The organism is Arthrobacter sp. JUb115, assembly GCF_004365035.1.
GTDB lineage: Bacteria > Actinomycetota > Actinomycetes > Actinomycetales > Micrococcaceae > Glutamicibacter.
This window is the reverse complement of sequence record NZ_SOBS01000005.1, coordinates 1-55,236: the sequence shown is the minus strand read 5'-3', so window position 1 is coordinate 55,236 and position 55,236 is coordinate 1. Positions and strand designations below refer to the sequence as shown.

Sequence of the window (55,236 nt, the reverse complement as noted above, 5' to 3'; positions counted from 1 at the left end):
CTAAGCCCCTTCTTCGGCGGCCGCTGTTCCGGATAGCCCATGCTCAGCTTCCGTTTGCCAGCAAGCCGGCAACGAGGGCCGACAACCCGCGCTGGAACGAATCGTCGCTGGTATCAAGCTCTGATCGGCGTTGCGCCGCCACAGCCTGGGTGAAATGCGGAGTGAGATCCTGGTGATTGCTGGTGTCGAAAATGTCATGCGGGGCGGCCGTATCCATGGCCGAACCGAAGATGAATGACTCCAGTGCAACAATCGTCGGCACAATCTCGTTCCCTGCCATGCCGAAGTCTGCCAGCGCTTCGGCAACGCGCTCGTACATTCCCAAGGTGCGCGGCGAATCGGAGACGGGCAGTACCGCGATGACCGGAATCAGGGGAATGTGCCGCGCGAAGACGTTCCGGTAGCTCGTAGCCCATTGAAGCAAAGCCTGCTTGGTATCGGCTTGGTCGAATACCGAGGTGTCTATATCGGCCATGACCAGTTCCTGGATCCACTGCAGGAGGTCGTGCTTGGAATCGACGTGGTTGTAGAGGGCCGATGGAGAGACGCCCAGGGATTTTGCCAGCCGCTGCATGGTCAGGGACTCGTAGCCGTCCCCGGAAACAAGTTCCAGCGCGTGCTCGGTAATGCGCTCCCGATTCAGCACCGCCTTGCGCGGGCGCCCGGCTCGCCTGGCTTCCGTTTCACTCATGCGGACCTCTTCCTGACGTGGGGTGCTTCACAACTGGATCTTCGTACCCTATGCTATATGACAGGTAAATGAACCTTATTCATTTAAATGTGCAAGGGAGTCGATCATGCAACATCTGGAACGCGACGTCGTCGTCATCGGTGCAGGGCCATCGGGACTGACAGCAGCCTATGAGCTGAGCAAGGCCGGCAAGTCCGTCGCGGTGCTCGAAGCCCGCGACCGCGTCGGCGGGCGCACCTGGACCGACATCATGGACGGTGCGACCATCGAGATCGGCGGCCAGTGGATCAGCCCCGACCAGACCGGCCTCTACTCGCTGATCAATGAACTTGGCATCGAGACCTTCGAACGCTACAAGGCGGGCAAGAGCGTCTACCTCACCGGGGAAGGCGAGCGGATCGCCTATGAGGGCGAGGACTTCCCGGTGGCCGCCAGCACCGTGGCCGAAATGGACAAGCTGGTAGAACTCATGAACCAGCTGGCCGCCGGAATGGACCCGGACAAGCCGTGGGAGCACCCTCAGGCCCAGGAGCTGGACCAGATCTCCTTCCACCACTTCCTGCGCCAGCACTGTGCCGACGAGCTGGCCTGCAACAACGTGGGCCTGTTCATTGCAGGGGGCATGCTGACCAAGCCGGCGCACACCTTCTCCGCGCTGCAGGCGGTGCTCATGGCGTCCTCGGCCGGCTCCTTCGACAACCTGGTGGACGAGGACTTCATCCTGGACCGGCGCATCGTGGGCACCATGCAGGGCGTATCCAAGACGCTGGCCGAGAAGCTGGGCCAGCAGACCGTCTTCCTGGACAACCCCGTGCTCAAGCTCGAATGGTTCGATGGCGGGGTGGTGGCCCACGGGAGCACCGTGACCGTCTCGGCGAAGAAGGCCGTGCTGGCGGTACCGCCGAACCTGTACTCGCGCATTTCCTACGTCCCGGCGCTGCCGCGCAAGCAGCAGATCACCCACCAGCACCAGTCCATGGGCCTGGTCATCAAGGTCCACGCCGTCTACGACACCCCGTTCTGGCGCGAAGAGGGCCTGTCGGGCACCTGCTTCGGCCCGAGCAGCCTGGTCCAGGAGCTCTACGACAACACCTATGCCGGGGAGGAAACCGGCACACTGGTCGGCTTCATCTCGGATCTGAAGGCCGACGCCATGTGGGAACTGGACGAGGAACAGCGCCGCGCGGTGATCCTCAAGGCCATGGCCGGCTACCTGGGCGAGAAGGCACTGGATCCCAAGGTCTTCTACCTCTCGGACTTCGCCGCCGAGGAATGGACCCGCGGCGCCTACGCCACCAGCTACGACCTGGGCGGGCTGCACCGCTTCGGCCCGGCGCAGAACGAGAATGTCGGACCGATCTACTTCTCCTCCTCGGATCTGGCCGGCGAAGGCTTCCAGCACGTGGACGGCGCGGTGCGCATGGGCCGCCGCTCGGCCGCGCGCATCATCGCCGCACTGGATGGCACCGCCTACGACCAGAGCTACGATGGCGTTGCCACGCTGACCCCGTCCAAGGAAAAGGCCAGTGCCTAGGCCATGAAATTGCTCGTAGGTTACACCGCGGACCAGCGCGGTGCCGAAGCCATCGAACTGGCCAGCGCCCTGGTGGCCGGTACCCGCGACGCGTCCTTGCGGATCGCCATCGTGCTGCCTGCCGCCACCCCGTTCAACGCGGTCTACCCCGGCGGGGACCATGGGTTCTCCTCCATCCTTTCCGACCAGGTGGACCGCTGGGCGGCGCAGGCCCTGGCCCTGGTGCCGGAAGGAATCGCCACCTCGGTGGTAGCCCGTTCCGTGCCCTCGGTGGCCGAGGGGCTCATTGGCCTGGGCGAGGAATTCGGGGCCCACGGGATCGTGCTGGGCGGCCGCAAGCGCCACCGCGCCGGATTCTTCAGCCCCGGGGCGATCGCCAATGCGCTGCTGCATTCCTCGCCGATGGCCGTGTTCATGTCCTCGCCGGCCTCCCTGGCCACGTTGCGCGCAGCCGGCGGGAAGATCACCAGGCTGACCGCATTCGTGGGGGACCGCCCGGGGGCACGGGAAGTCATCGGCCTCTCGGCGCGGATCGCCGCCGCCTGCGGACTGCCGCTGCGCGTGGCCACGCTGGTCTCCCATATGGATCTGGCTGACCCCCGGCTGGAGCTGGATGACCATCTGGCCCAAACCCGCAGCTACCTGCAGGAACTGACCGGTTCCCTGGGCCTGGAGGCGGTAGTCGAGGTGGTCTCCGGGCGCGGCCTGGACGAAGCGGCCGCCCAGCTGTCCTGGCAGGACGGGGACCTGGCACTGCTGGGATCGGCCCGGCTGGCCGCCCCGCGCCGATTGTTCATCGGCCCCAAGGCCCAGCGGATCCTGGGCCAGCTCAACGTCCCGATGGGCGTCGTCCCGACCCTCGAGGCTGCCAGCTAGAAGGCAGCGCATCATTCCTGCACGATCCTTGTTCCCCGGGCACTTGCCGTCGCGAAGCACGCGGACGGTGCCCATCTGACCCCTGACGGAAGGTGGCTCGGTACTTCTGGCCGACGCACTCACACCTCGCTAATTGTTTAAGGTAACCACCATGTCGCACGACTTGAGGCAGGCATCGCCGCCTGCACGCTCCGAGAGCGGACTGCACGAAAAAGGACTGTCCAAGGGCACCGTTGGCGTTCTGGGGCTTGTCGTTATCGGCATCTCCTGCATCGCCCCGGCCTACACCCTCACCGCAGGCCTCGGCGCCACGGTGGCCGAAGTCGGCACCAGCCTGCCTGCGATCCTGCTGGCCGGATTCCTGCCGATGCTGCTGGTGGCCTTGGGCTACCGCGAGCTGAACAGCGCCATGCCCGATTCGGGCACCTCCTTCACCTGGGCGACGCGTGCCTTCGGCCCGATGATCGGCTGGATGGGAGGCTGGGGCCTGATCGCTGCGACGGTGATTGTGCTCTCCAACCTGGCGGCAGTGGCCGTGGACTTCTTCTATATCCTGATTGCCCAGCTCACCGGCCAGCCGTGGATTGCGGAGCTGACCGGCAACCTGTGGGTCAACATCCCCACCACGCTGGTGTTCATTGCGGTGGCCGCCTGGATCTCCTACCGGGGCATGAACGCCACGAAGGTCTTCCAGTACGTGCTGGTCGGGTTCCAGGTGGCGGTGCTGCTGCTCTTCGCGGTCATGGCCCTGACCTCCAGCCAGCCCAATGATCCGACACCCATCACCTGGCAGATGTTCAATCCGGCCGGCATCGATACCTTCTCGGCCTTCGCCGCGGGCATCTCGCTGTCCATCTTCGTTTTCTGGGGCTGGGATGTCACCCTGACCATGAACGAGGAAACCACCGATCCGAAGAAGGTCCCCGGACGCGGTGCCACCTGGACGGTGCTGGTGATCATCGCGTTGTACCTGGCCGTATCCCTCGGGGTGATCTACTGGGCCGGGGTGGGCACCACGGGCCTGGGCGCAGGCAACCCGGAGAACCAGGAATCAATTTTCGCGGTGCTTTCCGGTCCGGTCATGGGCCCGCTGGCGATGCTGATGTCCTTGGCCATCTTGTCCTCCTCCGCGGCCTCGCTGCAATCCACCATGGTTTCGCCGGCACGCACCTTGCTGGCCATGGGCTACTACAAGGCGCTGCCCTCCAGCTTCGCGAAGATCTCCGCGCGCTTCATGTCCCCGTCGGTGGCGACTTTCGCCTCCGCTGCTGCCGCTGCCGTGTTCTACGTGGTCACCAGGCTGCTCTCGGAGAACGCATTGTGGGACACGATCACGGCGCTGGGCCTGATGATCTGCTTCTACTACGGGCTGACCGCCTTGGCCTGCGTCTGGTACTTCCGCGGGGAACTGTTCGCCAATGCCAGGAACTTCTTCTGCAAGTTCTTGGCGCCGTTGGCAGGTGGCGTCGTCTTGCTGGTGATGTTCTTTGCCACCGCCATCGAATCCATGAATCCGGACTACGGTTCGGGCTCCAATATCGGGGGAGTGGGCATGGTGTTCATCCTCGGGGTCGGCGTGCTGCTGCTGGGCGTTGGCATCATGCTGTGGATGCGGGTGCGCCACCCGGCGTTCTTCAAGGGAGAAACCATCAAGACCTACAAGCTGCTGAAGTAGGACCGGCGCAACGAACCAGAAGGACCACTCGCGAACGAATCGCGGGTGGTCCTTCGTGTTCGGTGCCGCGCCGCAGGAGCTATCTTGCCGCTAGTCGGCGGCATCGGCCCGGATCATGTGCTTGGCCACGCCGATGGCGGCCAGCACGGCGCCGAAGGGGATGAGCGCGCTCTGGATCAACGAATTAAGGAAAGCCAGCGGCGCGCTGCCCAAAGGGCTGCTTCCAAAACCGGATTCGAAGCTCCACATCGCCAGGACTGGCAAGATGCTGCTGATGAGAACGCCTGCCAACACGATGGCGACGCCGGATACAATCATCTTCTTATGTAGAGCAAGCAACGTTTTCTCCTATTGCCTTGGGCTGAGTATTTCCAACCGTAGCCAATTCCGCCACTTTTAGCTACAGTGGGAGTGCTGTTTGCTTTCGCCAAAGGCAGGTCTTTGCCTGCTTCGCAACCTTCTCGTCCAAAGGCCCCTAACCGGCGCGCAAATGGTTCAATAGGTTCATGGCTAACTCGGTACTTTTCATCTGCTCCCGCAATGCAGGCAAATCGCAAATGGCGGCCGCATTGATGGACTACATTTCTGAAGGGAAAGTTACCAGCTACTCGGCTGGAACCAACCCAGGTTCAGGCATCAACCACGAAGCGGTTGAATCGCTCTCGCAGGCCGGCGCGGACATGTCGCAGGGCACGCCCAAGGCCATCGACCCTCGCGTCGTCGAGCAAGTTGACCGCGTGGTAATCCTTGGCTCCGATGCGAATCCGCAATTCGATCCGTCCATCAAGACCGAACGCTGGGTCACCTACGAACCCAGCGAAGACGGCATCACCGGTGCCGAACGAATGAACATGATCCGCGATGAAATTGCTGATCGCGTCCGTGAACTGTTCCACGAGCTGGAGCGGTAGAAATCACTGTTCGCATGACCACCCGAAAGGCAACTCCGTGGTGGCTTCCGGGCGTATGCCTTGTGCTCACTGGTTGGTGTGCCAACCAATACGTATCGCTGATCAATTGGTACCAGCAATTCCGCGAGCTCAGTGAGTTCGAGGCCATGCTGGTCATGGGCAGCTACCTGGCGGGCATGATCCCGGCGTTGGCTTTCGGCGGACCGCTGGCGGACAAGTTCGGGCGCAAGCCATTTTCGCTGCTTGCCCTTGCCTGCTCCATTCTGGGATCCCTCGGGCTCATCTTCGGATCGGTTCACGAGTCCGGTCTCTATGCGGGACGCATCCTGACCGGCTTGGGCATGGGCCTGGCCATGGTTGCCATCACCAGCTGGGTGAAGCTGCTTAGCCCGGGAGCTGCCGGCGCGACTCGTGCCGCGCTGTGCACGTCCTTGGGTTTCGCGCTGGGACCGGTCATTTCAGGGGCAATTGTCGGGACCAGCGGCAGCCCGGAACTGGCATACATCGTCCATGCCGCCGCGGCGCTTTCCTGGTTGCTGTTGATGTTCTTCACCCGAGAAGACCGAGTCACTGACCGGGCAGGGCATCATCTGGAGGCCGACGTGACGACTCCGGCAAACCTCCAGCGGTTCTACCGCATCGTCTTGCCCGCAGCCCCATGGGTCTTTGGCATGGCGGCAACAGGGTTTGCCGTGGTTCCGGCGCTGAGCAACGGCGCCGGTGAATCCAGCCTGTTCTACACCACCTTGGCAGTCGCGGTCACCATGGGCATGGGTACCTTGATCCAGCCATTCGTCAAGAGATTCAATGACTTGGGCAAGATCAAGCTGCTCATGGCTGGACTGGCTACCTCGCTGGCTGCACTGCTCATGATGATCGCAGTGTCGCTGAGCGGCTCAGAATTCTTGGGAATTATCGCATTCGCCATAGCCGGTTCGGCCAATGGCATTTTGCTGGTTGCCGGGCTAAGCCAGGTATTGGATCTTGCCGGCGGCGCCGACGTCGGCAAATTGACCGGCCGGTTCTACATGTGCTGTTTCATCGGGTTCAGCTTCCCGACATTCTTTGCACTGTGGCGCACGGTCGCTCATCCTGCTCTATTCATTGGCCTGCTTGCCGTGCTCTGCCTGCTATCCATGATGCAGGTGTACCGCTCGGCCAAGTATCTGCCCGCTGCCATTCTCGAAGAAGTTCCAAACAGGCCATAATGCCAAACGCCGCTGCCGGCCACCTTGCGGTGCCGGCAACGGCGTTTATGCATTGGACTCCAACATACTGGGAGCTAGTCCTGGCTCAGCTTCTTGAGCAGCTCGGTAGTGCGGAATGGGATGACATCGCGCAGGATCATCGAGGTGGAAGTGCGGGTTATGCCCGGGCAGAGGCGGATCTCTTCACTGACCCGGTACAGGTCATCCGGGTCAGTCGCGGCCACACGAATCAACAGGTCCGTGTCTCCCGCCGGCGCGACGCATTCCAGAACCTCGGGAATCTGGCGCAGTGCGGCGATGGCCTCATTCAAGCTGGCCTGGTTCAATTCAGCGCTAACGAAAGCGCTGACGCCACGGCCCATGGACGCAGGGAGGATTCGCGCGGTGTTCGGGCGCAACGCACCTGAATGGGCCAAGCGTTCCAAACGAGTCTGCACGGTGCCGCGGGCCAGGCCCAGCTGCTGCGCCAGCATCATGATCGGCACACGCGGATCCGCATCGAGTGCCAGAAGGATACGCCGGTCGGTTTCATCGAGCTGATACGTATCCGAATTCATGTGGTGGTCTCCTGAGACAGGTTGTGTTGCGCGTGCATAAGTACCAACCTAGATTTTAGTCAATATGACCAGTGAATCCCAAATGTGTTGCGCGGATTGGCCGATATTATTGCGTGCAAGTCGGCTACTGGGGTCAACAGGGCGAATGCTCGGGCGAAAAGCCATCTTTTATCCACAAAATAACCAGGCTGAGATCAAATGGGCGCTAATCACAGTAACCTGTTGATATGAGGTTTTTGCGGTTGGAAGACGTGGCAGAGGAACTGAATGTGAAGCTGCCCCAGGTCCGCGCTTTGGTGAAAAGCGGCGAGCTGCCGGCCATCCAAATTGGCGGGCGGGGCATGTGGCGCGTGGAACGCGTTGCACTGGAGAACTATATCCAAGAACGCTATGCGCAGGCCCGCGACGATATCGCGAACGAATCCCAGAGCTGAATGCGGTGCCCTTGGCTGTTCCCGAGTCCATCGGGAACAGCCACAGCCTAGTCCAGCTCGATAGCCCGTTCTGCAAAGATCCGCAATGCGTCGCGAACCAGCTCCGCGTATCCGCCGTAGTTCTTTGAAAACCGCGGATCAGCGACATACATCTCGCCGAGATTGCAGATATATGCCTTGTGCTGTGCCGGATCGCCGGAATCCAGCGGGGTGCCCTTGGCGCTCTGGAGCCAGCGCACATGTCGAGCCGCTAATTCCTGGGCTTCGAAGCTGTCCGCTGGGACGGAATTCTTCCCCGCCACGATCCAATCCTGATTGAGCATCTTCACCTCTTCCATGAATGCGTTTTGCTGGTCCCCGGTTTTGGAACGCCACCAGCGATTCGATGCTTCATACGCGTCGGCGCCCCAGCGTTCGGCAACCTCTTGCTTGTACTGCTCGTTGAAGCCGTCAAAGCTCTTTTCCGGTTCCATGTTTCCTCCTGTCGTTAGTGTTGAAATGCTGTGCTCCAAGGCAGCGATCTGCCGGTCCAGCGCCGCACGCTGCCTATGGAGCTGTTCCTTGTGGGTGCTCAGCGCGACCAGTTCATCGCGTTGCTCGTCCAGGATTTCAGCGATGGTCTCCAGCTTGATGCCCAGCTGCTTGAGCAGGAGAATCTGCTGGAGCCGGACCAGCTGCCCGTCGGTGTAGAACCGGTAGCCGTTGGCGGACAGGTAGTCAGGTTTCAGCAAGCCGATCTGGTCGTAGTGCCGCAAGGTACGGCTGCTGATGCCAGCGGATTTTGAGACATGCGCAATCGAGTGGTGAACTGCCGGCTCGTGGCTAGTTGAATCCTTCATGGCTACCACGCTAATGGTTGACGCAACGTCAAGGTCAATAGTCCCAGCCGCATTTCCTGATCAAAAATTTGTGATTCAGATCTCACGGCAAAATGGCGAATAATAACGAGATATTCCTTGTCCAATTGATCATATTGACTAGTTGTTAGCACGCCTGTTGCACAGTGTGATCTATGTGTAGTTCACTGTTGGTAGATGAAGTTGAACAGGTTACCGCCGAAATCAACGAGGACCGCCTGATGACGTAAACCATCTGCATTTACGGGATCAAGGAGCCCTGGCCACCCACGCCAAGGCAAGGTAGAAGACATAGTCCAGATGGCTCGCGGGCATTCCAGTTGGGTGGAATGCCCACGGGCCATCTGGCATTTCTGCCAAAATCACTCACATTCGAATCACAAGCTCCGAGCGAGTTGGAAGAAACGCCTGCCGGCATTCGCGATGCTTCGCTCTGGCTCTGGAACAATGAGCGCGTAGGGACACCGAGGAGTAAGAGTGGGTTCAATGAGGCGCGTCTGGCAAAACTGGTGGATGCAATTGGTCGCCGGATTGCTGATCACTGCGATCGCGGTGTTGCCGTGGTTATGGATCGGTCAGGAAGACCGCTCAATTCTCCCGCATGCCAGCGACGACGCCTAAGGGCTACTGGTGGTTTTCTCCGTGATCACCCTCTGGGGCAGCTGGTTTGCCCGACGCATTGGATATAGCCGCACCGGCTTTGCCATCGTGACTGCCGTGGGCATGGTCCTGGGACTCTTGGGCCTGGGGTTCCAAGGACTCCACGCATTCGAATCGGGGCTCTTGGACGGGGAACTCTCCCCAGCTTCGATTCGCCATCTTTGGGTTTTCGGTGGCCTGCTGCTGGTCAGCCAAGCCTGGTATTTCCTGGCCACTAAATTGCGGCTGCCCATAGCGGTGCTCTTCTATGCAACGCTCACTGTGGGCGTGAGCTATTGGCTGCAGATCATCGCATCGCTCGTTGCGGGCGCCCAGTCGTACTACGTTTACCTTTGGTATTCCGGGCCGCTGATCCTCGGCCTCATTTTGGGATTCGTCGGGTTCTCGAGGATCATGAACTTGCTGATGTGGGTTTTCGCATTGGCTATCCAATGGATGATGCCGGCAGTCGTGGAAAGCGCGGCCAGAGTTATTGGATCGAAGACCACTGGCTGGAAGACCGTCGGCTCCTTCTGGGAACAATTCACCGGAAGTGTCCTGGAAATTCCGTGGCAGGCTCCGCTGCTGGTCAGCTTGGCGACGGCTATGCTTACCAGTGTCATCTTGCTGATTGTTCGCAAGGTGCGGCGGCGCTAGGCAAGAGTCCAAGCCGCTAGTTAGCCGGTGCTGGCCAAATATCCGCAACGACGCGAACTGCACCCTGGAAGTTCATTGCTGCCAAGACAGCATCAAAGGCTTGCGGGCCATCCGTAATGGATTTCTGGAACAACGGCGACCAGGCGCGCCCAGCTCCTCGTAGTTGGCAAGAGTGCGCGCCGGCAGGATCTCCGCTGGATCGTTGCCCGGAACAGCAGGGTGCAGGGTCCACCACGATTCGCCGACAGCCTCATCGAGCAGCACGGTGCCCAGCCCTCCGGTACGTATCGTGGGCTCGATGAACTGCACGCCCACTGGCAAAACGGTGGTGTTCGCGGAGGTGATTGGAATCAGCTTGCTGGTCAGCTTGCCGTTGCCGTTCCCCGAAGCACCAGTGCTCGGGCCCATCGGCCAACATAAGCCAAGCATTGGGACATGGCGCAATGCCGCGCTGTGCACGCGGTGGAAGCCGGGGAGCAATCGGCTTCGCCAGTCGGGGCACTGCTAGTCCGCTCCGAGTATTTCAGGGCCACCACTCGCCATAGAATAAGACTATGACTGAACTGCGCGATCGCGACCCCGGAGAACTGGTCCAGCCCATCATCCTGCGAATCGACAAGGAGGATCCGTCGAGCGAGGACGAGGGCCTGTCAGCGGTGGCACGAGCAGCCGTGATTGCCTATCTGCAAGATCCGCAGAACCCGGATTGGCAGCAGTGGGCTTCACAGGCCTACGCCAAATCGGTACGCCGGGCTAATCCCAAGATGTTCGCCAAGGTGCTGGAGATGTTCCCTGAGCAAATGGTCAGTGAAGTGGGCAAGGCCCGAGCCGTTGGCTTGCCTCCATTGCCGGCCGCTGACTTGCCGAAGCTGATTGCCAAGTTGCAGGTCTCCGGCACGCAGCTTCCAAAAGCGGAGGAAGTCCTGGATGCGCAGATCAGCATCGTACTGAACAAATCCTTGGACATGTCCACAGGCAAGGCCGCGGCGCAGGCAGCACACGCGCTGTTCGCCTGGCTGACAGAATCCCCAGCGGAAGAGGTCGAAGCGTGGCTCCACGCCCATGCTCCGGTGGGCATCAAGCACCTGCCGCGCAGGGAATTCGACCGCTTGTCGCGGCAGGCCGCTGGACCTGTCATCCAGGATGCCGGGCGAACTGAAATCGAACCCGGATCCGTCACCGCTTTCGTCATTTCCGAGGCACGCTAGAACCTTAGAATCCAAGCGCGGTGAAACCGCCATACCTGTGTCATGATTTCCTTGGCGGTAACAGCAATTGTCACCACAGCGGATCGCTGTGCACTTCCGTGGGCCGCAGGAAACGGCAATATGCCCTTGCTCGAAAGCACTGACATTGAAATTCTCTAAACGTGTACTGGGCCTGCTGCTGGTCCTGATGCTGTCCTTCGGGACCGCAGCTGGCGCCAGCGCCTCAACGCAGGCTCCAGCCGGCCTGGCGCAACTCGCTGCCGCTCCTCCGGCAATTGCCAAGCAGACCACCACCAACCTGAATTTGCGCAAGTCGCCATCGGCCCGATCCGCGTCGCTGCTAGTCATTCCCAAAGGTGCCAAGCTCCTCGCGTCCAAGGGTTCATCGGGCTGGGTGCAAGCGAGCTACATGAAGAAGACCGGCTGGGTCTCGGCCAAGTACCTGGCAACGCCGAAAGCGCTGGCGCCGGCAAAGCCCAAGACCTCAGCCGTGCGCTATCTGATTTCCTTCCAGCCGGTGCGCAAGAAGGCATCGGCGGCATCCGCGGCCTTGACCGGGGCCATGCGCAAAGCCGAGGTCCAGCGCCTGGGCGCAACCGGTTCCTGGAGCCGGATCAGAATCGGCAAGATCACCGGTTTCGTGCCCACCAGCCAGCTGTCTACCGCAATGCCCGCGCCGGTGTACCGGTATGCGAAAACCGCGCAAGTGCTGCGCAAGTCCGCCTCTGCCAAAGCGGCACGCGTTGCGGGTGTTCCAGCTGGAGCCAAAGTCGAGTGGCTGCGCACGTCAGGTTCGTGGACCTATGCCATTTCTGCCGGAAAACGCGGCTGGCTGCCGGCCAAGCAGCTGTCGTCGCAACCGGCAGCAACCCGGAAAACGATCGGGAACCGTTGGCTGATCAGCAGCAGCGTCCTGCGCCAGTCCAATCGCAGCTCATCTCCATCCCTTGGAAGCCTTGCGCCGGGTGAAAAAGTCGGCTTGTACGCAACCCGAGGTTCCTGGTCCCAGATCAAGTCCCAGCGCGGCACCGGCTGGGTGCCTAGCACTAGCCTGTCCAGCACCGCCTACAAGCCCGCCAACCCATCGGCTCGCTGGATCCTGGCTAATACCGCCCTGCGCGTCGGCGCTTCGGGCTCTGCCAAGTCCCTGGGGACCGTGCCAGCGGGGTCCAAGCTCACCCTGCACGGCACGTCGAATGGCTGGGCGCGAGTGAAGACTTCCAAGACGATGGGATGGGTTCCATCAAGCGTACTGGTGGCCAAGGCCTACACGCCGCTGAAGCAGGCCAAGCGCTGGACGACGGCTAATGTGCACCTGCGCTCCGGGTACTCCACCGGCCATAAATCACTGGCGGTCATCTCCAAGGGCCAGCAGGTCAGCGTCCTGGGAACGGCCAATGGCTGGACGCGAGTTGCCTCAACGCAGGGCACCGGATGGATCAGCAATGGCTATCTTGCTACTAGCAAACCGCAGGCGCCGCGACCGGCACCGGCACCGAAGGCCGAATACCGCTGGACCACAACCAACGTGAACCTCCGCGCCGGCGCGGGAATCAGCCACCAGAGCAAAGCCGTGCTGCCAGCGGGGCAGAAAGTCGCCTACCTGCGCAGCGATTCCGGATGGGCGCAAGTCGCCGCTCCCCAGGCCACCGGCTGGGTCAAGGAAAACTACCTTTCCAAAAATGAGCCGGGAACGTTGCAACCCGATGCGCAGCGCGTCATCGCTGCGTTGCAGGGGAAGACCGGCGATACTATCAGCGCCATTCATACCATTCGAAGCGGCTCTGCCGGGCACAGCTCCGGGAAGGCCGTGGACCTGATGATTCGCGACTACAAGAACAGGCAGCGGGTTGCCCAGGGCAAGAAGCTGGCCCAGTTCCTGCTGGATAACCGCAGTCAGCTGGGTATCTATTACCTGATCTGGCAAGACCGGATTTGGCTTCCCACGACAGGCTGGACGCCGTATTCCGGATCAGGAAAGTACGGAAACCAGTTCACCGGCAATTGGAATGACACCACGATGCATATGGATCACATCCATGTGGAGGTCTACGGCAACTCGGCCACGGGAGGTCCGCTGGACTACGGGGCGCTGCGAACCCGCTAATCTGCTGCTGTCTGGTGTTTCAGACGAAGATGCGCAGGGGGCATAGCGTACTCGCGGTGTCTCTGGTCAGCTGGAACCATGGAGAATTTTAAGCCGGAATTGGCTGTTGACCGGGCAGCGGCTACGTGGAGCGGGCGCAATGACGGTGCCGGCGAGCAGCACCTGAGATGGCATCAGCAAATCAACCGCAAGGCTGACGACCAGTCCAGCGGGCGGGGACCGGCAGCGCTGCTCGGTTTCGCTTCGGATGCCGGCGTGCTGCGCAACGAGGGCCGGGCCGGGGCGGCGCAAGGACCACAGGCGCTGCGTGCCGCCTTGGGTTCCCTTGCTATCCACGAGCCACGGCTCCTGATTGATGCTGGTGATGTCGCAGTATCTGGCGATGAGCTTGAATCAGGGCAGGAGCGGCTGGCGCAGTCGGTGAGCGCTTTGCTCGGAGGAGGGATGCTTCCAGTCGTGCTCGGCGGCGGCCATGAAACGGCTTACGGTTCGTTCAACGGCCTTTTCCGGCATTGCAGCCAAGAGCCTGGAACTCGGCTGGGCATCTTGAATCTGGATGCGCATTTCGATCTGCGCAGTGCTCCGCGGCGGAGCAGCGGCACTCCTTTCCTGGATATTGCCAAGGACCTGCAGGCGGCGGGACAAGATTTCAACTATGCCGTGGTGGGCATCAGCAAACCGAACAATACCCGGGTCCTCTTCGAGCAGGCCCGCGCCCTGGAAGTGCGCTACCTGCTTGACGAGCAGTGCACTGCCGGGCAGCTGCCTTCCGTCCTGGCCTTCATTGCCGACTTCATGGAGAGCGTAGACAAGCTGTACCTGACCATTGACCTGGATGTGCTTCCTGCCTCGGTCGCCCCCGGGGTTAGCGCCCCTGCCGGATTCGGGGTGCCGCTGGAAGTAGTCCACGGGGTCTGCGCGATGCTGGCGCGCAGTGACAAGCTGGCGCTGGTCGATGTTGTCGAATTGAATCCATCATTGGATATTGACGGAAGAACGGCCCGCACCGCAGCCAGGCTGGTTAATACCCTGCTGGGGGTCTGATGCAGTAGGGCGCACCGAAATCTGCTGACGCGAACTTGCAATGTTCGACCCCTCAAACATTATGATTGAGGGGGACGAACTAATCGTCATGGCGAGATTTGGAATGGTGTGCAATGGTGCGAACCCTCAAGCCCCGATCACGTGCGGGGCAACGCGCAGGCTGGCTGGCTGCTGGCTTGGCATGCCTGTTCGCGCTCGCTGGATGCGGCGGTAGCCAAAGTGCCGTGCCCGCCGACAGCCAAGACCACCGGCCGGTGGTGCTGACAACCTTCACGGTCCTGCAGGACATCGCCCAGAATGTCGCAGGCGATCACCTGCGCGTTGAATCAATTACCCGTCTTGGTGCGGAGATCCACGGTTACGAACCTACCCCTGATGATCTGCGCCGGGCATCGCATGCGGACCTGATTCTCGATAACGGGCTGAACCTCGAAGCCTGGTTCCAGCAATTCGTCGAAGGCAATGACGCTCCGCATGCCACCGTCAGCCAAGGGATCAAGGCCATCGATATCGTCCAGGAAGAAGGTGCGGGAAAGCCCAATCCGCATGCGTGGATGAGCCCATTGAACGTGAAAATCTACGTGGACCGCATGGCAGATGCATTTACCGAACTGGACCCGGCCAATGCGCGCGACTACCGGGACAACGCCAAGGCCTACCAAGCCGAACTGCAAAAGGTCCACGACGAGCTCGAAGCGGCACTGGCAGAAATCCCCGAACGCCAGCGGGTACTGGTGACCTGCGAAGGGGCCTTCAGCTATCTGGCCCGGGATACCGCCATGGCCGAAAAGTATCTCTGGGCCGTCAACGCGGAATCGCAGGCTACGCCGCGCAAGGTCGCCGCGGCGATTGACTTTGTCAGGGAAAACGATGTTCCTGCGGTCTTCTGCGAATCCACGGTCTCCGATGCGGCCATGCAACGAGTCGTCGAATCCACCGATGCCTCCTATGGCGGAACGCTCTATGTGGACTCGCTATCCGAGCCTGGTGGTCCAGTACCCAGCTACCTGGACCTGATCTCGCATGACACCAGAACCATCGCCCGTGCCTTGAAAGGCGGAACACCATGAACGCGAAGCCCAGCGATGCCCTCGCAATTGATGTGTCGGCCGCGACCGTCCACTACGGCCCCGTGCTGGCCCTGGACCATGCCTCCTTGCAGTTGGGCCGCGGTCGGGTCTGCGGCCTGGTCGGGATGAACGGCTCGGGCAAATCCACGCTGTTCAAAACCATCATGGGGCAGATCAAGCCCGACACCGGCAGCGTGCGCATCAACGGCACCGACCCGCTGCAAGCTCGGAAAAGCGGGCAGCTTGCCTACGTGCCGCAAAGCGAAGCCGTGGATTGGAACTTCCCGATCTCGGTGCGTGAAGTGGTGATGACCGGGCGCTACGGGCAAATGGGATGGACCAGGAGAGCCAGGAAGAGGGACCACGCCGCCGTGGATGAAGCCCTCGAACGGGTGGAGCTGGCCAGTTTTGCCAACCGGCAAATCGGCCAGCTCTCCGGAGGCCAGAAAAAGCGTGCCTTCGTCGCCCGATGCATTGCCCAGGGCGCCAATATCATGCTGCTCGATGAGCCTTTCGCAGGCGTGGATAAACGCAGCGAAGCAACGATCACCAAGCTGTTGCGCGAAGTTGCTGATGAAGGCGGCAGCGTGCTGATTTCCACCCACGACCTGCACGCGCTTCCGGAACTTGCCGATGAAGCGGTGCTCCTGATGCGCAAGGTGCTGATGCATGGCCATCCGGATCTCGTGCTGCAGGCAGAAAACCTGGCCCTGGCCTTCGGGCTGGATCCCATGAAGCGAGGCGGGGAATGAACCTCATTGAATTGCTAGCTGAGCCGCTGGGCTACACCTTCATGGTGCGCGCCCTGCTGGTTACGATCATCGCCGCCGTACTGTGCGCGGTCCTGTCCTGCTGGCTGGTCCTCATTGGCTGGTCGCTGATGGGCGATGCAGTCTCGCATGCGGTCTTGCCCGGAGTCGTGCTGGCCTACATCGTGGGTGCTCCCTTTGCCCTGGGTGCCCTGGTCTTCGGATTCCTCGCGGTGGCCCTGATCGGGGGAGTCCGCGACACCACCAAGCTCAAGGAAGATGCTGCCATTGGCATCGTCTTCACCACGCTCTTCTCCATCGGGCTGGTGCTGGTCTCGGTCACGCCGAGCCATGTGGATCTAAACCACATCATCTTCGGCAATTTGCTGGGCGTCTCGGCCAATGACCTGTGGCAGGTCCTGGTGCTTGGCGCGATCACCTTCGCCATCCTGATTCTCAAGCGCAAGGACTTCACCCTCTATGCCTTTGACCAAACGCACGCACATGCCTTGGGGATGAGCCCGCGGATCATCGGTGCGGTGCTCCTGGGGCTATTGGCCATGACCTCTGTTGTGGCTTTGCAGGCGGTGGGCGTCATCCTGGTAGTTGCCATGCTGATCATCCCCGGCGCCACGGCCTACCTGTTGACCGATCGATTCGGGAAGATGCTTCTGATCGCACCGATCCTCGCAGCCTGTGCAGGAATCCTGGGGGTCTACATGAGCTATTACCTCGATGCATCAACCGGCGGAATGGTGGTTCTGGCCCAGGCGGCGATTTTTGGAATTGCCTATCTGTTCAGTCCGAAGCAAGGACTCATTGCCACCCGGCTGGCCAGCAAGGGGCGGCGCAAGGCGCTTGCGGCGAACGCGTAGAAGGCGGTGGCAAGTTTCACGCAGCTGAAAGGAAAATGGCGTGTGAGACGTGCGTTCGCCGGCGACAGCTGATGGGCAATGGATGCACGCATCAGCGAATCAGCGTACTTCCCATGGCCGGCAACGCTGCCGCAGGTCCTCTCGATTCATGGCTGGATCCGGATCCGGGCGATCCGGCGCATGGCTTGAACCTCCACCCGACCACCCTGCTAACTGGAAGGGCGCTGCCCTGCGCTGCGCCCGGATGGGCAGCTGAACCAGTTGGCTCGATCGGGACCTGCAAGCGGCATTAGGCGCGCCAGCGCAGTTTGCCCTTGGCGTCGGTCTTGCAGGTGTAGAGCTTGCCGGCCTTGGACTTGCCGCGCTTTCCCTTGTCTGCCTGCTTGCAGTAAGCGCCCGGATGCACGGTGCCCTTGACCGCGGAAGGAGCCTTGTGCACGTCCTTCTTCGGGGATGCCTTGGGCTTGGAACCGGCAGGCTTGATCGTGGTGACTTTCGCGGCCTTCTGGTTGCGGCAGCTCTTGAGCACTTTGGCCATCGCCTGCTTTTCGGCTTTGGTGACCGACAGCGCGTACTTCTTCTTGACGCTGATCTGGGTGGCTACGTACTGGCATCGGAAGGACTTGTTCTTGGGGAGCCATTCAGCTGTGTTCTTATCGCCCTTTTGGCGATTGGCAGAGGCATCAGCGGCCATCAAATTCAGCGGGTCGTTAGCCAGAGCCTGGCGCTGGGCCTGGGAAAGCTTCTGGCCGCCGGAGATCCACGCGTTCTTCAGGGAAACCACGTGGTCAATGTCGACGCTGCCTGACTTGACCTTCCAGTTGATCCTCTTGCCGGTGTAGCTGTCATGCAACGTGCCCGAAGCTAGGGTGCACTTCTTGCGGTCCTTGAACTTCACCTTGGACATGTCCCGGGACAAGGTGTCCTGGCGTTCATCGCATTTGTCCTTGTCGAAGTCCTTCCACCCATTGCCGAACTTCTTGTTCCGGTTGTACCCAGTGGCGGCCGCCTTGCCCTTTACCGGCAGGGTCTTGAGCATTGCGGTGGCCTTGGGGCCCTTGAGCTTCGCCCCGGGAAGGACCTTCTTGCTGCTGGTGGCAGCCCGTTCAACCAGCAATGGCCGATCTGTTGCCAGCAGGTCTTCAACCGGTGCGGGATCCATCCCGGTAAGTGCCGAAGGTTCTGCCGGTGCGCTGCATCCAGCGAGCACCAAAACTGCAGCGCAGAGCGCAGCAATGAGTTTTCTTGGCAAGGTGATGTCTTTCAAGAGAGTGTGAGCGCAGGAGTTCGCCAAGAATGCTGCAATGTACCCCCATGTAAAACTTGTACATTGCAGTATCCCTGGTTGATCATCACTTTAGACTATTGGCCGGACAATCAGCACCCTGGGTGCAGGGACGCGTCGATGCCACGGGCCTTCCGCTTGCCGTTGACCAGGACCTGGAAAGGCTATTCAGGGGAGAAGGGAGACCCATGCGGCCGCGGCTGCACGCGAACCCAACCGCAGGGTTTCGCCAGTTGAGCAGACCTGGACATTCACTGTCTCGGAGAATTGCTCGCCAGCGGTAATGCGCAGTTGCGCGCCGACAACGATCCGATGATCGGAGAAATACTGCAGCAGCTGCGAATCGTCATCGGCGATGCGTTCGACAACCACCTGGGCGTCATCGCTGGCTTCGCTCAGGTTGAACGCCTGCGGGATGGAAATGCTGCCTTCGGCCGTCGGGATGGGGTCGCCATGCGGGTCGCGGGTGGGGTGCTCCAGCAAGCTGTCGATGCGCTCGATCATGAAATCGGATACCGCATGCTCCAGGCTCTCGGCCTCGTCATGCACCTGGTCCCAGCGGTAGCCCAGCATCTGCACCAGGAAAGTTTCGATCAGGCGATGGCGGCGCACCATGGTCACCGCATACTCGCGTCCCAGTTCGGTCAGCGTTACGGCGCCATAGGGCGCATGGTCGAGCAGGCCCTGCTGGCGCAATTTGCCCAGGGCGCCGGAAACCGTGGAGAGCTTCATGCCTGATTTGCTGGCGATGATGCTGGCGGTTACCGGATCGCTCGACCACTCGTTGAGACCGAAGATGATCTTGAGATAGTTCTGGGCGCTATCTGAAAGCTGGTTGACCGACACAAGCACCATCTTAGCGACCATCGGGCCAGCTGGTCGCGAGGTGACTTTGATTATTGGGCAATTCGGGCTGGAGACCGCTGACAACTGAAAGCGGCTAGTCACGAGCCTAAAAATTCTGCTCCATGGATAAGGATTATCCGAGGCCCAGGGGCAGCGTATTGACTTAAATTTCTTTGTGCGGAAAACTGTGTAATCGATTCCATGGAATCGATTACACGTAAGCAAAGGGGCTTATCGACATGAACGCTGTCACCATCAAGGATGTGGCACTTGCAGCCGGAGTATCTTCCGCGACTGCCTCGCGCGTTCTATCCGGCCACCCCGCCACTTCGGCCGCTTCCCGCGAAAAAGTGGAAGCTGTCGCCAAGGATTTGGGTTTCGTGCCCAATGCCCAGGCCCGCTCCCTGCGCTCCACCAAAACCGACACCATCGCGCTGCTGATATCCGATGTGCGCAACCCCTACTTCTCCGATCTCGCGCATGCCGTCGAGCAGCAGGCCCACGCCGCGGGAATGATGACCTTCATCGGCAATGCCAACGAGGACACCGAACAGCAGGACCAGTTCCTCGCCGCGATGCTTTCGCGCCGCGTTGACGGATTGATTCTCGTTCCCCAGGGCCTTGATGAAGACGCCGACCGGCCAAGCCAGATGATGCAGCGCATCATTGCCTCGGGCACTCCGCTGGTTTTCGTCGACCGCACCCTGCCCGAGCTTCGAATCCCATCCATCACCGCCTCCAGCACCGGCGCCCTGGAAGAAGCCATCGCGCGGCTGAAGGCCCTGGGCCACGCCAAAATCGCTTTCTTGGGCGGCCCGGACCACGCATCCACCGCCCGCGAACGCCACAGCGCCTTCGACTCGGCGATGGCCGCCAACGGCCTGGATACCGATCCTGCCCTGCACTTTGCCGGCGACTTCCGCGCCGCCTCGGGTGCCGAAGGCGCCCGCTGGCTGCTGGGCCATAAACTGCAGCCGACCGCGGTGGTCATCGCCGATGCGCCGATGGCCATCGGCGCACTGACCGTGTGGCGCGAAGCCGGCATCCGGATCGGGAAGCAGCTCTCGGTGATCACCTTCGACGAGGTGGATGCAATGCTCATGCACGATCCGCCGATCGCCACGATCAGCCACGACCTGACCAGCATGGGCCGCGCCGCGGTCACCGCGCTCCAGGACGTCATGGCGGGCAAGAGCCCCGAGCCCCAAGAATTCATCAGCCGATTCACCGCGCGTGAGTCGCTGGCCCCAACGCAACCCGCCACCGGCGCATAGGCGAGGATGGAAGGAACGAAAATGAGTAATGACGCTCTGCTGGTCCTGGACAAGGTCTGCAAGTCCTTCGGCCCGGTACAGGTGATCGACGAGGTCACCGTCGAGGTGCATGCCGGCAAGGTCTCGGTGCTGCTCGGCGAGAACGGCGCAGGCAAGTCGACGCTGATCAAGATGATCGCCGGCGTGCACGAGCCGGACGCCGGCCGGATCCTGGTGGACGGCAAGGCCGTGAAGATTCCCAACACCAAGGCCTCCGAGGCATTGGGCATCGCCACTATCCACCAGGAACTGAACCTGGTCCCGTCGATGACCATCGCCGAGAACATCACCCTGGGCCGCGTGCCGCGCAAATTCGGCATCATCAACCGCCGCGCCATGCGCCAGATCGCCCGCGAAGCGATGGACAAGCTCGGGCTGGCGCTGGATGTCGATACGCCGGTGGGCCAGCTGGGCCTGGCCCAGCAGCAACTCGTGGAGATCGCCAAGGCGCTGAGTCTGGACGCCCGCGTGCTGATCCTCGATGAGCCCACCGCGGCATTGACCAAGGCCGAAATCGCGCACCTGTTCTCGGTGGTCGCCACCTTGAAGCAACAAGGGGTGGGCATGGTGTTCATCAGCCACCACCTCGATGAGATTGCCGAAATCGGCGACTTCGTGAACGTGCTGCGCGATGGCAAATTCATTGCCACCGTGCCGGCGGACACCGAGGAGAACGAGCTGGTCCGGCTCATGGTCGGCCGCGACATCGACGCCCAGTTCCCGCGCGTAGCCACCGAGCCAGGCCAGAAGCCGCTGCTGAGCGTGCAGAACCTGTGCGAGGGCATGCTCAAGGACATCTCGCTGGAAGTCCGCCCCGGCGAAGTGGTTGCCCTGGCCGGCCTGATGGGTGCCGGGCGCACCGAGCTGATCCGCGCCATCGCCGGAGCCGACAAGTACGCCAGCGGCGTCGTGGCGGTCAACGGCAAGAAGCTGGCCAGCTTCGACGTCGCTGCAGCTACCCGCGCTGGGATCGGGCACGTTCCCGAGGACCGCAAGACCCAGGGCCTGGTGCTGGATGCCTCGGTGGCCGAGAACATCGGCTACGCCACCATGGCCGCCACCGCCAAGAACGGACTGGTGGACCGCAAGGGCCAGAAGGCCCGCGCGCAGCAGGTCGCCGAACGCCTGCGCATCCGCATGGGCAGCATCGATGCGCCCATCCGCTCGCTCTCGGGCGGAAACCAGCAGAAGGCCGTGTTCGGCCGCTGGTTCACCGCCGGGGCCAAGGTGCTGCTGCTCGACGAGCCGACCCGCGGCGTGGACGTGGGAGCGAAGGTCGAAATCTACGAACTGATCAATGAGATCACCGCCTCCGGAGGCTGCGTGTTGATGGCCTCCAGCGAACTGCCCGAAGTGCTGGGCATGTCCGACCGCGTCCTGGTCATGAGCCAGGGACGCATCGCCGGGGAACTGGCCACCGAAGAAGCCACCCAGGACGCCATCATGTCCCTGGCCGTCAGCAATGTGCACCGCGAAGAAGAAATGGGAACCAAGTAATGAGCAGCGTAGCTACTGCCCCGAAGAAGGGCTTTGATTTCAAGGCATTCCTTGCCAACAACGGAGCCCTGGTTGGCCTGGTCATTCTTTGCCTGGCCCTGTTCATCGCCACCCCGCGCTTCCTGACCGGACCGAACCTGATGAACATCGGCATCCAGGTCTCCACCATCGCGGTGATGGCCTTCGGCATGACCTTCGTGATCGTCGCCGCCGGCATCGACCTCTCGGTCGGCTCGGTCGCGGCGCTCTCGGCCATGGGCTCCTCCTATGCCATCACCACCGCCGGCCTGCCCGATGGCCTGTCCATCCCGATCGGCCTGGCCGTCGGTGCACTGTGCGGCTGGGTGACTGGTGCGATGAGCGCCTACGGCAAGCTGCCCACCTTCATCGCCTCGCTGGCGATGCTCACCGTGGTGCGCGGGCTGACCCTGGTGATCTCCGATGGCCGGCCGATCTCCACAAGCTCCTCGGTGTCCTGGCTGGGCGATGACCTGGGCCCGATCCCGGTGCCGATTCTGATCCTGGTCGTCTCCGGCCTGCTTGCCGCCTTCGTGCTCAACCGCACCGTCATCGGCAAGAACGCCTTCGCCGTGGGCGGCAACACCGAAGCCGCGCGCCTGTCGGGCATCCCGGTCAAGCGCGTGCTGGTCACCGTCTTCGTCATCTCCGGCGTCTTCGCGGCCTTGTCCGGCATGATCCTGGCCGGGCGCCTGGATTCTGCCCAGCCGACCCTGGCTTCGGGCTACGAGCTGGATGCCATCGCGGCCGTGGTCATCGGCGGCGCATCGCTCTCCGGCGGCGTGGGACGCATCTCCGGCACCCTGATCGGCGCCCTGGTGCTGGCCGTGATCCGCAACGGGCTGAACCTGCTTTCGGTTTCCGCCTTCTGGCAGCAGGTAGTCATCGGCGCCGTGATTGCGATCGCCGTGGGCTTCGACGTGCTGCGCCGCAAGAACGTCAAGCACTAGATTTTCCCTCCGTACCCAGCAATTCAAGAAAAGTTCAAAGGAGAACCCCATGAAGAACATCATCCGCAAGACCGCAGCCGTCAGCGTCGGACTGGCCCTGGTGGCCGGCCTGGCCGCCTGCAACCGCGGCACCGAAGCAGAGGCCGGCTCGGCCACCTTGGCAGTGTCCACCCTGAACAACCCGTTCTTCGTCGACCTGCGTGACGGCGCCCAGGCCGAGGCCGAAGCGCAGGGCATCGACCTGTCCGTCGTCGACGCGCAGAACGACTCCGCAACCCAGGCCAACCAGCTGGCAACCGCGGCAACCAACGGCTCGGCCGGCCTGATCATCAACGCCGTGGATACCGAAACCGCTGAAGCCGGCCTGAACCCGGTGGCCGAGGCCGGCCTGCCGATCGTTGCGGTTGACCGCGCGGTGGGCGAGACCAAGATCGCTTCCTTCGTGGCTTCGGATAACGTTGCCGGCGGCGAGCAGGCTGCCAAGGCGCTGGGCGAGGCGCTGGGCGGCAAGGGCAAGATCATCGTGCTGGAAGGTGTTCCAGGCGCCTCGGCAACCAACGAGCGCGGCGAAGGCTTCGACAAGGGCCTGGCCGAGTTCAAGGACATCGAGGTCGTCTCCTCGCAGACCGCCAACTTCGACCGAGCCGAAGCACTGGACGTGGTCACCAACCTGATGCAGGCCAACCCGGATGCCGCTGGCGTGCTGGCGATGAACGACGAAATGGCCCTGGGCGCCATCCAGGCGCTGGGCGACAAGGCCGGCAAGGACGTGTTGGTAGTCGGCTTCGACGGCACCGACGACGGCTTCAAGGCAGTCCAGGATGGCACCCTGGTTGCCACCATCGCCCAGAACCCGGCCGAGCTGGGCAAGCAGTCGGTGCAGATCCTGGCCAAGGCCATCAAGGGCGAAGGAGTCGAAGCCAACGTGCAGGTCGCCGTTGACACGGTAGACGAGAAGAACGTCGCTGACTACGCAGGCGAGTAATCTGCCCTTAGCGGCAATCAAGCAGTGCACCGGCGCCCATCGGCCGCCGGGTGGAGAGAACCAGAGGAAATAACATGCAGCAGGACATCCAGGTCACCATTGTGGGCTCTAGCAACGTGGACATCACCGCGCTGATGGCCCGCCTTCCCGGCCCGGGCGAAACCGTGCTGGCAGATTCCTACCAGCTCTCGCCCGGCGGCAAGGGCGCCAACCAGGCGCTGGCCGCCGCGCTGGCCGGTGCCGCCACGGAATTCATCGGCGCCGTCGGCAACGACTCGCACGCCGAAATCGCGCTGGGCCAGCTCGGGGAAGCCGGCGTGAAACTCGATCGCGTGGCCCGCGCCAGCGAGCCGACCGGCGTAGCCATCATCCAGGTGGACTGTGGCGCGGAGAACTCCATTGCCGTGGTCTCCGGGGCCAACTCGACCGTCTCCGGCGAGGCTGTGCAGGCCGCCGGGGGCATCGAGGGCATCCTGGTGCTGCAGGGCGAGATTCCTGCCTCGGGCATCAAGGCCGCCATGGATGCTGCCACACAGCGCATCGTGCTCAACCTGGCGCCGGTGATCGAACTGGACCGCGAGTACCTGCTCAAGGCCAACCCGCTGGTGGTCAACGAGCATGAGGCCGAAGCCGTGCTCCAGCAGCTGAACCCGCACCCGGCTCGCCAGTTCGACGGCAAGTACGAGCGCCTGGCCGGGATGCTGGTCGACCAGGGCATCGCCAGCGTGGTCATCACCCTCGGCTCCAATGGCTGCCTGGTTGCCGACCGCTTCCCAGGGGAGAACGGCGGGGTCCAGGTTCGCGCGCTGCCCGCCGTGAAGGTCAAGGCCGTGGACACCACCGGTGCCGGCGACGCATTCACCGGTGCGGTGGCTGCCCGCCTGGCCAAGGGCGATGACCTGGCGCAGGCCGCAGAATTCGCCGGCAAGTTCGCCGCGCTGACGGTGCAGGCGCACGGAGCCCAAGCTTCCTACCCGCGTTCCCTGCAGAACCTCTGAGACCCCTTTTCGAGCAAGACCTAAGGAAGCCGCTGTGCTGAAATCCGAAATTCTCAACGCCCCGCTGCTGGCCGCCCTGGCCAAGTGCGGGCATACCGACATCGTGGTGATAGCGGACTGCGGCCTGCCGCTGCCCGAAGGCCCACTGGTCATCGATCTGGCCTTGGTGCAGGGTCTGCCCAGCTTAGATCAGGTGCTCGAGGTCCTGGCCCGGAACATGGTGATCGAGAACAGCACCCTGGCGGCCGAAGCCGAGAACGGCCCGGTCCAGGAACTGTGCCTGGCCAGGGACCTGGACCCGGACTTCATCTCCCACGAAGAGCTGAAAGCCCAACTGCCCCAGGCCAAGGTCATTGTGCGCACGGGGGAAGCTACCCCCTACGCCAACGCGATCCTGCACTGTGGGGTAGCATTCTAGGCACCGGATGCCGCAGCTGTTTCGCGGCAGCGCGCTACCCGAGGAGACACGCAGTGAAGAAGATGTTCTATGCAGCTTTTGCCCTCATGGTGCTGGGGGCCGCCGTCCTGATTCTCATCGTGCCGGCGTTGTCCAGCGACCCGGGCCAGACGCCCCAGAGCATTGCGGTGATCGCGGGAACCGTGTTCATGGCCGCAACTTCGGTCGTTGTCCTGCTGAAGAAGGCTGCGGCGCAAGAATCCTGAGCGACTTCCTGCAGCCATCGGCGCCAATGCCCTTGGGCAAGCCGACTGCCTAGAATGGGGGTCATGAAGCAAAGGAACATGGCCGCAGAGAACGGCGAGCCCTTCTCCCGCATCGCGCCGGAAGCCGGGCTGCTGCTCGGAGCGGGCCGAGCCATCTTGCTTCAGCTGGCCCACCCGCAGATTGGCCGGGCCATTGCCGAGCACTCTGATTTCGCCGCCAACCCGCTCAGCCGGCTGATTCATACCCTCGGATATATCTATGCATTGAGCAATGGCACAGCAGAACAGCAGCGCAAGATCATCGCCCATGTGGACGCGGCGCACCGGCCCATTCGCGCAACGCGTGACGAGGGCAGGCCCGCGTATTCTGCGCTGGATCCCAGGCTGCAGTTGTGGGTGGCGGCCACGCTCTATGATTCGGCCCGCGTGATTGCCGGCCAGATCCTGGATGAAAACGAGGCCGACCAGGAAGAGCTCTACCTGCAGTACGCACGGCTCGGTGATGCCTTGCAGATGCCGGTCGACTACTGGCCGCAGGACCTCGGCGGCTTCGAGCAGTACTTTGCGCAGAATCAAGCGAAGCTGGAAGTCACCAACCAGACCCGGGCGCTGGCCCGCGAACTTTTCGAAGCACGCAATGCCCCATGGTGGGTCCGGATCGGCATGCCGTTGATGCGCGACGTGACCATCGCCCAGCTGCCGGCCCCGGTGCGCGAAGGCTTCGGCTATCGCCTCACCGGGAAAGCCGCGCAGCGCAACGCCCGCGTCATCGCCGTCGCCAGGGCCGCCACGCGGCTGCTGCCGCGAGCCCTCAGGCATGCGCCAATGCGGCTGATATTGCGCCGCGTCGACAAGATGGCCTAGCCGGCCCGAAGCCTAGTGCCCCGAGGCGTTCTCGGGTCCAACCCGGATCAGGATCCGCGGCAGCGCCACCAGCAGGAACAAGGCCACCAGGATCAGCGGCCCTCCGATCCAGGCCCCGATTTGCCAGCCGAAGAGCACCTGCAGCACAAACCAGACGCAACCCGAGACCAGCAACCCCACGCCGATGCCCACGATCTTCACGATGGCGTGGCCCAAGCTGACCGTCTGCTCCTTGAGCCGCTGTCCGAAGAGATACCGGTGCACGGCCACGGGGGTGATCAGCAGCAGAATCAGCACAGTGGCCGCCACCAGCAAGATGATGTAGACCACCTCGTCGGTTCGGCTGAGCATCTCGAACCTCGCCTGGAAGGGCAGGACCACCAGGAAAGCAGCCAGGATCTGCACACCAGTTTGCATCACCCGCATTTCCTGCAGCAGCTCGTTCCACTGCCGGTGCGGTGCGCCATCGCTGGTATCGGGGTGGGAACGCTTGATCATCACTGTTCTCCTCGGCCTCAATCCGCCAGCTGGTTGAACCCCGCCGGCTCAAACGACTATGCCAAGCAATGCCGGTGCAGGCAAGAGCCTGCCGGCCCGCCGGGCCAAACTGTAGGTCGCGGCCGGTACATTCGGGAGCCAAGCAGAATTCGATGATGGAGGAGCAGATGGAACCCGATGGCGCCGCCGGGAGCAGCATTGATGTGTGGTCGATGCCCAGCCAGGGCCTGGCCTGGTGCGATTGCGGCAAAGGCCATGAACTCACGGAGGAGATCGTGTTCCAGGCTATGGCGGCAGCAGGATTTGGACCCGGCCGGCCGCTGGCCCATGGACAGCTGGCCGAGCTGATTGCGGATCTCTGGCACTACTCACAGGTCTGCCGGTTCTTCCACCTGGCTGTGGAGCAGGCGGCGATGCGTATCCACGGGAAGGTCGATGAAATCTACCCGTGGGATCACAGTGCCGATATCGTCGGATACTTCTCGAAGACCTGGCAAGGATGCCCCGACGCGGCCTGCCAATCAGAAGGGTGAGCGCGCGAGGTGCGAATTGAGTTCGCCCCGTGCAGGCGCATAGTGTGGGAAAGATGAAGAGCTTTGCATCCTTCCGGGCACCTGCCGACCATGACGGATTCATCCATGTGCGGGGTGCCAACGAGAACAACCTGGACAATGTCGAAGTGCGCATTCCGCGCGATTCCATTGTCGCCTTCACCGGGGTCTCCGGTTCCGGGAAATCTTCCCTGGCCTTCGGAACCATCTTCGCTGAATCCCAGCGCCGATTCCTGGAATCGGTGGCTCCCTACGCGCGGCGCCTGATCGCCCAGGGGCACACTCCCAAGGTGGAATTCATCTCCGGGCTGCCACCGGCCGTGGCCCTGCAGCAACGGCGTGGCGCTGCCAGTTCCCGTTCCACCGTCGGGACCCTGACTACGCTGTCCAACTCCGTGCGCATGCTGTTCTCCCGCGCAGGAACCTACCCCCAGGGTGCGGCGAGGCTGGATTCGGATGCCTTTTCCACCAACACCGCGGCCGGCGCCTGCGCGCAATGCCACGGTGCGGGAACGGTGCATTCGGTCAGCGAGGAATCGCTGGTCCCGGATTCCTCCCGGAGCATCAGGGACGGCGCGATTGCGGCTTGGCCCGGCGCCTGGCAGGGCAAGAACCTGCGGGACATCACCACGCACCTGGGCTACGACATCGACGTTCCGTTCCAGCAGCTGCCCGCGGAAACACGGAAGTGGCTGCTGTTCACCGAAGACCAGCCAGTCGTGGAAGTCACCCCGGAACGGGATCGCGTGGCCAAACCGTACAAGGGCCGGTTCTGGAGTGCCGAACGCTACGTCCGGCACACGGTTGCGACCTCGAAGAGCGAGAACCTGCGGTCCAAGGCGCTGGCTTTCATGCATTCGCAGGATTGCCCGGCGTGCTCGGGGACGGGATTGCGCCCCGATGCCCTCCAGGTCACCTTCGACGGCCTGGATATCGCGGAATTCAACGGCAAGCCGCTCAGCTCCCTGGCCGAGCTCTTGCGCCCCTTCGCGGCTGATGCCCAGGCTGAGGCGCAGGCTGAAGTCGCGAGCATCATCAGCGCCGACCTGCTGGGCCGAATCCAGGTGCTGGTCGAGCTCGGGCTGGGATATCTGAGCCTGGACCGCGCCACCCCGACGCTGTCGCCGGGGGAAATGCAGCGCCTGCGCATCGCCACCCAGCTGCGCGCGGGACTGTTCGGCGTCATCTACGTGCTCGATGAGCCATCTGCCGGGCTGCACCCGGCCGATGTGCAGCCGCTGATCGAGGTGCTCGATGCACTCAAGGCCGAAGGCAATTCGGTATTCGTGGTGGAGCACAACATGGATGTGGTCAGCCGTGCGCAATGGATTGTCGATGTCGGCCCGGGCGCGGGCAGCAACGGCGGGCAGGTGCTCTACAGCGGAGAAGTTTCCGGGCTGTCCGGAATTCAGGAATCCGTGACCCGGCGCTTCCTCGATCCCGGGCCTGCACCGCGCCGCGAGCCGCGCGAAGCCCAAGGATGGGTGCAGCTGAGCGGGGTGAACCTGCACAACCTGGACGACGTGGACGCCGCGTTCCCGCTGGGGGTCTTCTGTTCGGTCACCGGCGTGTCGGGATCGGGCAAGTCTAGCCTGGTCTGCGGTGCCCTGGCCCAGGCCGCGGGCGGCCCGGTGCTTGCCGGGCCGGAGGATCCGGAGGCGACGGCGGACCGCGCGGTGATCGCCGAGGTCACCGGCGCAGATCAGCTAAGCCGCGTAGTGCTGATGGACCAGAAGCCCATCGGGCGCACGCCCAGATCCAATGTCGCAACCTACACGGGCCTGTTCGATGCGGTCCGCAAGGCTTTCTCCGAGCTGCCGCTGTCCAGGCAACGCGGCTACAGTGCCGGACGCTTCTCCTTCAACGTTGCCGGCGGGCGGTGCGAGAACTGCCAGGGCGAAGGCTACCTGGAAATCGAGCTGCTCTTCTTGCCAGGGACCTACGGGCCATGTCCCGAATGCCGCGGAACCCGGTACAACCAGCAGACCCTGGACGTCGAATACCAGGGCAAGAACATTGCCCAGATCCTGGAACTGGACGTCAGCCAAGCCGAAGAATTCCTCTCCGGAATCCCTTCCGCGGCACGGGCCCTGGCGACCCTGCGCGAAGTCGGACTGGGGTATCTGCAGCTGGGCCAGCCAGCTACCGAAATGTCCGGCGGCGAAGCCCAGCGCATCAAGCTGGCCACCGAACTCCAGCGCCAGCGCCGCGGGCACACGCTCTATCTTCTCGATGAGCCCACCACCGGACTGCACCCTGCCGACGTGCAGCTGCTGGTATCGCAGCTGCAGCAGCTGGTCGACCAGGACAACACCGTCATCGTGGTGGAACACCAGATGGATGTGGTTGCCGCAAGCGACTGGGTGATCGATTTGGGGCCGGCCGGCGGGGATGGCGGCGGGCGCATCGTTGCCGAGGGGACCCCAACGGCGGTGGCGCAAGACAAGGCCAGCAGAACCGCGCAATACCTTGCGCGCCGGCTGGCCTTGTGAAGCTGGACTACTTGCTGTTCAGCAGTGCGTGCGGCGGGGTCTGCACCCCGTCGGCCACCGCTTCGGCAGGATCATCGCCGAGGTGGATGATCTTGTTATCGGCATCCACATGCACCACGCTCGGCACATAGCCACGAGCCTCGGCGTCTTCCATCTGCGCATAGCTGATCAGGATGACCAAGTCGCCGGGGTGCACCAGATGCGCTGCCGCACCATTGATGCCGATGACCCCGCTGCCCGGCTCGCCGGCGATGGTGTAGGTTTCCAGGCGGGCGCCGTTGGTGATGTCTACGATGCTGACCAGTTCGCCGGGCAGGATATCCGAGGCTTCGAGCAGCTCGGAGTCAACGGTGACCGAGCCTACGTAGTGCAGGTCTGCCTGGGTGACAGTTGCCCGGTGGATCTTGGACTTGAACATGGTGCGTTGCATTAGACGATTCTTTCACGCGAGGTAAGTGGTTTCCCGGTATCCAAGCTTACGCCTCTTGCGCGCAGATGCCCGGGCATTGTCCGGCGCCCCACACAGTTGGCCGCGAACGGCTACTTTGGCAGATGGGTTTCCAGCACGCGGTGCACTTCCCCGGAGGCCAGCAACTGGCAAGCAGCTTCCAGCTCCGCAGAGAGGAAACGGTCCTCGCCCGGACCTGCGACCTTGGTGCGCAGCAGCTCCAATACGGCGCCGGTAGCCGGGCCAGGCTGCAATGGCTGGCGCAGATCCAGGGCTCGGCCGGCAATCAGCATTTCAATTGCCAGGATGCGGCGCAGGTTGGCGACCGAGGTGCGCAATTTGCGCGCCGCGTGCCAACCCAGGGAAACGTGGTCTTCCTGCATCGCTGATGACGGGATGGAATCCACGCTGGCCGGTACGGCCAGACGCTTGTTCTCCGCGACCAGTCCGGCCTGCGTGTACTGGGCGATCATCATGCCCGAATCCACGCCCGGGTCATCGGCAAGGAAAGCTGGCAGATCGCGGGAACGAGCCGGGTCGAGCATGCGATCGGTTCGGCGCTCTGCAATGGATCCCAGGTCAGCTACGGCAATGGCCAAGAAGTCCAAGACGTACGCCACGGGAGCACCGTGGAAGTTGCCGTTGGAGGTGACTTCACCCGATGGCAGCACGACAGGGTTATCGATGGCTGCCGCCAATTCGCGGGTGGCGACCAGGCGGGCATGGGCGATGGTGTCGCGCACTGCGCCGGTAACCTGCGGGGAGCAGCGCAGCGAGTAGGCATCCTGCACCCGGCCGTCGCCTTCGCGGTGCGAAGCGACAATGGGGGAGCCCGAAAGGAAGCTGAACATGTTCGCAGCACTGCGGCCCTGGCCCGGATGCGGGCGCAGCGGTTCGTGCAGTTCAGCACGGAAGACCTGGTCGGTGCCCAGCTGGGCTTCGACGCTCATGGCCGCGGTGGCATCGGCAATGTCTGCGAGCTCTTCCAGGTCTGCCAGTGCCATCAGCAGCTGGCCGAGCATGCCGTCGGTGCCGTTGACCAGCGCCAGGCCTTCCTTCTCCGCCAGTTCGACAGGTTCCAGTCCTGCTTCAGCAAAGAGCTCCGGCACTGGGCGCTTCACGCCTTCGCGGTCAGTGGCCTCGCCTTCGCCCATCAAGACCAGTGCGCAGTGGGAGAGCGGAGCAAGGTCTCCTGAGCAACCCAGCGAACCGTACTCACGCACCACCGGGGTGATGCCGGCATTAAGCAGTCCAACCATGGTTTCCAGCACTACCGGGCGCACGCCGGTGCGGCCCGAGGCCAGGGTCTTGGCGCGCAGGAACATCAGCGCGCGCACCACTTCGCGCTCAACTGGGTCGCCCATGCCGGCTGCATGCGAGCGGATCAGCGAACGCTGCAGTTTAGCGCGGTCCTCGGGAGCGATGTGGCGCGTTGCCAGGGCGCCGAACCCGGTGGAAATGCCATAGACCGGGGTGTCGGCTGAAGCCAGGGCATCAATGTGTGCGCGGACTGCTGCCAGTTCTTCAAGAACCTGAGGCGCGAGGCTAATCTGCGCGTTGTGCCGGGCTACCGCAATCACGTCATCGGCGGTGGCGCCAGCTAGGTCCAGGGTTACGTGCGGGGAAGTAGCCATGATTTTCAATCCGTTCTCTACGCTGCAATGAGGTCTCTAATCTCCATTGTTCGGCAGAACGAGTTTGCACGGCACTGATATTCGGGTCATCTGTCCGAAATACCAGACAGTGCCCTGGAGGGAGAAAAGAACGGACCTCCAATTGGAGGCCCGTTCAGGGGTTCCGGTTTCAGAAGGTGATGCCTTCGAAGGCTTCCTCGCCAAATTTGTTGGACGAGCCGTTGTCCGTGACCTTGGCGTTCTCGTTAAGGGATGCGGCAGAATTGCCGATGCCGCTAAAGGTTACGTGCTTGATGTTCTTGACCGCTGCGATATTACCGCTGCCGTCCAGCTCAAGATTCTTGATGTGCGGAGCGACGATCATGTTTCCGGAACCAGAGACGGTGACGTTCTGGCAATCGCCGATGAGCTTCAGCATTTGACCCATTTCAGAGATATCCATGCCGCCCGTGCACCTGATTTCGGTCGCTTGCGCATCGAGGAAATCATAGACGGACTGGAAGGTGCTGTCCGCAGGTGCCTTCGGAACATTGGGAGTACCAGTAGAAGCGCCTTCTGGGGCTTTGGAGCTTGGGGTGACGCTGCCTTCGATAGGCCCGGCGTTCTCCGGTGCCATGCTTTCTTCTGCTGGTGCGCTTGTCTCTTCGCTGGAGGGTTGGATGCTCACGCAACCTGCCAGTGCGACTGCAAGGATTCCAACCGCCAGCGGCCCAGCGAGGCGTTTGGTAATTTTCGAGAACATAACCATCCTGTCAATCGAACCGGCCAGCGCATTTGGACACGCGGTATAGATACATTCTGCGTTGAATGACGATAAATGACCAACGCGAACGGCTCAGGAACGAATGAGTTCTCGTGCCCCGGGAGCACGCAACCATGCAATTTGCTGACGATTCCGTGCGGGGACAAAAGTAATCGCTTCACCGCTTGCCCAGTGCAAGCAGTGAAGCGATTACTAGTGCCCAGGGGGAGAAGGGGCACGATTTGAGCCGGCAGGCGAACCTACCGGGCTATTTGGTTCCTAGAATCCTTCATTCCGCTCTTCGGAACCAAACTGGCTTTCATCGTTTCCATACGATTGGCCATCGGACTGCTGTCCGGACTGGCTTTCGCCGCCAAACGATTCCTCACCGGATTCGTTGCTATCGCCGTAGGACTGCTGCTCCGACTGCTGTCCGGACTGGCTGTCGCTGCCGTAGGACTGCTGTTCTGACTGCTGGCTTTCGCCGCCACCGTAGGACTGCTGTTCCGACTGGCTGTCATTGCCGTAGGACTGCTGGCTTTCGCCACCGCCATAGGACTGCTGTTCTGACTGCTGGCTTTCGAATCCGCCATTGTCATTTGATCCGAAATCTGAATTGGACTGGCTTTCGAAGCCTTCAGATTCGTTGTTGTCGAAGTTCCCGAACTGCTCGTTTGCATCCTGCTCAGACATGCTGTCCTCCGTGGGTCGGTGGTTCCTGACTTGCCCTACGCTATGCGTAGAAAAAGCCCGGTTCAAGGATTTCGGGGAAGCTCAGAGCCGCTGGAAACCCGCAGTTAAGCCAATACCCATGGTGTTCAGAGACTTCGGCCAATATTCACTACTGCGTGCTAAAGGAATCGCCATTCCCGGGAACCCGAGGGACAAGGAGGATTTTCCGCAGCTGCCATGGCGGCTTCTGGAATTGCTCAACAGGCGCGAAGAGAAAGCTGAACGTTCTCCGAAAGAATTGTCCATCCGGTCGGAATCTGCCCGGTAAATCGATAGTGTCCAGACTGGGACACCGAGAAAGGTCTTGCCCCAAGCGTCCATGACAACGTAAGGAGAAGCATTGGCTAATTCGAAGAAGACTCCAGCAAAGAAAACTGATCGCGAAAACGCAGAAAACGGGTTCGTGGCTCCGGAAGTGCTGCGCGAGTCCTTGCAGACCGTGCTGATCCAGCTGCTGGACCTGCAATTGGTGGGCAAGCAAATCCACTGGAACGTCGTTGGTCCCAACTTCCGCGACCTGCACCAGAACCTCGACGAAATCGTTGACATCGCGCGCCGCGGCTCGGATGAAATCGCCGAGCGGATGCGAGCTTTGCATGCCACTCCGGACGGGCTGGCAGCAACGGTCACGAAGTACACGAAGCTGGAACAACCCGTGAATACCGAAATCCTGACCACCAATGCAGTGGACATGGTAGTCAAGGCACTGCAGACCACTGTGGGAGTCATGCGAGAGGTCCATGACCCGGTGGATGAAGCGGATCCGACCACCGCCGATATCCTGCACCAGTACATTGCGGATCTGGAGCAGCAAGCCTGGTTTATCAGCGCGGAAACCCGCAAGCCGTAAACCGGGCCGCGCGGTCCTGGAATTGAATAAATAGCCTGAGGCACCACAAACAGTGGTGCTTCAGGCTATGTGCGCGTCCTACTTCTCCTGTGCGGCCATCGGGATGCGCACGCCGCGCTCAGCGGCAACTTCGGCGGCGCGTTCGTATCCGGCATCGACGTGGCGGATGACGCCCATGCCCGGGTCATTGGTCAGCAGTGCCTCCAGCTTCGCGGCGGCCATTTCGCTGCCGTCAGCCAAGGAGACCTGGCCGGCGTGGATGGAACGGCCCATGCCCACGCCACCGCCATGGTGGATCGAAACCCAGGTGGCACCCGAACTGGTTGCGGTCAAGGCGTTCAGCAGCGGCCAGTCGGCCACGGCATCGGTGCCATCCTTCATGGCCTCGGTCTCGCGGTACGGCGAAGCTACCGAACCCGAATCCAGATGGTCGCGGCCGATCACGATAGGTGCAGAGACCTTGCCTTCGGCGACCAGCTGGTTGAACAGCAAGCCGGCCTTGTGGCGCTCGCCGTAGCCCAGCCAGCAGATGCGCGCCGGCAGGCCCTCGAACTCCACGTGCTTCTGTGCGGCATCCAGCCAGCGATGCAGGTGCTGGTTTTCCGGGAACAGGTCCTTCAGCGCCTGGTCGGTGACCTTGATGTCCTCGGGATCCCCGGACAGCGCTACCCAGCGGAACGGGCCCAGGCCTTCGCAGAACAGCGGACGGATGTAGGCCGGGACGAAGCCCGGGAATTCGAAGGCGCGGGTGAAACCGCCCTTGCGTGCCTCGTCGCGGATCGAGTTGCCGTAGTCGAAGACCTCCGCGCCGGCGTCCTGGAATCCCACCATCGCCTCGACCTGCGCGGCCATGGCGGCCTGGGCTTTCTTGGTGAAGCCGGCCGGATCGGCTTCGGCTTCGGCGTGCCATTGGTCCATGGTGTATTCCACCGGCAGGTAGCTGAGCGGATCGTGGGCACTGGTCTGGTCGGTGACGATGTCGAAGGAGAATTCTCCAGCTTCGTGGCGCTTGAGCAGCGCCGGGAAGACCTCGGCGGCGTTGCCGACGTAGCCCACCGACAGCGGGCGGCCTTCGGACTTGGCTGCCAGGACTTTGCCCAGCGCCTTGTCCAGATCCAGCTCGACCTCATCGAGGTAGCGCTTGGAGGCACGGCGGCGCAGTCGGGTTTCATCCACGTCAACGATCAGCACGGCACCGCCGTTGAGGGTCACGGCCAGCGGCTGGGCGCCGCCCATGCCGCCGCAGCCGCCGGTCAAGGTCAGGGTTCCGGCCAGCGAGCCCTTGAAACGCTTCTCGGCGATCGCGGCGAAGGTTTCGTAGGTGCCCTGCAAGATGCCCTGGGTGCCGATGTAGATCCACGAACCGGCGGTCATCTGGCCGTACATCATCAGGCCTTCGGCTTCGAGCTTGCGGAAGTGCTCCCAGTTGGCCCAGTCGCCAACGAGGTTGGAGTTGGCAATCAGCACCCGCGGTGCCCACTTGTTGGTCTTGAAGACGCCGACCGGCTTGCCGGACTGCACCAGCAGCGTCTCGTTCTCTTCCAGGTCCTTGAGCGTCTGGACGATCGCATCGAATGCCTCCCATGAGCGGGCTGCCTTGCCGGTGCCGCCGTAGACCACGAGATCCTCGGGGCGTTCGGCAACTTCCGGATCCAAGTTGTTCATCAGCATGCGCAATGGGGCTTCGGTGGCCCAGGACTTGGCGGTCAGTTCGGTACCGCGCGGGGCGCGGACAACACGTGGTTCGTGGCTCATGGCAATTCCTTACGATGTAACGTAGCTAACTGATTCCATCATTGGCTATCGGCCATGGCTTGGGTACCGGAGAATGGGCAGAGCTGTCCGGTATTTCAGAATCGGAGGAATTTCCGGTTGCCTCCAGCTCCTAGGTGGCGGGGATCAGCGCCAGCGCGCTGCGTTCGATGGCCTGCGGGCTCAGGGCCTGGCTGATGGCGATCATGCTGGCTCCGCGCAGGGCTCCAACTTCCCAGCTGCGCGAGGTGCGGATCTGCAGGTGCTGGGTGGACAGCGGCGCTCCGCGCTGGTAGACCACCTCGCGGATGCCTGCCAGCAGGTGCTCTCCGGCGGCGGAGATCCGACCTCCGACCACGATCAGCGACGGGTTCAGCAAGCTCACGCTGGCAGCCAATACCTCGCCCAAGTCGCGGCCGGCTTGGCGCACTGCATGGATCGCTTGGATGTTCCCCGAGTTCACCAGGGCGACCACATCGGTGTTGCTGTGCGCTTCGATGCCCTGCGCCCGCAACGCGGTGGCAATTTTGGGTCCGGCGGCTACGGCTTCCAGGCAGCCTTCATTGCCGCAATGGCAGTAGATGCCATCGCCGCGGCGGATGCGCACGTGCCCGATATCGCCGGCTGTGCCCTGCGCTCCGCGTTGCAGCAGTCCTCCGGAAATGATGCCCGAGCCGATGCCGGTGGCCAGCTTGACGAAAATGAAGTCCTCGCTGCCGGTCTCCAGCTGGTCCTTCTCGCCAATGGCCATGAGGTTGACGTCATTGTCCACGACTACCAAGGCGTCCAGCTGCTGCTGGAACCAAGCGGGGATGTCGAAGTCGTCCCATCCGGGCATGATGGGCGGATTGGCGGGACGGCCGGTCTCGAAATTCACCGGCCCTGGCACTCCCATGCCTATGGCAATGACATCGTCACGGGTGCGGCCCAGCGAATCGAGCAAGCCATCGGCCAGATCCATCGCGGTCTGCAAGATCGCCACCGGGCCGTCGGCGAACGAAATGGGAGCCTGGGATTGCACTAGGGGAGTGGGGGCCAGATCGGTCAGCGCAACGCGCAGGTGGCTGGCTCCCAGATCGACGGCCAGCACCAGGCGGGCATCGGGGAGCAGGGCAAGCCGCTGGGGAGGGCGGCCTCCGGTGGACGCGCCATCCGCGATGGTGCCAACCAGGCCCAGCTGGATGAGCACGTCGAGGCGCTCTTGCAGGGTGGAGCGAGCCATGCCGGTCAGGGCGGCAAGGTCCGTGCGGCTGTGCGCGGCACCGTCCATGAACAGTTGCAAGACGTCGCCTGCCCCACTGGCGCCGCGGGCGAATTGCATGCTTTGGGGGCTCGAAGGATTGGCCATGAACCCAGTAAAACACAGCAATGGACGCGAAGCCGAAACACTTTATGAGAATGTCGACATACTTCTATTGACTATCGACAAAAGTAAAACTAGTCTCAAGGTGTGATGCAAGTCATGAGCATCTGGATCGCACCCACCACTTCTTTCAGGAGACGCCTTTGCCTGCCCACGACCTATCAATCCAGCTGTACACGCTGCGCGAGCACATCGCAGAGAACCTGGCCGCGACGCTCGAACGCGTAGCTGGCATCGGCTACACGCAAGTCGAGCCGTACAACTTCGTGGCCCGCGCTGACGAGTATGCACAGGCGCTGGCCGAGAACGAACTCAGCGCGCCAACGGCGCACGCACCGCTGCTCTCCTCGGACTACGACGAGGTCTTCGCCGCGGCCGGCAAACTCGGCATCAGCACCGTCATCGATCCGTTCATCCCGGCGGAGCAGTGGCAGGATGCCGAGTCCATCGGTGCCATCGCGCAGAAGCTCAACGCCGCATCCCGGCGCGGTGCCGAATACGGCATAAGGGTCGGCTACCACAACCACGACTGGGAGATCTCCAGCAAGATCAATTCCAAGACGGCCCTGGAATACCTGGCTAGCTTGCTGGACCCGGAAGTCGTCCTGGAAGTGGACACCTACTGGGTTGCCGTGGGCGGCGCCGATGTGCTCCAGCTGCTTGAAGCGCTGGCACCCCGCGTCGTGGCCCTGCACATCAAGGACGGGCCGAAGTCCAAGAACCACAAGGAACAGGTTCCGGTGGGCAGCGGATCCATGCCGATCGACCAGATCATCGACGCCACCAGCGGCATGCTGCATGTGGTGGAACTCGATGACTTCGCAGGCGACATCTTCCAGGCCGTGTCCGAAAGCCGCGCCTACCTCGTAGCAGAAAAGAACTAGGGACTATGGAATTTCAGAATCAGCCCATGGGCGTGGGCATTGTCGGAGCCGGCACCATCAGCGACCAGTACCTGGAGAACCTCACCGCATTCCCGGACCTCGCCGTGCGGTTCATCGCCGACCTGGATACCGAGCGCGCAGCAAGCCAAGCGCGCAAATGGTCCGTGGAAGCCTCGGGAACCTATGCTGAATTGCTGGCCCGCGAAGACATCCAGATCGTCGTGAACCTGACGATCCCGGCAGTTCATGTCGAGGTAGCCCTGCAGGCGGTGGCCGCCGGCAAGCACGTCTGGGGCGAGAAGCCCTACGCGCTGGACCGCGAATCCGGACGGCAGCTGGTCGACGCCGCCAAGGCAGCAGGAGTCCGCGTCGCCGTGGCCCCGGATACCATCCTGGGTGCGGGCCTGCAGACCGGCCTGCGGCAGATTGAAGCAGGCGCCATCGGCACCCCGCTTTCGGGCCTGGCCATCTTCCAGGGCCCCGGCCCGGAATCCTGGCACCACAGCCCGGAATTCCTCTTCGCCCACGGCGCGGGACCGCTCTTCGACCTCGGGCCCTACTACCTGACCACCCTGGTGCGGGTCTTCGGCCCGGTAGCCAAGGTTGCCGCCCTGGGTTCGCAGGCCCGCGCGCAGCGGGTCATCGGTGCAGGCCCCAAGGCCGGAACCAGCTTCCCGGTCGAGGTCCCAACCCACGTCGGAGCGCTGCTCTCCTTCGAATCCGGGGCCAGTGCGCAGTGCATCTTCAGCTTCGACTCCAAGCTCAAGCGTGCAGGGTTCGTGGAGATCTCCGGAACGGAAGGCACCGCGCAGCTGCCGGATCCGAACGAATTCACCGGAGACACCATCCTGCACCTGGAGGACCAGGAGCCGAGCGTTGTCACCGCCGAAGGATCCACCTACGGGCGCGGCACCGGCGTTGCCGAACTCGCCCAAGCCATCCGCGAGGGACGCAAGGAACGCGTGCCCGGCGAACTGGCGTTCCACGTCCTGGACATCATGGTCTGCGCCGCGGAAGCAATGGAATCGGGAGCATTCATCGACGTGGCCTCGACGATCGAGCCCATCGCGCTGCTGGACCCAGCCTGGGATCCTTCGGCTCCCGGCATCCTTGCCTGAAGCACCACCCCTTGACAGCATCACCCGCACCTGAAAAGGAATAAACATGTCTGCACCACATTTCAAGAGCAAGCTGGGGCGCTTCACGGCGATTACCTCCATCGCAGCGTTGTCGCTCAGCGGCCTGGCCGCCTGTTCCGGCTCGGCTTCCGGCTCCGGCTCGGAAGAAGCCGGCGGGACCATCACCTACTGGGCTTCGAACCAGGGCAGCTCGGTCACCCAGGACGAGGAGATCCTGGGCGAATCCATCAAGCGGTTCACCGAGGAAACCGGCATCGAGGTCGAGCTGGAAGTCGTTCCCTGGGCCGACCTGTACAACCGCATCCTCACCGCCGTCTCCAGCGGCGAAGGGCCGGACGTGCTGAACATCGGCAACACCTGGGCCACCACCTTGCAGGCCAGCGGCGCCTTCGTCCCCTTTGAAGGCGAGGCGCTGGAGGCCATAGGCGGAGCCGAGAAGTTCGTGCCGGCAGCCCTGGCCACCGGCGGCGCCGAGGGCCAGGCCCCAACCTCGCTGCCGTTGTATTCCATGGCCTACGGCCTGTACTACAACACCAAGATGTTCGAGGAAGCCGGCATCAAGCAGGCTCCGAAGACCTGGGATGAATTCTTGGCCACCGCCAAGAAGCTGACCAAGGATACCGACGACGACGGCAAGGTCGACCAGTACGGCTTCACCTTGGCCGGACAGCGTACCGCCAATAATGCCCACTCCGCATTCATCCTGGGCATGCAGAACGGCGGCGAGCTGTACACCACGGACGGCAAGCCGGACTTCACCAATGATGGCGTCGTCAGCGGCGTCAACGACTGGATCCAGCTGATGGGCGAGGACGGCGTTGTCTCCAAGTCCAACGCCGAGATCAATGACGGTTCGGTGCTGCCAGGGGAAATCATGGACGGCAACGCCGCCATGTTCTTCGACCAGGCCCCGGGCAAGTCCTTCAATGCCGCTGACTTCGAGGACTACGCCATGGCGCCCATCCCGCTGAAGAACGCCGATGCCACCGGGCTGGAAGCCACCCAGTCGCTGGTTGCCGGCATCAACGTGAGCGTCTTCGAGAACTCGGATAACAAGGATGCCGCCCTTGAATTCGTGAACCACCTGCTCAGCGTCGATGAGCAGAAGAAGCTGAACGCCAAGTACACCTCGCTGCCATCGGTCACCGAAGCTTTCGACGACCCGGCCTTCGACACCCCCGAGCAGCAGGCCAAGAAGGAGATCCTGGCCAATAACGCTGCCCCGATGCCGCTGTTCCCCACCGAAGGGCAGATGGAATCCCTCGTAGGCGAGGCCATCGCCAAGCAATTCGCCAGGATTGCCCAGGGCGAAAAAATCACCGAGGCCGATGTCCGCAAGGCATTGGAAGACGCGCAGAAGCAGATGCCGGCTAGCTAGCGGCCCGACACGTTGCACTGGCCGTGGGAGCGGACCTCCTTGCGCCCCCGCGGCCAGTTGCAGCACCCAAATTCGTTTTCATGAAAGGAGACCGAATGTCGGCGCCAGCCCAGACACCGCCTCGAATCAGCGAACCGCTCAAGCCCCGCGACGCTTCAAGGGCGATCAAGCGCAGTTCAATCAAGCGCGACCGGTTCTTCCCCTATGCGCTCTCAGCTCCCGCAGCATTCCTGGAACTGCTGATCCACATCATCCCGATGCTGCTCGGCGTATGGATCGCCTTCCTCTCGCTGACCCAGTTCTCCATTGCCAACTGGGTCAAGGCCCCGTTCGTGGGACTGCAGAACTTCACCACCGCGCTGGACCCCAACGGTCCGATCGGTTCCCAATTCTTCGACGCCCTCGGGCGCACCTTCCTGTTCACCTTCCTGGTAGTGGCAATCGCCTGGAGCCTTGGCATCTTCGCCGCGGTCTTGCTGGCATCCAAATTCCGCAGCAACGGATTCTTCCGCACCCTGTTCCTGGTGCCCTACGCACTGCCAAGCTACGTCACCACCATCGCCTGGGCGTTCATGTTCAACCAGCGCGATGGCATGGTCAACCGCTTCCTGGTCGAAGACCTCGGGATCCTGGAGGAAGGGCCGTTCTGGCTATTGGGCGGGAATTCCTTCTTTGTCATGGTGGTTGTCGCCGTCTGGCAATTCTGGCCTTTCGCTTTCCTGATGCTGCTGGCCGCCCTGCAATCCATCCCGAACGAAGTCTATGAAGCCGCTTCCCTGGATGGAGCCAGCCTGTGGAAGCAGTTCACCAGGATCACCCTGCCAATGATCAAGCACGCCAACGTGGTGCTGCTTTTGATGCTGGGACTGTGGGTGTTCAACCAGTTCGACATCCCCTACCTGCTCTTCGGCCCGGTGTCCCCGGAAGAAGCAACCCTGATTTCCCCGTTGATCTACCAGCAGTCCTTCAACAACTGGAACTTCGGCGTGGGTGGCGCCTTGAGCGTCGTCCTGCTGATTGCCCTGCTGATCGTCTCAGCGTTCTACATCCGACTTGTCATGCCGAAGGGAAAGAGCATCGATGATTGAGACCCGCGGCTTCCGCATCCTGCGAGTTTTCGGACTGGCCTTCATCACCCTGATCATCGTGCTGCCGCTCTACGTGGTGCTCACGACCTCCATCAAGCCCCTCAAGGATGTGCGCGGCGCCTTCGAGTGGATTCCCTCGGAAATCACGCTGGCCCCGTACCTGGATATCTGGACCACGGTGCCGCTGGGCAAGTACTTCGCCAACTCGTTGATCGTGACCATCAGCGCCACCATCCTCTCGGTTTCCATCGCGATCCTGGCCGCCTATGCGCTCTCGCGCTTCGACTTCCGCGGGGCACGGTCCTTCCGGCTGATCGTGCTCTCCACCCAGATGTTCCCCGGCATCCTGTTCCTGCTGCCGCTCTTCTTGATCTTCACCCAGCTGGAGCGTGCCGTGGGACTGCAGCTGAACGGAACCTACCTGGGGCTGATCGTCACCTACATGACGTTCTCCCTGCCATTCTCCATCTGGATGCTCACCGGCTTCTTTGCCGCCATGCCCAAGGAACTGGAAGAGGCGGCCATGGTCGATGGACTTGGCCGGCTCGGCGCACTGCTCAAGGTGGTCTTGCCGGTAGCACGCCCGGGGATCATCGCGGTGTCGGTCTACTGTTTCATCACTTCCTGGAGCGAAGTGCTCTTCGCCAGTGTGCTCACCAATTCGGACACCAGGACGCTGTCCATCGGCTTGCAGGCCTACGCTTCGCAGACCGATGTGTACTGGAACCAGATGATGGCCGCCTCGGTGGTGGTATCGATTCCGGTGCTGGTCGGTTTCCTCTTCGCCCAACGGCACCTGGTCGCAGGCTTGTCCTCCGGCGCGGTCAAGTAAGAAAAGACAAGGAATTACATGTCCCAGTTGAACAGCCAGCAGGCTGCACCGGCCATGCAGGAACTGAAGGTCGGCGTCATCGGCGGCGGCTTCATGGCCCGGACCCACGCCGATGCGATCCGCCGGGCAGGCGCCCAGCTCATCGGGGTGCGGTCCAACGGCGAGCAATCCACCCGCCAAGCGTCAGCCGCCCTGGGCGTGCCCGGTTTCGGCAGCGTCGAAGCGCTGCTCGCCCAATGCGACGCCGTGCATGTCACCTCGCCCAATGCGTTGCATGCCGAGCAGGCAGCCTCCGCACTGGCAGCTGGCCTGTCCGTTGTTTGCGAGAAGCCGCTGGCGACCAGCGCCCGGGAAGCCGGCGAGCTGGCATTGCTGGCATCGCGTTCCCGGGCCGTGGCTTCGGTGCCGTTCGTCTACCGCTACCACCCCATGGTGCGGCAGGCCCGGGCCCACGTGCAGGAAGGGAAACTTGGCCGGCTGCTGACCGTGCGTGGCCAGTACCTGCAAGACTGGATGCATACGGTCAGCGACAGCAACTGGCGGGTAGAACCAGCCAAAGGCGGGCCTTCGCGGGCCTTCGCGGACATCGGTTCGCATCTGGTGGATCTGCTGGAATTCATTGCGGGGGAGCGGATCGTTCGGCTGAACGCGACCACCTCCATTGCCCATAAGCAGCGGGGCGCCGTGGACGTCGATACCGAGGATGCTGCTGCCTTGATTGTGCAGATGGCTTCGGGAGCCATCGGCACGCTGATGGTGTCACAGGTCAACGCAGGCCGGAAGAACGCCTTGACCATCGAGTTGTCCGGAGACCGGTCGGCGTTGGAATTCAAGCAGGAAAAGCCGGAAGAACTGTGGATCGGCAAACCCGACATGTCCTCGATCCTGTCCCGCCAGGCCGCTGATCTCAGTCCCGACGCCGCACGCTTGTCGGTGGTACCCGCAGGACACCCGATGGGCTACCTTGATGCTTTCGCCGCTTTCGTGGCCGACACCTACGCGGCGATCCGTCGCGAAGCACCCGATGGGCTTCCAACTTTTGCCGATGGCGCCCGCGCCTGCCGTTTGACCGATGCCGTTCTGGAATCGGCTGATTCCGGGGACTGGATCGACACCGATGACTAGAGGAGAAACCACCATGAACGCGACGCATCCAGTGACGCTTTTCACCGGCCAGTGGGCTGATATGCCCTTCGAAGAAGTCGCCCGGCTGGCTTCCGAATGGGGTTATGACGGATTGGAAATCGCAGCCAGCGGTGACCACCTGGACCTCAAGCGTGCCGACGAGGATCCGGCCTACCTCCAGTCGCGGCTGGAAATCCTGGACAAGTACGGGCTGAAAGCCTGGGCGATCTCCAACCACCTGGGCGGCCAGGCTGTCTGCGATGATCCAATCGACTTCCGCCACCAGGCCATCCTGCGCGACTATGTCTGGGGCGATGGGGATGGGGAAGGCGTCCGCCAGCGGGCCGCCGAGGACATGAAGCGCTCGGCCCGCGTCGCCCGCAAGCTCGGTGCCGATGTAGTGGTTGGCTTTACCGGCTCGAAGATCTGGCAGTACGTCGCCATGTTCCCGCCGGTTCCGGGCGAGGTCATCGATGCAGGCTACGAGGACTTCGCGGATCGCTGGAATCCGATCATGGACGAATTCGATGAGCAGGGGGTGAAGTTCGCCCTGGAGGTGCACCCATCCGAGATCGCCTACGATCACTGGACCACCTTGCGCACCATGGAAGCAATCGGCCACCGCGAAGCGTTCGGGCTGAACTGGGATCCCAGCCATATGTTCTGGCAGGGCATCGACCCGGTCGCATTCATCACCGACTTCGCCGACCGCATCTACCACGTGGATTGCAAGGACACCCGGATGCATCATCCCAACGGGCGCAATGGCATCCTGGGTTCCCATCTCCCATGGGGCGATCCCCGCCGGCGCTGGGACTTCGTCTCCACCGGCCACGGCGACATCAACTGGGAAGATGCCTTCCGCGCACTGGAGTTCCACGGGTACAAGGGCCCCATCTCCATTGAATGGGAAGACGCGGGAATGGACCGCTTGCACGGTGCGAAGGAAGCTGTGGGCTACATCCGCAGCCTCCTGTTCAAGCGCCCCGAAGCGTCCTTCGACGCGGCATTCTCGAACCAGTAGCACCTGGCTAGGAAGGACGCTTGCCCTGCACCCGCGAGGTAATCACCGAAGCGGTGGCGCGGATCTGCAGCAGGAGAGTCTCCCACTGCTCTTCGGGGACACGATCGGCCAGGAAGGTGACAGCAACGGCGGCCACCGGCCAATCGCTGGAATCCCGGATTTCTACCGCGAGCGAGTGGAAATTCGGGGTGACATCCCCGCGCTCTACGGCATAGCCGCGCTGCGTGCTCTGGTCCAGCTCGCGGCGCAACTGCGAGTAGCTGGAGATCGATGACTCGGCCACTCGCTCCGTGAAGCTGGCAGCACCGGGGTAGAGCGCACGCACCTGGGATTTGGGCAGCGCGGCGAGAATTGCCCTGCCGGATGCGGTCAGGTGCGAAGGCAGGCGAACACCCACGTCGGTGACCAAGGATGGCCGGCCCTTGGCGCGTTCTTCGACAATGTAGAGAACATCGGAACCATGCAGCACGGCCAGGTGGGCGCTTTCCCCGACCTTGTCGACCAGCTGGGCAATCAGCGGGGCACCCAGCCGTGCCAGCGGTTCCTGGCGGGTATAGGCGCTGGAAAGCTCAAAAGCGGAGACACCCAGACCATAGGATTTGTCCTCTGGATAGTGGGTGATGAATCCGTGCTCCAGCATCACGTTCAGCAGCTGGTAGACACTGGATCGAGGAAGCTCCAGCAACGTGGCGATCATTGCCGCCGGAGTCGGGGTCTTCCTGCTGGCCAGCAACCTGAGGATCCGCAAGGTGTTATCGGCCGCTGGAACCTTGCTGCCCATGGGGCCTCCTCAATGAATCGTGCATAGTGCTCTGCAAGGAACTCTAGCAACCTGGTCAGCGGTTTCCTTCGATAGTCCAGGCTGCTGGGCTGGCTGCCGGCGGATAATGCTAGTCACCCACAACGAATGAAATAAATAGTCGCTGGGATCAGCGCCATTCCAGGCGGAGATCCCAGCGACTATCGGCCAGAAATGAAAGGTCTAGCGCGTCGTGGAACTGAGGAAATGATTCAGCTCGTCAAGGGTTGGAGGATTCGCCCCGGCGCGCGACACGGTGATTCCCGCGCACACCGAAGCGATCTGCATGACCTTCTCCAGCTCGACGCTGTCCATCTGCGTGCCATCGCGAAGGGACTTGGCCAGCGAGCTGTCCAAGATGGCGTGGAGCAGCCCGGCCATGAACGCATCACCGGCGCCGACCGTATCTACGGTACGCACCGAAATCGAGGGAACCATGACCTCGCTTTGCCTGGTCCGGGCCTCGGCTCCGCGTGCGCCGAAGGTGATGATCGCTAGCGATGCCCCGCGCTCCAAGAAGTGCTCCAGGATGCGATTGGTGTCCCATCCCGGATAGAGCCACAGGGCGTCCTCGTCACTGAGCTTGACGATATCCGCCAGCCCGGCCAGCTTCTCGATCTGCTTGACCGATTCTGCCCGGTCCTCGACCAGCTCCGGACGCAGGTTCGGATCGAAGCTCAGGATCTGGCCCGGTGGGGAAGCCTCGAAAGCCTCATGGATTCGAGCGGCACTCGGACCCTGGAATGCTGCAACGGATCCTGAATGGAACAAGGTGGCTTGGGTCGAAGCCATGCTCTGCAATTTGCAGTTCAGCTGGAACTCGTAGTTGGCATCTCCGGACTCGTCCAGCACGACGGTGGCGCTGGAAGTCTGCGCATCGGTGTGTGATCCGGCTGCGAGCTGAACGCCTGAGGCCGCCACATGTTCGGCGATCAGCCGACCATGCTCGTCATCGCCGATGTCCGTCTGGAGCAGGACTTCGTGGCCCAATCGGCCCAGTCCAACAGCAACATTCATCGGGGAACCGCCGGGATGCGCCACACCATCGACGATATCGACTAGGGCTTCACCGGCAACCTGAATATTAACCATGACATCGATCCTACGTAACCCGGAGGGAAAAAGCCCATCGGGGTGATCATACGTTCAGCCTGTACCCACGTTTGATGACCGTGGCGATGATTTCTGGTTGCGGCAACGCCTTGCGCAGCCGGCTCAATGTCATATCCAAGGCATGCTTGGAACTGGCTTCCGGAAGTGCGGCCCCCAGCTCGTCGCGGGAGAGGACGCTGCCGCCGGCCTCGATCAGCGCCCGCACCAATTCGGCCTGCCCGGGCGTCAACTCGCAGTTTTCGTCCTGGACCGAGAGGGTACGACCGCGCAGCTGCACCTGGCCGTGGACCGTTTGCGCCTGCAACGTGCCCAGCGAGGCCAGATGCTCCACGAGCTGGCCGATCATGGCACCCATGCGATGGCGCTCGGGAACCAGCGGGCAGATGCCCGCCTCGATCAGCGGGGCAGCGGTCACCGGTCCAACGGTGGCCACTGCGACGCGCTCGGCCAGTGAGCGCAGCAGGGCGGGCAAGCGATTGCGCGCCTTGGCAGCGGCGAACAGCGCATGCACGCTTGGCGCGCTGGTGAAGGTCACCGCGTCGAAGTGGGCGGCGCACAGGCCCTCCACCAAAGCAGAAATCCCGCTATCGCTGCTGGTGTCCTGCCAGCGGTAGGGCTCCACCTTCAGCACCCGGCGAGCGCCCAGCTCGCGCAGGCTCTGGGGCATTCCATGGTCGGAATCGGCATGAAGCTGCAAGGCGACGGTGGCGCCCTGGAGCTTGCCCTCCAGCAGTTCCAGCATGGAGGCGCTGCGCCCGTCCTTGGCCACGGCGGCCGGTTCCAGGCCCAGCGCCTTGACGGCGCCATGGGCTTTGGCCCCGCGGACGTAGAGCTGCGCCTGCCCGAGCGCTGCCAGCAGCTCGTCGCCAATGCCGGCAGCCTCGGAGGTATCAACCCAGCGGCGCAGTCCGTAGGCGGTTGTAATGACGGCTACCTGCGGACGGACCTCAATCAGCTTTTGCGTTTGCGCGATCAGTTGCTGCTCATCGTCCAGCGGGGCGAGCTGGAGCAGCGGAGTATGGGTCACCTCGGCGCCGCGGCGTTCGAAGGCCTCGATGAGTTCTGCGGAACGGCGGTCGCTGGTGACGGCCAGCCGGAAGCCGGCCAAGGGTTTGGGGCTGCTCATCAGGCCACTTCCAATTGCGCTGCCAGCGTGGCCGGCTCTTCTTGCGCTGCCGCGTTCACCAGGGTGGCCGGCAGCCCAGCGACTTCACCTATGACAATGACTGCAGGGTTGGAATGGCCGCGGGCTGTTTCGGCGAGACGGGCTAGCCGGGTGCAGCTGGTGCGCTGGATGTCGGTGGTGCCGGATTCGACGATGGCGCATGGCATTTGCGGGTCCATGCCGACCCGGTGCAACCCGGCGACGGTCTGCTCGATGGTGCCCATGCCCATCAGGATCACGATGCTTCCGCCCAGCTTGGCCAGATGGTCAAGCTGCGCATCGCTGAGTGGGTCGTGGGCCGATACCACGGTGAACATGGTGTTCACCCCGCGGGCGGTGACCGGGATGCCGGCTGCTGCCGGCACGGTGATGCACGAGCTCAGTCCCGGGATGACGCTGATCGGGATGCCCGCAGCGGTAGCGGCCGCGATTTCTTCGAAGCCGCGGCCGAAGACGAAGGGATCTCCGCCCTTGAGCCGGACTACGGCAGCGCCACCGCGGGCCGCTTCGATCATCAGGGCTTCGATATCCCGTTGGGTGAGCTTGTGGTGTCCGGGAAGCTTGCCGACGTCCACGATTTGAGCTTGCGGTGCGAGAGCGGGCAGGTGCGCTGCGGGACCGAGCCTGTCGGCGAAGACGACTTCTGCTTCGGCCAGGGCCCGCACGCCGCGCAGGGTCAGCAGGTCCAATGCGCCGGGGCCGCCACCGAGCAGGGTGATGGATCCGGCCCGGGTCGCTGGTCCAAGGTGCATGACGGGAATGCGCGCGGCCTGCACCACCGAGGCGAAGCGCAGCGGTTCGGCATCGCAGATCACCAGCAGGCCGGCTTGTTCCAGCAACTGTACTGCCTGGAAGGGCCCGTCGGCGGTGAGCACCGTGGCGCCCTCCGCCTGGAAGCGCAGCGCAGTATTTTTGCTCCCGGATTTACTTCCAGCGATCAGCACAGTGCATCCGCGCAGTTCGAGGTCGATGCCAATCATGGTTTCCTTGATTCTGCTCGAGTTTCTAGGGGTGACATGGGATTCTCCTTGAACTAGTGGATGCACCCAGCTTAGGCGCCCAGGTTTTCCCGGAGGTATCGCAAATGTTTCAAGCGCAATAATTCGAGTAAAGGTTAACCTTTTCGAAATGTTCGCGAGGGTAAGACGAAACACAAAGTCTCTAATGTAAATATTGTTGCGAGGCACCGGCCTGGCTGATCCTGCAAAGTTCAGTGAGCGAATACGCGGGAGACTTGCCGAGTTCTGCCTGCAACGGGCACGCTGGGAACATGGAATCCCTGTTCGACGACAGTGCACTGCCCCGTACCGGGGGAGCCTTGCGCCCAGGAGCCTGGCACTTGCCGGGGTGGCTGGACGCGCCCGCGCAGCAGTGGATCGTCCGGCGCTTCTTCGAATGGGGCAGCGGGCCTGTTCCGCCGCACCGCACAGCCGTCAACGGCCATCCGATGAGCGTGCAGAGCTTGTGCCTGGGGTGGCATTGGAGCCCGAACCGCTACTCCAAGACCGCTGACGACCTGGACGGGCAATCAGTGGCGCCCATGGAAGACTGGCTGGTCCGCTTGGGCAAGCAGGCGGTCGCAGAAGCTACGGGTGACCTGCAGCGCGCGCAGGACTACCAGCCCGATGCGGCTATCGTGAACTACTACGACGTGCAGGCCGCCATGGGCATGCACCAGGATGCGCAAGAGCGCATCAACGCCCCGGTGGTTTCGCTGTCCATCGGCGATTCGGCAACATTCCGCCTGGGCAATACCGAGAACCGCAACCGGCCATGGCAAGAGATCCGGCTGGCCTCGGGGGACCTGTTCGTCTTCGACGGCCCCTCACGCTTCGCCTATCACGGGGTGAGCAAGATCCATGCCGGGACCGCGCCAGCAGGCTTGGGCCTTGGCGGCGGACGCATTAACATCACGCTGCGCCAGACCGGGCTGGAAGGGAACTAGTTCCCCAGGTCGATCGTGGCAGCGAGCGCGTAATGATCGGAATCGGCGATTTCCAGCCGCTCCAGGCCGGCCGATTCGACTCCGCGCAGCATCACATGGTCGATGCCGAGCATCGGGAACAGGGACCGCGGCCAGGTCAGGGCCAAGCCCCAGTCGCTGTAGTGGGCTTCCTCCAGCTGGTTGGCGACCGGCGCGAAGTGGCGGTCGGAGCTGGTGGCGTTGAAGTCTCCGGCGGCAACGATCTTCGGAGAATCGTCATCGGCGAGGTAGCCGGCCAAGGAAGCAAGCATCATGTCCCGCTCGTGATGGCCGGTAGGCCTGGCCGACGCCGCATGCACAGCATACAGGCGTACATCCCCTTTTTCGCTGGCCACGTCCACCCGCAACGCGCGGTCCCAACCCAGCCCCAGATCCAGGGGCTCTGGATTCTTCAGCGGATAGGAGCTCCACACGCCTACGGTGCTGACCATGTAGCTGTAAGGATGGGATTGGGTGAGCTCGGCGGTGATTTCCGGCTCCTGGCCTTCACCGATTTCCTGCAGGGTGATGACCTGCGCGCCGTTGGCTGCCAATTCGCGGGCCGCCTGCACCCCCGCAGACTCGTGGACGTTTTGCGTGGCAACCAGCAGGGAAGCTTCTGGTGCGCGCCGGTCCGAAGGCAGGAACGCCGGCCCGAAGAGCACAGCCCAAACAACGACCGGTACGAGCAGGCCGATGAAGCTGATGCGTCCGCGCACCACCAAGGCCATCAGCAAGAGCACTGGAATTCCGAGGCCCATCCACGGGGCCAGGTTATCGACGATCAATCCGAGACCCAGGACATCGGGGATCTGCTGGTGGAACACCATTAGCCCGGCCAGCGCGAGACAGAGCATGACAAAGAAGAACCTCGCGATTATTCGCGAGGCCGACAGGCGATGGTGCGATGAATGAGGCATAGGACTTAATACAGTGGCACAAAAAACTGTGGGATTCGTAATTTTCCGCTCGGGGATTGCCACTGTCGCCCGCTGCAGTCACTACGATGGATAAGAGCGCCGAGGGAGCCGCTTCCCAAGACCCTGCCATGAATTGAGAAATTGAATGACTGCCTATGTATCTGGCGGAAAACTACTGCTGGCAATTATTGCCTTGGCCATGGGCGGCGTCGGCATCGGTGTCACGGAGTTTGCCATGATGGGCTTGCTCCAGGAAGGCGCCGCTGATCTGGAAGTGGGCTATGCGCAGATGGGCCTGATGATCAGCGCCTACGCAATCGGCGTAGTGGTGGGCGCCCCGGTGCTCACTGCGCTGGCTGCCAAGATCCCGCGCAAGCGTGCGGTGCAGCTGCTGATTCTCTTCTTCACGCTCGCCAACCTCTCCTCATTCTTCGCTCCGGACTACAACACCATGCTGGTGACCCGCTTCCTTGCAGGCCTGCCGCATGGAGCCTACTTCGGGCTGGCCGGGGTGCTTGCCGGCAGCCTGGTTCCGGCCACGATGCGCGGACGCGCCATTGCCTGGGTGATGCTCGGGCTTTCGGTGGCCAACGTTGCCGGTGTCCCGTTGGTGACCCGGCTCGGCCAGGAATACGGCTGGCGTTCGATGTTCCTGGTCGTTACTGCGATCGGCGTGTTGACCGCTGTGCTGATTAGCTTGTTCGTCCCATGGCGCAAGACCGACGCCGGGGCGAGCATCCGCCGCGAGATGACCGCCTTGAAGAGCGCCCAGGTGTGGCTGGCGATGCTCACCGGCATTGTCGGCTTCGGCGGATTCTTCGCGGTCTACTCCTACATTTCGCCAACGCTGACCGAAGAAGCAGGACTGCCAATTGAGCTGGTGCCGCTGGCTTTGGCGCTCTATGGCGTAGGCATGGTCGTTGGTTCGCTGGCCGGTGGCAGGCTTGCCGACTGGTCGATCTTCGGCGCGATCAAGCTTTCTTCCGTTTTCATGATCGCCACCATGCTGATTTTCGCTGCCGTGACCAGCTGGGTGGTTCCGACGATGATCATGGTCTTCGTGATGGGCGCGGTGGGTTCCCTGCTGATCCCTGCGTTGCAGACGCTGCTGATGGATTCGGCCCCGCATGCGCAGTCGCTGGCTGCTTCGCTGAACCACTCGGCGCTGAATGTTGCCAACGCGCTGGGCGCCGCCCTGGGTGCCGCGGTGATTGCCGCCGGTTACGGCTTCCGCGCCCCATCTGTGGTCGGCGCTGGCCTGGCCGCCTTGGGTCTGCTGATCGCGTGGATCACCCAGATCCGCGCGAAGAAGGTGGGCCTGCTCGTAGGCCGCGAAGCTTTGGAAGCCCGCGAGCAGGCGCGCACCCACTAGCGCTTCGGCTAGCTGGCCACCGCGGTGATGTTGAACATCCAGACCACGCCGAACTTGTCGCGCAGCTCGCCAAAGGAGTCGCCCCACGGGGCCCGCTCCAATGGCATGTTGATCTGGCCGCCTTCGCCCAATCCTTCCCACCACCTAGTCAGGGTCTCCGCGTCGGCTCCGGCCGTCCCGTCGCTGCTGAGCGCGATCACGCCATTGCCCCGGACGTCCATTTCGGGCGGGGTGTCCGAGGCCATGAAGTGCAGGCCGCGTTCAACGAATAGCGAGGAGTGCATAATCTGGTCGGCAACGGCCGGATTGTTGTCATTCATGCCTTCTTGGAAGGTCATCATGGAAAGCTCGCCACCTAGTACCTGGTGGTAGAACTCCATAGCTTCTTTGGCGTCTCCGGCGAAACGCAGGTATGGGGTCAGTCCGATGGTCATGGGATTGCGCCTTTCGAAGGAATGGGTGGGGCCGGCAGGTCCCGACCCATATTCTTCCACTTGGGGAGCACCGTGTGAATAGAGGATTGTGACCAGCGTCTCGAACAGCCGATTTGGAGTTTTCGGCAGTGCTCCGGTAGAGTTTTATCTCGGTTCAGGGGTTGTACAAGCCACTGGAATCACCTCGTTTGGGGGTATGGCGCAGTTGGTAGCGCGTCTGCATGGCATGCAGAAGGTCAGGGGTTCGAATCCCCTTACCTCCACCAAATGGAAAAAAACCGGGAAACATCAGAAATGATGTTTCCCGGTTTTTTCGCATTCTCCCAAGTTCCCAACAGGCCATGCTGTAGGGTTGGCTCAATTTCCCAGACGATTCCGTCTTCGAGCCAAGGGAGAATCAATGAGAGAACTAACCTACTTCGTTGCAGTGAGCTTGGACGGGTACATTGCCGGTCCTCACGGCGAATTCGATGCATTCGCGGTGGCTGGCGACCATGCGGCGCCCATCTGGGACCGCTACCGCGGCACCGCGCCGACCCAGCTGGCAGAGTCGGCTGGACTGCCTATCGAGGGGTGCCCTTTCGATACGGTGCTGATGGGCTGGAATACCTACGCTGTCGGCTTGCCAGCACTGCCCAGCCCTTACTCGCATCTGAGGCAGATTATTTTCACGCGCGAGCACTCTTCACCTCCAGGAAGCCAAGAGGTGCAGTTCACCAGTGCGGATCCGCGAGAGGTCATCGGGGAACTCAAATCCCAACCGGGTGACGGCATCTGGCTATGCGGCGGAGGGCAATTGGCCGCCAGGCTCCGGCCGGACATCGACAGGTTGGCCCTGAAGGTGCAGCCGGTGATGTTCGGGTCGGGCATCAGGCTCTTCGGGGACACGGGGTATGCCCCGGATCGCTGGAGGCTGGAGAACATGCAGTCTTTTGCCTCCGGAGTCTGTCTTGCCGAGTACTCGCGCGGCTAGTGGATGTTGGAGGCGGCTACATTCCTTCGTCTCCGATATGACCCGCAGCTGTCGCATCGAGCACACGCTCAACGAACGCCGCATATTCGCCCATGTAGTGGGCCAAGAACTTCTCGGTGTCCGGGTTGCTGATGCTCCCGTCCTCGCCGAAGTCTTCGGGACGGTACTGCAGGTAGACCTCGGGGGAGTTCAGCTGCGGGGCATCCAGGAAGCTGAGGACGCTGCGCATGCTGGACTGCATGACCGCAGTGCCGATGGCTCCGACCGAAGCGCCGAGCAGGCCGGTGGGCTTGCGGGCGAAGGAGTTGGTACCCCAGGGCCGCGAACCCCAGTCGATGGCATTTTTCAGCGCACCGGGAATTGAACGGTTGTACTCCGGGCTGATGAATAGCAGGCCATCCGAGGCTTCGATGGCGGTCTTGAGCGCGGTCCCGGCTTCGGGATAATTGTCATCGTAGTCAGCGCTATACAAGGGCAGATCGCTGATCGGGATTTCCGTGAAACTGAGGTTTTCAGGTGCCAGGGCTATCAGGGCCTTGGACAGGACGCGGTTGATGGAGTTCGTGGCGAGCGAACCAACGAAATAGCCGATGTTGTAATCCATGGAACCACTTCAGCACCGGGGCGAGGGGTGGCAAAAGGCCCTCGGGCAAACTCCCAGCTAAACCAGTCCGCCTGGTTCGATCACCTAGGTATGGATGCCGAATGCGCCAAATTCGGCGTGTTGGTCAGTCGTTGCACGCCCGACAGGTTGGACCGCATGGGTTGGCGCGGACTGCAGCCACGGCATCGATATTTGCCGGGAGTCAGGCTGCGAGGTCTTCGGGGCCATCCTTGGGCTTCAGCCGTTCCTTGAGTTGCTGTATCCATTTCGAGTCGCGTCTCAATTGCGGGAACGGCTTGTGCGCGTACCCCGTGGCTGGTGGGGCGGTGGACTTGTAGGACATCGCCGAGCCGGGGCAGATCATGATGGTGTGGCCGTTGCCGTAGGTCGTGTATTCGTACCAGCCGGCGGCTTCCTTGGCTTTGTTGCAACTAGCGCATCGGCCATCGCCGTTGAAGACGGTGCTCTTGCCTCCGCGGGCGTATTGCTTGACGTGGTCTATTTCCTCCACGATGCCGTCGCAGAACGGGGTGCGGCAGTGCCGGTCGCGGATCGCGATGAACTTCTTGAGCTTTTCCGGGAAGATCCGGGCTTTGGAGTCCATGGCGATCAGGTCCTGGTCGCCGGGTGCGGTGTAGAGGCGGGCGAGTTCGGTGCGCACGTCGAGCTGTTCGATCAGCTCCGTGGTGGGTTTGGCGTCCATTTGGTCGAAGGTCAGGCTGTTGGGGATCTGGTGCCCGCTGATCCATTCGCGCACGCTCTGGGCGGGGATGAAGCCGTAGCCTTCCAGGTAGGCTGGTTCGCGTTCGCCGGCGAACAGGGCCCGGTCGGTCATGACTACTGCGACTTG

General features: G+C 62.5%; 58 protein-coding genes and 1 tRNA gene (1 of these 59 only partly in view). 36 read left to right on the top strand and 23 right to left on the bottom strand.

Features of this window, described 5'->3' with window-relative positions; translation table 11 throughout:
• Both EDF61_RS10260 and EDF61_RS10255 read right to left on the bottom strand, forming a co-directional pair.
• Positions 1 to 41 carry the 5' portion of a LapA family protein gene (locus EDF61_RS10260; protein ID WP_105656309.1) on the bottom strand. Its footprint begins 181 nt before the window's first position, so only the first 41 of its 222 coding nucleotides appear in the window; its start codon is at positions 39 to 41; its stop codon lies off the left edge, out of view.
• 2 nt (positions 42 to 43) lie between these two features.
• Positions 44 to 691, bottom strand: a complete 648-nt coding sequence (locus EDF61_RS10255; protein WP_133834021.1) for a TetR/AcrR family transcriptional regulator — start codon at positions 689 to 691, stop codon at positions 44 to 46.
• A 106-nt stretch (positions 692 to 797) separates the two neighbouring features.
• On the opposite strand from EDF61_RS10255, the gene EDF61_RS10250 reads away from it, so the two are divergent.
• From EDF61_RS10250 to EDF61_RS10240, 3 genes are all read left to right on the top strand, one after another.
• The gene (locus EDF61_RS10250; RefSeq protein ID WP_133834020.1) at positions 798 to 2,225 is read left to right on the top strand and encodes a flavin monoamine oxidase family protein; all 1,428 of its coding nucleotides are present in this window, start codon (positions 798 to 800) and stop codon (positions 2,223 to 2,225) included.
• 3 nt (positions 2,226 to 2,228) lie between these two features.
• Positions 2,229 to 3,101 (top strand): universal stress protein, encoded by an 873-nt coding sequence (locus tag EDF61_RS10245; RefSeq protein ID WP_105661970.1) that lies wholly within the window; start codon positions 2,229 to 2,231, stop codon positions 3,099 to 3,101.
• Between the two features lie 151 nt (positions 3,102 to 3,252).
• Complete coding sequence (locus EDF61_RS10240) at positions 3,253 to 4,776, top strand: APC family permease (RefSeq protein ID WP_105656313.1); 1,524 nt, start codon at positions 3,253 to 3,255, stop codon at positions 4,774 to 4,776.
• 90 nt (positions 4,777 to 4,866) lie between these two features.
• Here EDF61_RS10240 and EDF61_RS10235 read toward each other — a convergent pair whose 3' ends face one another.
• A complete protein-coding gene (locus EDF61_RS10235; RefSeq protein ID WP_133834019.1) occupies positions 4,867 to 5,115 on the bottom strand; it encodes a hypothetical protein in 249 nt (82 codons plus the stop codon).
• A gap of 167 nt (positions 5,116 to 5,282) precedes the next feature.
• Between EDF61_RS10235 and EDF61_RS10230 the strand changes: the two genes are divergently transcribed.
• Positions 5,283 to 5,687 (top strand): arsenate-mycothiol transferase ArsC, encoded by a 405-nt coding sequence (locus tag EDF61_RS10230; protein WP_105656315.1) that lies wholly within the window; start codon positions 5,283 to 5,285, stop codon positions 5,685 to 5,687.
• Between the two features lie 14 nt (positions 5,688 to 5,701).
• Complete coding sequence (locus EDF61_RS10225; protein ID WP_105656316.1) at positions 5,702 to 6,895, top strand: MFS transporter; 1,194 nt, start codon at positions 5,702 to 5,704, stop codon at positions 6,893 to 6,895.
• 74 nt (positions 6,896 to 6,969) lie between these two features.
• Here EDF61_RS10225 and EDF61_RS10220 read toward each other — a convergent pair whose 3' ends face one another.
• Positions 6,970 to 7,452, bottom strand: coding sequence for an Lrp/AsnC family transcriptional regulator (locus EDF61_RS10220; protein ID WP_105656317.1), 483 nt, complete (start codon positions 7,450 to 7,452; stop codon positions 6,970 to 6,972).
• 227 nt (positions 7,453 to 7,679) lie between these two features.
• On the opposite strand from EDF61_RS10220, the gene EDF61_RS10215 reads away from it, so the two are divergent.
• Positions 7,680 to 7,886, top strand: coding sequence for a helix-turn-helix domain-containing protein (locus EDF61_RS10215; protein ID WP_105656318.1), 207 nt, complete (start codon positions 7,680 to 7,682; stop codon positions 7,884 to 7,886).
• Between the two features lie 47 nt (positions 7,887 to 7,933).
• Here EDF61_RS10215 and EDF61_RS10210 read toward each other — a convergent pair whose 3' ends face one another.
• Positions 7,934 to 8,725, bottom strand: coding sequence for a MerR family transcriptional regulator (locus EDF61_RS10210; RefSeq protein WP_133834018.1), 792 nt, complete (start codon positions 8,723 to 8,725; stop codon positions 7,934 to 7,936).
• A gap of 504 nt (positions 8,726 to 9,229) precedes the next feature.
• Between EDF61_RS10210 and EDF61_RS19095 the strand changes: the two genes are divergently transcribed.
• Together EDF61_RS19095 and EDF61_RS10205 are read left to right on the top strand one after the other, a co-directional pair.
• The gene (locus tag EDF61_RS19095; protein ID WP_286172199.1) at positions 9,230 to 9,364 is read left to right on the top strand and encodes a hypothetical protein; all 135 of its coding nucleotides are present in this window, start codon (positions 9,230 to 9,232) and stop codon (positions 9,362 to 9,364) included.
• Between the two features lie 9 nt (positions 9,365 to 9,373).
• Positions 9,374 to 10,039 (top strand): hypothetical protein, encoded by a 666-nt coding sequence (locus EDF61_RS10205; protein ID WP_133834017.1) that lies wholly within the window; start codon positions 9,374 to 9,376, stop codon positions 10,037 to 10,039.
• 72 nt (positions 10,040 to 10,111) lie between these two features.
• Here EDF61_RS10205 and EDF61_RS10200 read toward each other — a convergent pair whose 3' ends face one another.
• Complete coding sequence (locus EDF61_RS10200; RefSeq protein ID WP_133834016.1) at positions 10,112 to 10,447, bottom strand: hypothetical protein; 336 nt, start codon at positions 10,445 to 10,447, stop codon at positions 10,112 to 10,114.
• 146 nt (positions 10,448 to 10,593) lie between these two features.
• Here EDF61_RS10200 and EDF61_RS10195 point away from each other — a divergent pair, with 146 nt between their 5' ends.
• From EDF61_RS10195 to EDF61_RS10170, 6 genes are all read left to right on the top strand, one after another.
• Entirely contained in the window at positions 10,594 to 11,247 is a 654-nt protein-coding gene (locus EDF61_RS10195; protein ID WP_105656322.1) for a peptidyl-tRNA hydrolase, read from the top strand.
• A gap of 145 nt (positions 11,248 to 11,392) precedes the next feature.
• Positions 11,393 to 13,354, top strand: a complete 1,962-nt coding sequence (locus EDF61_RS10190; protein WP_105661962.1) for an SH3 domain-containing protein — start codon at positions 11,393 to 11,395, stop codon at positions 13,352 to 13,354.
• 78 nt (positions 13,355 to 13,432) lie between these two features.
• Positions 13,433 to 14,398, top strand: coding sequence for a formimidoylglutamase (gene hutG, locus EDF61_RS10185; protein ID WP_133834015.1), 966 nt, complete (start codon positions 13,433 to 13,435; stop codon positions 14,396 to 14,398).
• Between the two features lie 113 nt (positions 14,399 to 14,511).
• Positions 14,512 to 15,468, top strand: a complete 957-nt coding sequence (locus EDF61_RS10180; RefSeq protein WP_105656325.1) for a metal ABC transporter substrate-binding protein — start codon at positions 14,512 to 14,514, stop codon at positions 15,466 to 15,468.
• Positions 15,465 to 16,220 (top strand): metal ABC transporter ATP-binding protein, encoded by a 756-nt coding sequence (locus tag EDF61_RS10175; RefSeq protein WP_105656326.1) that lies wholly within the window; start codon positions 15,465 to 15,467, stop codon positions 16,218 to 16,220. The genes EDF61_RS10180 and EDF61_RS10175 overlap by 4 nt, the downstream gene beginning before the upstream one ends.
• Positions 16,217 to 17,092 (top strand): metal ABC transporter permease, encoded by an 876-nt coding sequence (locus tag EDF61_RS10170; RefSeq protein ID WP_105656327.1) that lies wholly within the window; start codon positions 16,217 to 16,219, stop codon positions 17,090 to 17,092. The genes EDF61_RS10175 and EDF61_RS10170 overlap by 4 nt, the downstream gene beginning before the upstream one ends.
• A 289-nt stretch (positions 17,093 to 17,381) precedes the next feature.
• Here the strand turns inward: EDF61_RS10170 and EDF61_RS10165 are convergent, their stop codons facing one another.
• Complete coding sequence (locus EDF61_RS10165; protein ID WP_133834014.1) at positions 17,382 to 18,344, bottom strand: HNH endonuclease family protein; 963 nt, start codon at positions 18,342 to 18,344, stop codon at positions 17,382 to 17,384.
• A 201-nt stretch (positions 18,345 to 18,545) separates the two neighbouring features.
• Positions 18,546 to 19,223, bottom strand: a complete 678-nt coding sequence (locus EDF61_RS10160) for a metal-dependent transcriptional regulator (RefSeq protein ID WP_133834013.1) — start codon at positions 19,221 to 19,223, stop codon at positions 18,546 to 18,548.
• Positions 19,224 to 19,462: 239 nt separating this feature from the next.
• On the opposite strand from EDF61_RS10160, the gene EDF61_RS10155 reads away from it, so the two are divergent.
• From EDF61_RS10155 to EDF61_RS10120, 8 genes are all read left to right on the top strand, one after another.
• A complete protein-coding gene (locus EDF61_RS10155; protein ID WP_133834012.1) occupies positions 19,463 to 20,497 on the top strand; it encodes a LacI family DNA-binding transcriptional regulator in 1,035 nt (344 codons plus the stop codon).
• Positions 20,498 to 20,518: 21 nt separating this feature from the next.
• On the top strand, positions 20,519 to 22,033 hold the full coding sequence (locus EDF61_RS10150; RefSeq protein ID WP_105661958.1) for a sugar ABC transporter ATP-binding protein: 1,515 nt from the start codon (positions 20,519 to 20,521) through the stop codon (positions 22,031 to 22,033).
• Positions 22,033 to 23,001: an ABC transporter permease gene (locus tag EDF61_RS10145; RefSeq protein WP_105661957.1), complete on the top strand. Its 969-nt coding sequence runs from the start codon at positions 22,033 to 22,035 to the stop codon at positions 22,999 to 23,001. Before EDF61_RS10150 ends, EDF61_RS10145 begins: the two co-directional genes overlap by 1 nt.
• A gap of 49 nt (positions 23,002 to 23,050) precedes the next feature.
• Positions 23,051 to 23,986, top strand: coding sequence for a substrate-binding domain-containing protein (locus EDF61_RS10140; RefSeq protein WP_133834011.1), 936 nt, complete (start codon positions 23,051 to 23,053; stop codon positions 23,984 to 23,986).
• 74 nt (positions 23,987 to 24,060) lie between these two features.
• A complete protein-coding gene (locus EDF61_RS10135) occupies positions 24,061 to 24,984 on the top strand; it encodes a ribokinase (RefSeq protein WP_133834010.1) in 924 nt (307 codons plus the stop codon).
• Between the two features lie 34 nt (positions 24,985 to 25,018).
• Complete coding sequence (gene rbsD, locus EDF61_RS10130) at positions 25,019 to 25,402, top strand: D-ribose pyranase (RefSeq protein WP_133834009.1); 384 nt, start codon at positions 25,019 to 25,021, stop codon at positions 25,400 to 25,402.
• A gap of 53 nt (positions 25,403 to 25,455) precedes the next feature.
• Positions 25,456 to 25,647 carry a TRADD-N-associated membrane domain-containing protein gene (locus tag EDF61_RS10125; protein ID WP_133834008.1) on the top strand — a complete coding sequence of 64 codons (192 nt, stop codon included), beginning with the start codon at positions 25,456 to 25,458 and terminating at the stop codon, positions 25,645 to 25,647.
• A 63-nt stretch (positions 25,648 to 25,710) separates the two neighbouring features.
• Complete coding sequence (locus EDF61_RS10120) at positions 25,711 to 26,511, top strand: oxygenase MpaB family protein (RefSeq protein ID WP_166650776.1); 801 nt, start codon at positions 25,711 to 25,713, stop codon at positions 26,509 to 26,511.
• Between the two features lie 12 nt (positions 26,512 to 26,523).
• Here EDF61_RS10120 and EDF61_RS10115 read toward each other — a convergent pair whose 3' ends face one another.
• A complete protein-coding gene (locus EDF61_RS10115; protein ID WP_133834006.1) occupies positions 26,524 to 27,009 on the bottom strand; it encodes a DUF6328 family protein in 486 nt (161 codons plus the stop codon).
• A gap of 152 nt (positions 27,010 to 27,161) precedes the next feature.
• On the opposite strand from EDF61_RS10115, the gene EDF61_RS10110 reads away from it, so the two are divergent.
• Positions 27,162 to 27,542, top strand: a complete 381-nt coding sequence (locus EDF61_RS10110) for a hypothetical protein (protein ID WP_208294256.1) — start codon at positions 27,162 to 27,164, stop codon at positions 27,540 to 27,542.
• Positions 27,543 to 27,595: 53 nt separating this feature from the next.
• Entirely contained in the window at positions 27,596 to 30,052 is a 2,457-nt protein-coding gene (locus EDF61_RS10105; RefSeq protein ID WP_133834004.1) for an excinuclease ABC subunit UvrA, read from the top strand.
• Between the two features lie 7 nt (positions 30,053 to 30,059).
• Here the strand turns inward: EDF61_RS10105 and panD are convergent, their stop codons facing one another.
• From panD to EDF61_RS10085, 4 genes are all read right to left on the bottom strand, one after another.
• Positions 30,060 to 30,482, bottom strand: a complete 423-nt coding sequence (gene panD, locus EDF61_RS10100) for an aspartate 1-decarboxylase (RefSeq protein ID WP_105656340.1) — start codon at positions 30,480 to 30,482, stop codon at positions 30,060 to 30,062.
• A 110-nt stretch (positions 30,483 to 30,592) separates the two neighbouring features.
• On the bottom strand, positions 30,593 to 32,134 hold the full coding sequence (gene hutH / locus EDF61_RS10095; protein ID WP_133834003.1) for a histidine ammonia-lyase: 1,542 nt from the start codon (positions 32,132 to 32,134) through the stop codon (positions 30,593 to 30,595).
• A gap of 169 nt (positions 32,135 to 32,303) precedes the next feature.
• Entirely contained in the window at positions 32,304 to 32,882 is a 579-nt protein-coding gene (locus EDF61_RS10090; RefSeq protein WP_105661948.1) for a DUF3060 domain-containing protein, read from the bottom strand.
• A gap of 273 nt (positions 32,883 to 33,155) precedes the next feature.
• Complete coding sequence (locus EDF61_RS10085; RefSeq protein WP_133834002.1) at positions 33,156 to 33,569, bottom strand: hypothetical protein; 414 nt, start codon at positions 33,567 to 33,569, stop codon at positions 33,156 to 33,158.
• Positions 33,570 to 33,948: 379 nt separating this feature from the next.
• Here EDF61_RS10085 and EDF61_RS10080 point away from each other — a divergent pair, with 379 nt between their 5' ends.
• A complete protein-coding gene (locus EDF61_RS10080) occupies positions 33,949 to 34,458 on the top strand; it encodes a Dps family protein (protein ID WP_133834001.1) in 510 nt (169 codons plus the stop codon).
• A 78-nt stretch (positions 34,459 to 34,536) separates the two neighbouring features.
• On the opposite strand, the gene hutU is transcribed toward EDF61_RS10080, so the two are convergent.
• Together hutU and EDF61_RS10070 are read right to left on the bottom strand one after the other, a co-directional pair.
• Positions 34,537 to 36,213 carry a urocanate hydratase gene (gene hutU, locus EDF61_RS10075; protein ID WP_105661944.1) on the bottom strand — a complete coding sequence of 559 codons (1,677 nt, stop codon included), beginning with the start codon at positions 36,211 to 36,213 and terminating at the stop codon, positions 34,537 to 34,539.
• A 130-nt stretch (positions 36,214 to 36,343) separates the two neighbouring features.
• Entirely contained in the window at positions 36,344 to 37,558 is a 1,215-nt protein-coding gene (locus EDF61_RS10070; protein WP_133834000.1) for an ROK family transcriptional regulator, read from the bottom strand.
• A 158-nt stretch (positions 37,559 to 37,716) separates the two neighbouring features.
• Between EDF61_RS10070 and EDF61_RS10065 the strand changes: the two genes are divergently transcribed.
• From EDF61_RS10065 to EDF61_RS10035, 7 genes are all read left to right on the top strand, one after another.
• The gene (locus EDF61_RS10065; protein WP_133833999.1) at positions 37,717 to 38,457 is read left to right on the top strand and encodes a sugar phosphate isomerase/epimerase family protein; all 741 of its coding nucleotides are present in this window, start codon (positions 37,717 to 37,719) and stop codon (positions 38,455 to 38,457) included.
• Positions 38,458 to 38,462: 5 nt separating this feature from the next.
• Positions 38,463 to 39,575 carry a Gfo/Idh/MocA family protein gene (locus EDF61_RS10060; RefSeq protein ID WP_133833998.1) on the top strand — a complete coding sequence of 371 codons (1,113 nt, stop codon included), beginning with the start codon at positions 38,463 to 38,465 and terminating at the stop codon, positions 39,573 to 39,575.
• 46 nt (positions 39,576 to 39,621) lie between these two features.
• A complete protein-coding gene (locus EDF61_RS10055; RefSeq protein WP_133833997.1) occupies positions 39,622 to 40,974 on the top strand; it encodes an ABC transporter substrate-binding protein in 1,353 nt (450 codons plus the stop codon).
• A 95-nt stretch (positions 40,975 to 41,069) separates the two neighbouring features.
• The gene (locus EDF61_RS10050; RefSeq protein WP_105656350.1) at positions 41,070 to 42,062 is read left to right on the top strand and encodes a carbohydrate ABC transporter permease; all 993 of its coding nucleotides are present in this window, start codon (positions 41,070 to 41,072) and stop codon (positions 42,060 to 42,062) included.
• Positions 42,055 to 42,894, top strand: a complete 840-nt coding sequence (locus EDF61_RS10045) for a carbohydrate ABC transporter permease (protein WP_105656351.1) — start codon at positions 42,055 to 42,057, stop codon at positions 42,892 to 42,894. The genes EDF61_RS10050 and EDF61_RS10045 overlap by 8 nt, the downstream gene beginning before the upstream one ends.
• An 18-nt stretch (positions 42,895 to 42,912) precedes the next feature.
• Complete coding sequence (locus EDF61_RS10040) at positions 42,913 to 44,019, top strand: Gfo/Idh/MocA family protein (protein WP_133833996.1); 1,107 nt, start codon at positions 42,913 to 42,915, stop codon at positions 44,017 to 44,019.
• Between the two features lie 13 nt (positions 44,020 to 44,032).
• A complete protein-coding gene (locus tag EDF61_RS10035) occupies positions 44,033 to 45,043 on the top strand; it encodes a sugar phosphate isomerase/epimerase family protein (protein WP_286172196.1) in 1,011 nt (336 codons plus the stop codon).
• Positions 45,044 to 45,050: 7 nt separating this feature from the next.
• On the opposite strand, the gene EDF61_RS10030 is transcribed toward EDF61_RS10035, so the two are convergent.
• The 4 genes from EDF61_RS10030 to cobA form a co-directional block, all read right to left on the bottom strand.
• Positions 45,051 to 45,824, bottom strand: coding sequence for an IclR family transcriptional regulator (locus EDF61_RS10030; RefSeq protein ID WP_133833995.1), 774 nt, complete (start codon positions 45,822 to 45,824; stop codon positions 45,051 to 45,053).
• A 201-nt stretch (positions 45,825 to 46,025) separates the two neighbouring features.
• Positions 46,026 to 46,934: a carbohydrate kinase family protein gene (locus EDF61_RS10025; RefSeq protein WP_133833994.1), complete on the bottom strand. Its 909-nt coding sequence runs from the start codon at positions 46,932 to 46,934 to the stop codon at positions 46,026 to 46,028.
• Positions 46,935 to 46,980: 46 nt separating this feature from the next.
• Positions 46,981 to 48,081 carry a uroporphyrinogen-III synthase gene (locus tag EDF61_RS10020; protein WP_105661937.1) on the bottom strand — a complete coding sequence of 367 codons (1,101 nt, stop codon included), beginning with the start codon at positions 48,079 to 48,081 and terminating at the stop codon, positions 46,981 to 46,983.
• Positions 48,081 to 49,100: a uroporphyrinogen-III C-methyltransferase gene (gene cobA / locus EDF61_RS10015; RefSeq protein WP_286172195.1), complete on the bottom strand. Its 1,020-nt coding sequence runs from the start codon at positions 49,098 to 49,100 to the stop codon at positions 48,081 to 48,083. Before cobA ends, EDF61_RS10020 begins: the two co-directional genes overlap by 1 nt.
• Positions 49,101 to 49,390: 290 nt before the next feature.
• On the opposite strand from cobA, the gene EDF61_RS10010 reads away from it, so the two are divergent.
• Positions 49,391 to 50,065, top strand: a complete 675-nt coding sequence (locus EDF61_RS10010) for an alpha-ketoglutarate-dependent dioxygenase AlkB family protein (RefSeq protein WP_133833993.1) — start codon at positions 49,391 to 49,393, stop codon at positions 50,063 to 50,065.
• Here EDF61_RS10010 and EDF61_RS10005 read toward each other — a convergent pair.
• On the bottom strand, positions 50,062 to 50,940 hold the full coding sequence (locus EDF61_RS10005; protein WP_166650774.1) for an endonuclease/exonuclease/phosphatase family protein: 879 nt from the start codon (positions 50,938 to 50,940) through the stop codon (positions 50,062 to 50,064). The two genes, EDF61_RS10010 and EDF61_RS10005, sit on opposite strands and share 4 nt — an antisense overlap.
• A 208-nt stretch (positions 50,941 to 51,148) precedes the next feature.
• On the opposite strand from EDF61_RS10005, the gene EDF61_RS10000 reads away from it, so the two are divergent.
• Positions 51,149 to 52,375, top strand: coding sequence for an MFS transporter (locus EDF61_RS10000; protein WP_133833991.1), 1,227 nt, complete (start codon positions 51,149 to 51,151; stop codon positions 52,373 to 52,375).
• Between the two features lie 8 nt (positions 52,376 to 52,383).
• Here the strand turns inward: EDF61_RS10000 and EDF61_RS09995 are convergent, their stop codons facing one another.
• Positions 52,384 to 52,809 (bottom strand): VOC family protein, encoded by a 426-nt coding sequence (locus EDF61_RS09995; protein WP_133833990.1) that lies wholly within the window; start codon positions 52,807 to 52,809, stop codon positions 52,384 to 52,386.
• A gap of 190 nt (positions 52,810 to 52,999) precedes the next feature.
• On the opposite strand from EDF61_RS09995, the gene EDF61_RS09990 reads away from it, so the two are divergent.
• Together EDF61_RS09990 and EDF61_RS09985 are read left to right on the top strand one after the other, a co-directional pair.
• Positions 53,000 to 53,075 (top strand) — tRNA-Ala (locus EDF61_RS09990).
• A 134-nt stretch (positions 53,076 to 53,209) separates the two neighbouring features.
• On the top strand, positions 53,210 to 53,782 hold the full coding sequence (locus EDF61_RS09985) for a dihydrofolate reductase family protein (RefSeq protein ID WP_133833989.1): 573 nt from the start codon (positions 53,210 to 53,212) through the stop codon (positions 53,780 to 53,782).
• A 16-nt stretch (positions 53,783 to 53,798) separates the two neighbouring features.
• Here EDF61_RS09985 and EDF61_RS09980 read toward each other — a convergent pair whose 3' ends face one another.
• Both EDF61_RS09980 and EDF61_RS09975 read right to left on the bottom strand, forming a co-directional pair.
• Positions 53,799 to 54,386 carry an NADPH-dependent FMN reductase gene (locus tag EDF61_RS09980; protein ID WP_105656361.1) on the bottom strand — a complete coding sequence of 196 codons (588 nt, stop codon included), beginning with the start codon at positions 54,384 to 54,386 and terminating at the stop codon, positions 53,799 to 53,801.
• Between the two features lie 202 nt (positions 54,387 to 54,588).
• Positions 54,589 to 55,236, bottom strand: a 648-nt coding sequence (locus EDF61_RS09975; protein WP_133833988.1) for an HNH endonuclease, incomplete at its 5' end; no start/stop codon positions are given.

Excerpts from the sequence above, each read along its gene's own strand:
- EDF61_RS10030 (WP_133833995.1), bottom strand. The coding sequence starts at position 45,824 with ATGGGCAGCAAGGTTCCAGCGGCCGATAACACCTTGCGGATCCTCAGG.
- EDF61_RS10230 (WP_105656315.1), top strand. The coding sequence starts at position 5,283 with ATGGCTAACTCGGTACTTTTCATCTGCTCCCGCAATGCAGGCAAATCG.
- EDF61_RS10250 (WP_133834020.1), top strand. The coding sequence starts at position 798 with ATGCAACATCTGGAACGCGACGTCGTCGTCATCGGTGCAGGGCCATCG.
- EDF61_RS10105 (WP_133834004.1), top strand. The coding sequence starts at position 27,596 with ATGAAGAGCTTTGCATCCTTCCGGGCACCTGCCGACCATGACGGATTC.
- EDF61_RS10020 (WP_105661937.1), bottom strand. The coding sequence starts at position 48,081 with ATGAGCAGCCCCAAACCCTTGGCCGGCTTCCGGCTGGCCGTCACCAGC.
- EDF61_RS10090 (WP_105661948.1), bottom strand. The coding sequence starts at position 32,882 with ATGGTTATGTTCTCGAAAATTACCAAACGCCTCGCTGGGCCGCTGGCG.
- EDF61_RS10140 (WP_133834011.1), top strand. The coding sequence starts at position 23,051 with ATGAAGAACATCATCCGCAAGACCGCAGCCGTCAGCGTCGGACTGGCC.
- EDF61_RS10180 (WP_105656325.1), top strand. The coding sequence starts at position 14,512 with ATGGTGCGAACCCTCAAGCCCCGATCACGTGCGGGGCAACGCGCAGGC.
- cobA (WP_286172195.1), bottom strand. The coding sequence starts at position 49,100 with ATGATTGGCATCGACCTCGAACTGCGCGGATGCACTGTGCTGATCGCT.
- EDF61_RS10060 (WP_133833998.1), top strand. The coding sequence starts at position 38,463 with ATGGAATTTCAGAATCAGCCCATGGGCGTGGGCATTGTCGGAGCCGGC.
- EDF61_RS10220 (WP_105656317.1), bottom strand. The coding sequence starts at position 7,452 with ATGAATTCGGATACGTATCAGCTCGATGAAACCGACCGGCGTATCCTT.
- hutG (WP_133834015.1), top strand. The coding sequence starts at position 13,433 with ATGGAGAATTTTAAGCCGGAATTGGCTGTTGACCGGGCAGCGGCTACG.
- EDF61_RS10005 (WP_166650774.1), bottom strand. The coding sequence starts at position 50,940 with ATGCTCTGTCTCGCGCTGGCCGGGCTAATGGTGTTCCACCAGCAGATC.
- EDF61_RS10115 (WP_133834006.1), bottom strand. The coding sequence starts at position 27,009 with ATGATCAAGCGTTCCCACCCCGATACCAGCGATGGCGCACCGCACCGG.
- EDF61_RS10085 (WP_133834002.1), bottom strand. The coding sequence starts at position 33,569 with ATGTCTGAGCAGGATGCAAACGAGCAGTTCGGGAACTTCGACAACAAC.
- EDF61_RS10035 (WP_286172196.1), top strand. The coding sequence starts at position 44,033 with ATGAACGCGACGCATCCAGTGACGCTTTTCACCGGCCAGTGGGCTGAT.
- EDF61_RS09985 (WP_133833989.1), top strand. The coding sequence starts at position 53,210 with ATGAGAGAACTAACCTACTTCGTTGCAGTGAGCTTGGACGGGTACATT.
- EDF61_RS09980 (WP_105656361.1), bottom strand. The coding sequence starts at position 54,386 with ATGGATTACAACATCGGCTATTTCGTTGGTTCGCTCGCCACGAACTCC.
- EDF61_RS10120 (WP_166650776.1), top strand. The coding sequence starts at position 25,711 with ATGAAGCAAAGGAACATGGCCGCAGAGAACGGCGAGCCCTTCTCCCGC.
- EDF61_RS10155 (WP_133834012.1), top strand. The coding sequence starts at position 19,463 with ATGAACGCTGTCACCATCAAGGATGTGGCACTTGCAGCCGGAGTATCT.
- EDF61_RS10150 (WP_105661958.1), top strand. The coding sequence starts at position 20,519 with ATGAGTAATGACGCTCTGCTGGTCCTGGACAAGGTCTGCAAGTCCTTC.
- EDF61_RS10145 (WP_105661957.1), top strand. The coding sequence starts at position 22,033 with ATGAGCAGCGTAGCTACTGCCCCGAAGAAGGGCTTTGATTTCAAGGCA.
- EDF61_RS10000 (WP_133833991.1), top strand. The coding sequence starts at position 51,149 with ATGACTGCCTATGTATCTGGCGGAAAACTACTGCTGGCAATTATTGCC.
- EDF61_RS10010 (WP_133833993.1), top strand. The coding sequence starts at position 49,391 with ATGGAATCCCTGTTCGACGACAGTGCACTGCCCCGTACCGGGGGAGCC.
- EDF61_RS10110 (WP_208294256.1), top strand. The coding sequence starts at position 27,162 with ATGATGGAGGAGCAGATGGAACCCGATGGCGCCGCCGGGAGCAGCATT.
- EDF61_RS10210 (WP_133834018.1), bottom strand. The coding sequence starts at position 8,725 with ATGAAGGATTCAACTAGCCACGAGCCGGCAGTTCACCACTCGATTGCG.
- EDF61_RS10245 (WP_105661970.1), top strand. The coding sequence starts at position 2,229 with ATGAAATTGCTCGTAGGTTACACCGCGGACCAGCGCGGTGCCGAAGCC.
- EDF61_RS10070 (WP_133834000.1), bottom strand. The coding sequence starts at position 37,558 with ATGGCCAATCCTTCGAGCCCCCAAAGCATGCAATTCGCCCGCGGCGCC.
- hutH (WP_133834003.1), bottom strand. The coding sequence starts at position 32,134 with ATGGCTACTTCCCCGCACGTAACCCTGGACCTAGCTGGCGCCACCGCC.
- EDF61_RS19095 (WP_286172199.1), top strand. The coding sequence starts at position 9,230 with ATGAGGCGCGTCTGGCAAAACTGGTGGATGCAATTGGTCGCCGGATTG.
- EDF61_RS10055 (WP_133833997.1), top strand. The coding sequence starts at position 39,622 with ATGTCTGCACCACATTTCAAGAGCAAGCTGGGGCGCTTCACGGCGATT.
- hutU (WP_105661944.1), bottom strand. The coding sequence starts at position 36,213 with ATGAGCCACGAACCACGTGTTGTCCGCGCCCCGCGCGGTACCGAACTG.
- EDF61_RS09995 (WP_133833990.1), bottom strand. The coding sequence starts at position 52,809 with ATGACCATCGGACTGACCCCATACCTGCGTTTCGCCGGAGACGCCAAA.
- EDF61_RS10175 (WP_105656326.1), top strand. The coding sequence starts at position 15,465 with ATGAACGCGAAGCCCAGCGATGCCCTCGCAATTGATGTGTCGGCCGCG.
- EDF61_RS10195 (WP_105656322.1), top strand. The coding sequence starts at position 10,594 with ATGACTGAACTGCGCGATCGCGACCCCGGAGAACTGGTCCAGCCCATC.
- EDF61_RS10135 (WP_133834010.1), top strand. The coding sequence starts at position 24,061 with ATGCAGCAGGACATCCAGGTCACCATTGTGGGCTCTAGCAACGTGGAC.
- EDF61_RS10240 (WP_105656313.1), top strand. The coding sequence starts at position 3,253 with ATGTCGCACGACTTGAGGCAGGCATCGCCGCCTGCACGCTCCGAGAGC.
- EDF61_RS10045 (WP_105656351.1), top strand. The coding sequence starts at position 42,055 with ATGATTGAGACCCGCGGCTTCCGCATCCTGCGAGTTTTCGGACTGGCC.
- EDF61_RS10050 (WP_105656350.1), top strand. The coding sequence starts at position 41,070 with ATGTCGGCGCCAGCCCAGACACCGCCTCGAATCAGCGAACCGCTCAAG.
- EDF61_RS10225 (WP_105656316.1), top strand. The coding sequence starts at position 5,702 with ATGACCACCCGAAAGGCAACTCCGTGGTGGCTTCCGGGCGTATGCCTT.
- EDF61_RS10170 (WP_105656327.1), top strand. The coding sequence starts at position 16,217 with ATGAACCTCATTGAATTGCTAGCTGAGCCGCTGGGCTACACCTTCATG.
- panD (WP_105656340.1), bottom strand. The coding sequence starts at position 30,482 with ATGCAACGCACCATGTTCAAGTCCAAGATCCACCGGGCAACTGTCACC.
- EDF61_RS10040 (WP_133833996.1), top strand. The coding sequence starts at position 42,913 with ATGTCCCAGTTGAACAGCCAGCAGGCTGCACCGGCCATGCAGGAACTG.
- EDF61_RS10025 (WP_133833994.1), bottom strand. The coding sequence starts at position 46,934 with ATGGTTAATATTCAGGTTGCCGGTGAAGCCCTAGTCGATATCGTCGAT.
- EDF61_RS10200 (WP_133834016.1), bottom strand. The coding sequence starts at position 10,447 with ATGGGCCCGAGCACTGGTGCTTCGGGGAACGGCAACGGCAAGCTGACC.
- EDF61_RS10215 (WP_105656318.1), top strand. The coding sequence starts at position 7,680 with ATGAGGTTTTTGCGGTTGGAAGACGTGGCAGAGGAACTGAATGTGAAG.
- EDF61_RS10255 (WP_133834021.1), bottom strand. The coding sequence starts at position 691 with ATGAGTGAAACGGAAGCCAGGCGAGCCGGGCGCCCGCGCAAGGCGGTG.